This window comes from Spirosoma sp. 48-14 (assembly GCF_001898575.1).
Taxonomy (GTDB): Bacteria; Bacteroidota; Bacteroidia; order Cytophagales; family Spirosomataceae; genus Spirosoma.
The window spans coordinates 1-57,671 of sequence record NZ_MKUD01000042.1 but is presented as its reverse complement, the minus strand read 5'-3'; the positions used below and the strand labels follow the sequence as shown (position 1 = coordinate 57,671).

Annotated in this window: 44 protein-coding genes and 2 tRNA genes (1 of these 46 running past the window's edge); 19 read left to right on the top strand and 27 right to left on the bottom strand. The window is 47.9% G+C overall.

All coding sequences use genetic code 11. From position 1 onward, the window contains the following. Both BGO59_RS21190 and BGO59_RS21185 read right to left on the bottom strand, forming a co-directional pair. On the bottom strand, positions 1-3,077 hold part of the coding region annotated (locus tag BGO59_RS21190; RefSeq protein WP_293686499.1) for an Ig-like domain-containing protein (this coding region is incomplete at its 3' end). The annotated region extends 2,816 nt beyond the left edge of the window; 3,077 of 5,893 annotated nt are visible. 220 nt (positions 3,078-3,297) lie between these two features. After that, on the bottom strand, positions 3,298-7,395 hold the full coding sequence (locus BGO59_RS21185; protein WP_293686497.1) for an ATP-binding protein: 4,098 nt from the start codon (positions 7,393-7,395) through the stop codon (positions 3,298-3,300). A 107-nt stretch (positions 7,396-7,502) separates the two neighbouring features. Between BGO59_RS21185 and BGO59_RS21180 the strand changes: the two genes are divergently transcribed. Then, positions 7,503-7,631 (top strand): hypothetical protein, encoded by a 129-nt coding sequence (locus BGO59_RS21180; RefSeq protein WP_293686495.1) that lies wholly within the window; start codon positions 7,503-7,505, stop codon positions 7,629-7,631. A gap of 1 nt (position 7,632) precedes the next feature. On the opposite strand, the gene BGO59_RS21175 is transcribed toward BGO59_RS21180, so the two are convergent. The 3 genes from BGO59_RS21175 to BGO59_RS21165 all read right to left on the bottom strand — a co-directional run bounded on the left by BGO59_RS21175 (position 7,633) and on the right by BGO59_RS21165 (position 9,976). After that, positions 7,633-8,139, bottom strand: coding sequence for a shikimate kinase (locus BGO59_RS21175; protein WP_293686493.1), 507 nt, complete (start codon positions 8,137-8,139; stop codon positions 7,633-7,635). Between the two features lie 107 nt (positions 8,140-8,246). Next, a complete protein-coding gene (locus BGO59_RS21170) occupies positions 8,247-9,389 on the bottom strand; it encodes a BT_3928 family protein (protein ID WP_293686492.1) in 1,143 nt (380 codons plus the stop codon). Between the two features lie 32 nt (positions 9,390-9,421). Beyond that, complete coding sequence (locus BGO59_RS21165) at positions 9,422-9,976, bottom strand: DUF1599 domain-containing protein (protein ID WP_293686490.1); 555 nt, start codon at positions 9,974-9,976, stop codon at positions 9,422-9,424. Positions 9,977-10,079: 103 nt separating this feature from the next. On the opposite strand from BGO59_RS21165, the gene folP reads away from it, so the two are divergent. From folP to BGO59_RS21140, 5 genes are all read left to right on the top strand, one after another. Further along, positions 10,080-10,949, top strand: a complete 870-nt coding sequence (gene folP, locus BGO59_RS21160) for a dihydropteroate synthase (RefSeq protein WP_293686488.1) — start codon at positions 10,080-10,082, stop codon at positions 10,947-10,949. Between the two features lie 80 nt (positions 10,950-11,029). Beyond that, positions 11,030-11,102, top strand: a tRNA-Lys gene (locus BGO59_RS21155). A 493-nt stretch (positions 11,103-11,595) separates the two neighbouring features. After that, positions 11,596-16,170 (top strand): glutamate synthase large subunit, encoded by a 4,575-nt coding sequence (gene gltB / locus BGO59_RS21150; RefSeq protein WP_293686577.1) that lies wholly within the window; start codon positions 11,596-11,598, stop codon positions 16,168-16,170. Between the two features lie 12 nt (positions 16,171-16,182). After that, positions 16,183-17,673 carry a glutamate synthase subunit beta gene (locus BGO59_RS21145; protein WP_293686486.1) on the top strand — a complete coding sequence of 497 codons (1,491 nt, stop codon included), beginning with the start codon at positions 16,183-16,185 and terminating at the stop codon, positions 17,671-17,673. Between the two features lie 133 nt (positions 17,674-17,806). Next, positions 17,807-18,109 (top strand): DUF4884 domain-containing protein, encoded by a 303-nt coding sequence (locus BGO59_RS21140; protein WP_293686484.1) that lies wholly within the window; start codon positions 17,807-17,809, stop codon positions 18,107-18,109. A 6-nt stretch (positions 18,110-18,115) separates the two neighbouring features. Here the strand turns inward: BGO59_RS21140 and BGO59_RS21135 are convergent, their stop codons facing one another. Continuing rightward, entirely contained in the window at positions 18,116-18,826 is a 711-nt protein-coding gene (locus BGO59_RS21135) for a DUF2461 domain-containing protein (protein ID WP_293686482.1), read from the bottom strand. A 217-nt stretch (positions 18,827-19,043) separates the two neighbouring features. Here BGO59_RS21135 and BGO59_RS21130 point away from each other — a divergent pair, with 217 nt between their 5' ends. Both BGO59_RS21130 and BGO59_RS21125 read left to right on the top strand, forming a co-directional pair. Then, positions 19,044-19,427 (top strand): DUF779 domain-containing protein, encoded by a 384-nt coding sequence (locus BGO59_RS21130; RefSeq protein ID WP_293686480.1) that lies wholly within the window; start codon positions 19,044-19,046, stop codon positions 19,425-19,427. A 148-nt stretch (positions 19,428-19,575) separates the two neighbouring features. Beyond that, positions 19,576-20,010: a DoxX family protein gene (locus BGO59_RS21125; protein WP_293686478.1), complete on the top strand. Its 435-nt coding sequence runs from the start codon at positions 19,576-19,578 to the stop codon at positions 20,008-20,010. A 101-nt stretch (positions 20,011-20,111) separates the two neighbouring features. Here BGO59_RS21125 and BGO59_RS21120 read toward each other — a convergent pair whose 3' ends face one another. From BGO59_RS21120 to BGO59_RS21100, 5 genes are all read right to left on the bottom strand, one after another. Further along, positions 20,112-21,164, bottom strand: a complete 1,053-nt coding sequence (locus BGO59_RS21120) for a spore photoproduct lyase family protein (RefSeq protein WP_293686476.1) — start codon at positions 21,162-21,164, stop codon at positions 20,112-20,114. Between the two features lie 145 nt (positions 21,165-21,309). Further along, on the bottom strand, positions 21,310-22,128 hold the full coding sequence (locus BGO59_RS21115) for a sulfate/molybdate ABC transporter ATP-binding protein (RefSeq protein ID WP_293686475.1): 819 nt from the start codon (positions 22,126-22,128) through the stop codon (positions 21,310-21,312). Further along, a complete protein-coding gene (gene modB / locus BGO59_RS21110; protein WP_293686474.1) occupies positions 22,125-22,790 on the bottom strand; it encodes a molybdate ABC transporter permease subunit in 666 nt (221 codons plus the stop codon). The genes BGO59_RS21115 and modB overlap by 4 nt, the downstream gene beginning before the upstream one ends. A gap of 43 nt (positions 22,791-22,833) precedes the next feature. Then, positions 22,834-23,574, bottom strand: coding sequence for a molybdate ABC transporter substrate-binding protein (gene modA, locus BGO59_RS21105; protein WP_293686472.1), 741 nt, complete (start codon positions 23,572-23,574; stop codon positions 22,834-22,836). A gap of 5 nt (positions 23,575-23,579) precedes the next feature. Further along, the gene (locus BGO59_RS21100; protein ID WP_293686470.1) at positions 23,580-24,086 is read right to left on the bottom strand and encodes a molybdopterin-dependent oxidoreductase; all 507 of its coding nucleotides are present in this window, start codon (positions 24,084-24,086) and stop codon (positions 23,580-23,582) included. A 161-nt stretch (positions 24,087-24,247) separates the two neighbouring features. Here BGO59_RS21100 and BGO59_RS21095 point away from each other — a divergent pair, with 161 nt between their 5' ends. The 3 genes from BGO59_RS21095 (at position 24,248) to BGO59_RS21085 (ending at position 27,281) form a co-directional block, all read left to right on the top strand. Then, positions 24,248-24,811 carry a hypothetical protein gene (locus BGO59_RS21095; RefSeq protein WP_293686468.1) on the top strand — a complete coding sequence of 188 codons (564 nt, stop codon included), beginning with the start codon at positions 24,248-24,250 and terminating at the stop codon, positions 24,809-24,811. Continuing rightward, positions 24,808-26,211, top strand: a complete 1,404-nt coding sequence (locus BGO59_RS21090) for a hypothetical protein (protein ID WP_293686466.1) — start codon at positions 24,808-24,810, stop codon at positions 26,209-26,211. The genes BGO59_RS21095 and BGO59_RS21090 overlap by 4 nt, the downstream gene beginning before the upstream one ends. Positions 26,212-26,318: 107 nt before the next feature. Continuing rightward, positions 26,319-27,281, top strand: a complete 963-nt coding sequence (locus tag BGO59_RS21085) for a DUF4886 domain-containing protein (RefSeq protein WP_293686464.1) — start codon at positions 26,319-26,321, stop codon at positions 27,279-27,281. Between the two features lie 11 nt (positions 27,282-27,292). Here BGO59_RS21085 and BGO59_RS21080 read toward each other — a convergent pair whose 3' ends face one another. Next, the gene (locus BGO59_RS21080) at positions 27,293-29,962 is read right to left on the bottom strand and encodes a cation-transporting P-type ATPase (RefSeq protein ID WP_293686462.1); all 2,670 of its coding nucleotides are present in this window, start codon (positions 29,960-29,962) and stop codon (positions 27,293-27,295) included. A gap of 225 nt (positions 29,963-30,187) precedes the next feature. Between BGO59_RS21080 and BGO59_RS21075 the strand changes: the two genes are divergently transcribed. Beyond that, a complete protein-coding gene (locus BGO59_RS21075; protein ID WP_293686460.1) occupies positions 30,188-30,757 on the top strand; it encodes an antibiotic biosynthesis monooxygenase in 570 nt (189 codons plus the stop codon). A 9-nt stretch (positions 30,758-30,766) separates the two neighbouring features. Here BGO59_RS21075 and BGO59_RS21070 read toward each other — a convergent pair whose 3' ends face one another. The 7 genes from BGO59_RS21070 to BGO59_RS21040 form a co-directional block, all read right to left on the bottom strand. Then, the gene (locus tag BGO59_RS21070; protein ID WP_293686458.1) at positions 30,767-32,047 is read right to left on the bottom strand and encodes an ATP-binding protein; all 1,281 of its coding nucleotides are present in this window, start codon (positions 32,045-32,047) and stop codon (positions 30,767-30,769) included. A gap of 85 nt (positions 32,048-32,132) precedes the next feature. Further along, complete coding sequence (locus BGO59_RS21065) at positions 32,133-33,506, bottom strand: sigma-54 dependent transcriptional regulator (protein WP_293686456.1); 1,374 nt, start codon at positions 33,504-33,506, stop codon at positions 32,133-32,135. A gap of 128 nt (positions 33,507-33,634) precedes the next feature. Then, on the bottom strand, positions 33,635-34,789 hold the full coding sequence (locus BGO59_RS21060; protein ID WP_293686576.1) for an ABC transporter permease: 1,155 nt from the start codon (positions 34,787-34,789) through the stop codon (positions 33,635-33,637). Positions 34,790-34,889: 100 nt separating this feature from the next. After that, positions 34,890-36,137: an ABC transporter permease gene (locus tag BGO59_RS21055; RefSeq protein ID WP_293686454.1), complete on the bottom strand. Its 1,248-nt coding sequence runs from the start codon at positions 36,135-36,137 to the stop codon at positions 34,890-34,892. A 106-nt stretch (positions 36,138-36,243) separates the two neighbouring features. Next, positions 36,244-36,906, bottom strand: a complete 663-nt coding sequence (locus BGO59_RS21050; RefSeq protein ID WP_293686452.1) for an ABC transporter ATP-binding protein — start codon at positions 36,904-36,906, stop codon at positions 36,244-36,246. A gap of 89 nt (positions 36,907-36,995) precedes the next feature. After that, positions 36,996-38,441, bottom strand: coding sequence for a TolC family protein (locus tag BGO59_RS21045; RefSeq protein ID WP_293686450.1), 1,446 nt, complete (start codon positions 38,439-38,441; stop codon positions 36,996-36,998). 4 nt (positions 38,442-38,445) lie between these two features. Beyond that, on the bottom strand, positions 38,446-39,705 hold the full coding sequence (locus BGO59_RS21040; protein ID WP_293686448.1) for an HlyD family efflux transporter periplasmic adaptor subunit: 1,260 nt from the start codon (positions 39,703-39,705) through the stop codon (positions 38,446-38,448). A gap of 480 nt (positions 39,706-40,185) precedes the next feature. Between BGO59_RS21040 and BGO59_RS21035 the strand changes: the two genes are divergently transcribed. The 4 genes from BGO59_RS21035 to BGO59_RS21020 all read left to right on the top strand — a co-directional run bounded on the left by BGO59_RS21035 (position 40,186) and on the right by BGO59_RS21020 (position 45,571). Next, a complete protein-coding gene (locus tag BGO59_RS21035) occupies positions 40,186-41,475 on the top strand; it encodes an STAS-like domain-containing protein (RefSeq protein ID WP_293686446.1) in 1,290 nt (429 codons plus the stop codon). A gap of 161 nt (positions 41,476-41,636) precedes the next feature. After that, positions 41,637-42,254 carry a hypothetical protein gene (locus BGO59_RS21030; RefSeq protein WP_293686444.1) on the top strand — a complete coding sequence of 206 codons (618 nt, stop codon included), beginning with the start codon at positions 41,637-41,639 and terminating at the stop codon, positions 42,252-42,254. Positions 42,255-42,431: 177 nt separating this feature from the next. Next, positions 42,432-44,498, top strand: coding sequence for a Piwi domain-containing protein (locus BGO59_RS21025; RefSeq protein WP_293686442.1), 2,067 nt, complete (start codon positions 42,432-42,434; stop codon positions 44,496-44,498). A 2-nt stretch (positions 44,499-44,500) separates the two neighbouring features. Continuing rightward, the gene (locus BGO59_RS21020; protein WP_293686440.1) at positions 44,501-45,571 is read left to right on the top strand and encodes a hypothetical protein; all 1,071 of its coding nucleotides are present in this window, start codon (positions 44,501-44,503) and stop codon (positions 45,569-45,571) included. 278 nt (positions 45,572-45,849) lie between these two features. Here BGO59_RS21020 and BGO59_RS21015 read toward each other — a convergent pair whose 3' ends face one another. From BGO59_RS21015 to BGO59_RS20990, 6 genes are all read right to left on the bottom strand, one after another. After that, positions 45,850-46,203, bottom strand: coding sequence for a TerB family tellurite resistance protein (locus BGO59_RS21015; protein ID WP_293686438.1), 354 nt, complete (start codon positions 46,201-46,203; stop codon positions 45,850-45,852). A 248-nt stretch (positions 46,204-46,451) separates the two neighbouring features. Further along, positions 46,452-46,844, bottom strand: a complete 393-nt coding sequence (locus BGO59_RS21010; RefSeq protein ID WP_293686437.1) for a hypothetical protein — start codon at positions 46,842-46,844, stop codon at positions 46,452-46,454. Positions 46,845-47,008: 164 nt separating this feature from the next. After that, positions 47,009-48,364, bottom strand: coding sequence for a HAMP domain-containing sensor histidine kinase (locus tag BGO59_RS21005; RefSeq protein WP_293686435.1), 1,356 nt, complete (start codon positions 48,362-48,364; stop codon positions 47,009-47,011). Beyond that, positions 48,361-49,056 (bottom strand): response regulator transcription factor, encoded by a 696-nt coding sequence (locus tag BGO59_RS21000; protein ID WP_293686433.1) that lies wholly within the window; start codon positions 49,054-49,056, stop codon positions 48,361-48,363. Before BGO59_RS21000 ends, BGO59_RS21005 begins: the two co-directional genes overlap by 4 nt. A gap of 61 nt (positions 49,057-49,117) precedes the next feature. Further along, on the bottom strand, positions 49,118-49,612 hold the full coding sequence (locus tag BGO59_RS20995) for an RES family NAD+ phosphorylase (protein WP_293686431.1): 495 nt from the start codon (positions 49,610-49,612) through the stop codon (positions 49,118-49,120). Next, positions 49,612-50,319: an antitoxin Xre/MbcA/ParS toxin-binding domain-containing protein gene (locus tag BGO59_RS20990; RefSeq protein WP_293686429.1), complete on the bottom strand. Its 708-nt coding sequence runs from the start codon at positions 50,317-50,319 to the stop codon at positions 49,612-49,614. The genes BGO59_RS20995 and BGO59_RS20990 overlap by 1 nt, the downstream gene beginning before the upstream one ends. Positions 50,320-50,508: 189 nt before the next feature. Here BGO59_RS20990 and BGO59_RS20985 point away from each other — a divergent pair, with 189 nt between their 5' ends. Both BGO59_RS20985 and BGO59_RS20980 read left to right on the top strand, forming a co-directional pair. Beyond that, entirely contained in the window at positions 50,509-52,794 is a 2,286-nt protein-coding gene (locus tag BGO59_RS20985) for a GH92 family glycosyl hydrolase (protein ID WP_293686427.1), read from the top strand. 92 nt (positions 52,795-52,886) lie between these two features. Further along, positions 52,887-53,537 (top strand): arginine-tRNA-protein transferase, encoded by a 651-nt coding sequence (locus BGO59_RS20980; RefSeq protein WP_293686425.1) that lies wholly within the window; start codon positions 52,887-52,889, stop codon positions 53,535-53,537. A 48-nt stretch (positions 53,538-53,585) separates the two neighbouring features. Here BGO59_RS20980 and BGO59_RS20975 read toward each other — a convergent pair whose 3' ends face one another. Together BGO59_RS20975 and BGO59_RS20970 are read right to left on the bottom strand one after the other, a co-directional pair. Next, a complete protein-coding gene (locus BGO59_RS20975) occupies positions 53,586-54,563 on the bottom strand; it encodes an NADPH:quinone oxidoreductase family protein (RefSeq protein WP_293686423.1) in 978 nt (325 codons plus the stop codon). Positions 54,564-54,701: 138 nt separating this feature from the next. Beyond that, positions 54,702-57,257 (bottom strand): M14 metallopeptidase family protein, encoded by a 2,556-nt coding sequence (locus BGO59_RS20970; RefSeq protein WP_293686421.1) that lies wholly within the window; start codon positions 57,255-57,257, stop codon positions 54,702-54,704. A 183-nt stretch (positions 57,258-57,440) separates the two neighbouring features. Here BGO59_RS20970 and BGO59_RS20965 point away from each other — a divergent pair. After that, positions 57,441-57,512 (top strand) — tRNA-Glu (locus BGO59_RS20965). Positions 57,513-57,671: the final 159 nt, after the last annotated feature.

Genomic DNA, 57,671 nt, shown 5'->3' with positions numbered 1-57,671 from the left:
GGTACAACTGTGGAGGCACTGCCTGTCAGACCATTGTCGGCAATAATCAGGCTAAAGGTTTGAGTACCTGTGGTACCTGGCGTTATAGCCTGACTAAAAGACGTTGACGTTTTAGTACCCGCTATTGATGTACTACTGCCATTGGTGAGCGTGTAGTTATAAGATCCCGTTACCCGACCAATCGTTGCCGTAAAGGTAACAGGGCTCCCCACACAAACTTTTGATGGATTGGCCGCCAGATTCGTAACGGTAGGCGCAGCGTCGATTACCGTAAAATTGTAGTTTGGCCCTAGCTTTGTGCATCCGTTGGCATCGGTTACCTGCACCAAGATGGGGAAATCGCCAATTTGGGTCGGTATACCCGACAACGCTCCGTCCGTCGATACGGTAAGACCATTGGGCAGACTTCCACTCACCACACTATAGGTATACGGAAAAGTACCGCCCGTGGCGCTAAAGGTCAGATTTACGTTTGAGCCCTGTAGTGCCGTGCTGGTTGAAGGATTCGTGACACTGATCGATGAACTAACCACAGCACTAGCCGTAGTGGTAAACTGCGGACACCCGCCACTGGCGGCAATCCTGTAGGTGACCGTATAGGTGCGGGCCGAACTACCTACCGGATTGATCTGGCCCGTACTTCCATCCAGTACTAAACCAGACGGTGAAGCAGAAAACGTTCCTCCCGGGGTTCCAGTCAGGGTGACATCCGCCACCGTTCCATCGCCACAAAAGGGCGATCCAGCATAGGCAATGGTCGCACTGGGAGCCTCCGTAATGGTTATGGTCGTAGTGGCATAGTAGTCGGGGCAACCATTGCTGCCAGCAATCAGGTAGCTTACCGTATACGAACCTGGTGCACTACTGCCTGGGGTAATGCGGCCCGTGCTGGCATTGATGCTCAAGCCACTGGGACTAGCGAGATACGTCCCTCCGCCCGTGCCAGTCCGATTGACGGCAACACTTGTTCCGCTGGTGCAGAAAGGTGATCCTGTATACGATATGGTAGCATTGGGGGGCGTTGCAATCGTTACCTGTGTCGTGGTAAACGGCGAACAACCACCACCGGCAGAAAGGGTATAGGTGACCGTGTACGTACGAGCCGTACTTTGCGACGGATTAATCTGACCCGTACTGGGGTCGATATTGAGCCCCGTTGGGCTAGACGAATACGTACCACCTGTTGGTCCCGTAAGGGTGACAGCCCCCTGCGTCAGATTTGCACAGAAAGGCGAACCGGCATAGACAATGGCAGCACTCGACGCTGAACTGATGACCACCGAAGTGGTTGTCGAAAATGATGCACATCCACTACCGGCAGAAACCATATAGGTAACCGTATAGGTACCCGTCGTACTGCTGGTAGGCGTAATCTGGCCCGTGTTGGCATCAATACTAAGCCCATCTGGGCTGGCCGAATAGGTTCCTCCTGTGGTTCCGGTCTGGGTTACGTTAACGGCTGCTCCGCTCAAGCAGAACGGCGAGCCGGCATAGGAAATAGTCGCATTTGGCGTAGGGCTGATAACGACAGATGTGTTGGTTGTAAATTGAGTACATCCTCCACTGGCCGCAATCGTATAGGTAACCGAATAAGTACCCGTCGTGCTGCTGGCAGGGGTAATCTGACCCGTGTTAGGATTAATATTCAATCCATTTGGACTGGCCGAATACGTCCCTCCCGTTGTTCCGGTTTGGGTTACGTTAACGGCCGGGCTGCTTGCACAAAAGGGGGTTCCGGCATAAGAAATCGTGGCACCAGGGCCAGGCAAGACCGTTAAAGTGGCCGCTGTTGAATTCGTACTACCACCACTGTTCGTGGCCACACACCGGTATTGATAGCCATTCAATCCGGCCACATTGCTGATGGTAAGGGTTCCTGTTGTCACTCCTGAGTAGGGAGTCGAATTACTTATATCCGTAAAACCACCCCCGGTATTAACCTGCCATTGATAACTGTCGTAATTAGATGCTGCCACCGTAAAGGTGGTACCACTGTTCGAACACACCGTCTTGCTTGTCGGGTTGATTGTAAAATTAGGTGCAGATGCCATTACGTACGTAAAGGGCACGATATACGTACACCCCCCTCCCGATGGGATTATTTTCGCATAAAGTGTTTGCGAGCCAGCGGACAGTCCAGAAGGAACAAAGGTATTGGGGGCAGTAAACGTACCGGCTAATGTAGTAACATTGGCGTTGGTATAAATGCCATTTATTGTACCAGTAAACGTACCCGTATAGGTGAAAATGGTACTATTGGTTGGGTTGTTGTTGACGATTACAGAGCCGTTGTTTTTCGTAATGCTACCAGATAGTGAGCCATAGCTAAGAACACCGTTATTGGTAAACGAGCTTGAATTATTCAATGCACCGGCAATCTGAATAAGGCCATTATTGACTGTACTGCCAGTGCCATCGTTGTAATAGTTGGCAGAAACGATAAACTTACCACAGGCATTATTAGTTAATGAAGTCCCTGAACCTATACCCATGTCAGAACCTGAATGAGTAATGGTTCCGCTGTTTGATAGGCTAAACGTACCTACATTAGCTATAAATCCGGCGCCGTTACTATTGATTACGCCTGTTGAGGAATTAGTGAAGGTTCCATAGTTAAACACATAGAATGAATTATACAGCACATTGATATTCATTGTGCTGTTATTTACTATCGATCCAACATTCCCCGCTCCATAATATGTAATTCCGTTTCCATCTAGTACGCCCCCCCCAACGGCCTGAATATTGGCAGTTCCGTTGTTTGTTATAAGGCCACCATCTTCTACCGCAATTTGCCCTGTATGGGTGCCACCACTATTTATGGTTAACGTTACCCCGCTACCACTAACAAGAGCAACCAGCGATGTTGCATTGGTGCCACTATAAATAACAGGGTTGTTTGCTGTTGAGTAAATATAAACTCGCTCAGTACTTGAAGGAACTCCCGATGGGTTCCAGTTACTGGCGGTATTCCAATCATTATTGGTAGCACCTGTCCAATATTTATCTGTTGCAAACAACAGATTGCTATACCCAAAACCCAAAAAAAGTAAGATGACGTAAAGCAGTCGATTCATAAATAAAAAAGAGGAAAGGTTGAGTTGAAAAGCCTGCATTCGTACTATCACAACTGGCTCTGGTTTTGACCGTATGAGGCTGGACTAAATCGACGGGCAAGTAGTTATATCTGGGCCTAAGCTGCTAACACTGACGTTACATCCATTACAACTCATGTTACATGATATGAAAAAAGCCCGTGAATTCGGGCTTTTAATGGGGTTGAATAGTTTTCATCCGTCAATCAGGACTTCGATTCTGGCTCTCTGGCAGCGATGGTTTCCCGTATTGAGAAGGCAACACGCCATACTTCTCCTGAAAGACTTTAGCGAAATAAGACAGGTTATCGAAGCCTACTGCATAAGCTACCTGCGTTACGCTGTCGGTCTGGGTAGCGAGCAGCGTGGCTGCCTGAGCCAGCCGAATGTCTCGGATGAAGTTGGTAGCAGTTGTATTGGTCAATGCTTTAAGTTTTCGATGCAACTGTACCCGACTTAGGTTAACCGCTTCGGCCAGCGCTTCAACGCTAAAATCGGGGTCATCGATATGCTTAAATACTTCCTCCGACAATCGATCCAGAAATTTCTGTTCGGCTGTAAGGGCTGGCGGAGCCACTGGCCTAGGCCCCTGATTGGCAGTAAACCATTCGAACAATCGTTCGCGTTGCAGAAGCAGATTCCGAACCCGAAGCTGTAACTCCTGCCGGTCAAAGGGCTTGGTCAGGTAATCATCGGCTCCAATCGTCAGCCCTTCGATTCGGCTATCCATGTCGGCTTTAGCCGTGAGCATCACCACCGGTATATGGCTGGTCGCTTCCAGGGTTTTGAGTTGCTTACAGAATCCGAAGCCATCCAGCCGGGGCATCATCAAATCACAAATAACCAGATCGGGCAGCATTTCGACAGCTCGATTTAAGCCATCCTGTCCGTCAACCGCTTCGATAACGGTATAGATTGGCTCCAGTACATGCCGGATATACAACCGTAGGTCATCATTATCCTCGACAATTAAAACGGTTTTATCGGATGATGTTTCCAGATCGGTGGTCAACGGAATCGCCTGAGTAACTGCTTCCTGAACTGTAAATTCAGAGCTATCTCGTTCTATTTCTCCTGAACTGAGTTGAGCAGAAGCTTCTGCCTGTTCCAGAGTCAGGTTAAGGACAAAGGTAGTTCCCCGACCGGGTTGGCTCTCAACCCGTATTTGCCCCTTCATCGCGGTAACCAGTTCTTTGACCAGCGCGAGGCCAATACCAGTGCCTTCATACCCCCGTTGCTGACTGTCGTCGGCCTGATAAAACCGGTCGAAAATATTCTTTACCTGATCAGGTGCAATGCCCACTCCCGTATCGCGTACATAGATCGTTACAGACCTGGTTTCGTGGTATAACACATCAACCTGCACATTGCCACCAGCAGGCGTAAACTTCAGGGCGTTTGAAATCAGATTGGTTACAATTTTTTCAAGTTTATCAGCATCGTATAGCTTCCACTGCTGCGGTCGGTTTTGGGTCAATGATAAGGTAATTCCCCGGCTTTGTGCCAGCGACTCAAACGAAGCGATCCATATCCGAATGTCATCGACCAGATTGCCCGGTTGTTTATCCAATTGTAATTCTCCGGCATCCAGTTTGGCCAGTTCGAGCAATTGGCCAATCAGTGATTGCAACCGGTTGGCATTCCGGTACATAACCTGATACAGCATGTCGGTCGGGTGACGTTGTCGAAGGTCGTTTATTGGCCCTAGCAGTAAGGTCAGAGGTGTTCGAAATTCATGGGAAATATTGGTAAAAAATCGCGTTTTCAGTGAATCGAGCTCCGCTAAACGACCCGCTTCTTTCTGTTCAAACGCAACCTGTTGCTGTAGCAGCAGCCGCTGGGTCTGCAAACGATTCAACCACCAGATTACCAACCCAATCACGATCAAATAAAACAGGTAAGCCCACCAGGTACGATAGAACGGTGGGTGAATCCGAATCTGTAGTTCCAGTGGCTTACTCCAATGTTCTCCATCCACTGACCCCATCATTTGCAATTGGTAATTCCCGGATGGTAGCTGCGCATAATTGGCAAATCGATTGGTACCCGCTTCAACCCAATCGCCGTCGATGCCCTGCAATCGATAGCGATATTGATTATTGGCCGAATTGGTATAATCCATCACTCCAAACTCAAACGTGAGCAGGTTCTGATCGTGCCGTAAATCGAGTTGCTGGGTGTATTCGATGCCCTGAAGAAGTACTTCATCCGGACCTCTAACCTCAATGGGTTTATTATTGATCCGCAAAGCAATGATATTCACCGTTGGAGGGAGTTGGTTGACTTTAGCTAGTTCCGACGGCAGGAAGGTATTCAGCCCGTTTACCCCTCCAAATAGCATCTCGCCCGATGCCGATTTAAAGAATGAACCCGTATTGAATTCATCGTCCTGAAGCCCATCGGCCTGGGTGTAATTGCGAAAATGCTCCGTTTTGGGATTGAACTGTGATAAACCCCGATTGGTACTAAGCCATAGGTTACGGAACTCATCGACTAAAATACCATACACGACTTTATTCGGAAGGCCCTGCGCTTCGGTAAAATGATTGAATTGACCGGTTTTTTTATCAAGTCGTTCGAGCCCTCCGCCTTTGGTACCAATCCACAAATACCGGTCGGGCTCATTCGGATCATTGGCCAGACTCAGCACAAAATTATTACTTAGGCTTTGCCGGTTGGTAGTTGAGTTTGTATAATAGGTGTACGCTGGTTTCGTGGTCAGGTGCTCGGCTCTAATCAGTCCCTGTTGCGTACCGATCCAGAAGGTACCGTTAGGCTCGCGAAGTAGTGCGTAGGTTTCGGCTTCATTGTTGCTGCCCGGTAAATAGCTAAAAACCTGAAAGGATTCGGTTTTTGGATCAAAGCGAAGCAGTTTTCCTTTCATAGCACCCATCCACAGCTTGCCGTCAGGATCTTCCAGCGTGAGGTTCACCCAGTAACCAAATTCGAGGCCAGTTGGTAATGGATATTTTCTGAGTAGGTGCCAGTCGCTGGAAAACTTGAAGAGGCCAGACACGTGGGTTTGAAAATGGGTATTCGATATCCAGAAAAAGCCCTGACGGTCTTGCATAAGGAAGGATTGCTTTCGGTCGGCTTCGGGAAGTTTACTATCTATAAAGGGCAATAATTGAGTCGATTGCCGGTCGATGAGCCCATACGCATCCTGATAGCGTCCATACGTGCGCCCCTGCTGATCGACATAGAGCTGCGATAACGAGGTGCGGGGCAGGTAGGAATGAAACTGGTTGACACGTGGATTAAATTTGCGAATGCCATAGCCACTGGTACCAACCCAGATATTACCGGTTTTATCGCGAAATAGCTTTGTAACGGCATACAGATTTGGCGGAAAGGTCAAAAAGGCATTCTGTTCGGTAAGGCTGTCTTTGCCAAAAAGCGCAGCAGGCGAAAAGAGCCAGAGATGACTGGCTACCGAAAGGGCAATTGTATGGCCATCAATCGGCTTAATTTTTACGCCCTGGCCGCTACTGAGTGGGAGAGCAATGGTTTTTGCAACGCCCTTATACCAGCATTTGAGCTGATGACTGGTACTAATAACTAGAAAATCCTGCCGCACATCGTGATAGAAGTCGAAAATGCCAGATGAATCGTTCGGAAACAGGTTTAGTTTTGTAAGGCCTGTCGGTTTTTTCCAGTTGAAGGCGTAAATGCCATTGTTGAGTCCTGTAAGGCCTTCGCCATTGGGTTTAAAGCTGAAATCCAGGTTAAGACTATTATAGACTTTAGTGTTAAGCTGAAGTTGAGAGAGCTGAATCTGATTCGTAAAATCAGGCTGATTGGGAAAGTTCTGCTGAAGGGAAGCAGGCAATGTGATCTTGAAGGGCTGGCCTGTTCCGGTACCTACCCAGATATTTCCCTGGGGATCTTCGGCCAATAGTCTGACTTCATAACTGGCACCATCTGGCACTTTTTGATCCCGGATAACAATGTGGTAAAACCGTTGAGTCCGTTCATCGTACAGATTAAGACCTTTGTTGAGGGTTCCAATCCAAAGCCGATTATGTCGATCCATCAATAAAGCCGAGCAGGTATTATCGGAAAGGCTATACGGATTGTATGGATCATGGGTAAATACCTTGAAATTATACCCATCGTAGCGATTCAGGCCATCTTTTGTCGCTATCCAGATAAAGCCTTTCCGATCCTGCTCAAGATCGAAGATCATACCCTGCGACAGGCCATTGGAAATCGTCAACTCCTGCCAGCCTTTCGATTGAGCCGTTACCCAATCCGATTTAATTACTAAAAAGAAAATTTGACAAATAACGAAGAGACGCATACTCGGCAATTTTCCTCTAAAATTGGCAAAAAATATACCACTAACACAAAAGTGGCACTATATGATATCTGATCTCATTTTTTAGCAACACAACGCGCTGTTCAAGCATGAGTTACGTACTTATTCTAGTAAGCTGGATTATTTTCGGAGCTATTCACAGTTTAACGGCCAGCCTATCGATGAAGCGGTTGGCTGCGGCTCAATCAGGTACTTTTAACCGATATTACCTGCAATAAGCTAAAGCCATTCCCCCAACCGTCGCAGTACTTCCTCTTCGGTTGTTTCGCCCGTGATGATGATGTTAGCCTGACTGTAAATTGGGTATCGTGTTTCGTAGCGTTTCTGTAAGATCAGAGGCAATTCGGGATTACTGGGATTATTGAGGGGCCGGTCTTCCTGTGCGTGCGCCATTATTCGATTAACCAGAATGGCTATCGGCACATCCAGAAAAATCGATATACCTGTAGCATTGATATAAGCCATGTTGTCATGGAAGCAGGGCATTCCTCCACCTGTCGATACCACTTTACTACTACCGGGTTGTATGGTGCGTAAAACCCGGCGTTCGACCTCCCGAAAATAGGCTTCTCCCGACTGGGCAAAAATATCGGCAATGGATCGTCCTTCTTCCCGAACAATCACTTTATCAGTATCTACAAAACGGTAATGCAGGGCGTCGGCAATGCGTTTCCCCAGCGTACTCTTGCCGGACGACGGCATGCCTATCAGGAAGATGTTTTTCAAGGTCAGGAGCGAGGAGCGAGGAGTGAGGAGTGAGAATGGTTGACACGTACTTTTTTGCTTGCGCCAGCCTACGCGGCCCGGCCATTCTCACTCCTCGCTCCTCACTCCTATTTACTTAAAGAAATTACTTCAGCCGCGTCGGGCGTTGAATTATAATGCCATTTTCCCCGGACCACCCCATTTTTCAGGAGCCATGTACCCGGATTGGAGCGCATGATGGTTTTCAGGACGGTCGCATCGGCCTTATAATAGGGTACGTTTTCTAACTGAAACTCCTTCCGAAAGGCTTTTATTTCATCATCGCTGGTTGAGGTGAGAATAAATGGCGATACAGCCGATCCCTTTAATCCTTCTACCAACGCCCGAATAGCGGGCAGACTACCGGCATCAATATCTTTTGTGTTCTTAATAATGATGAAAAGTTTTTCCCCTTCGAATGTTTGCTGTGTAAAATCACTGTCATCATTCCAGACGCGGTAATCCGTAATCTTGGGCTTGGCCTTTTCATTGACCAGCACCATCTCCTTGAATTTATAGCTCGGGTCGGTCGGGTATTTTTCAAATTCGGTCACATCACCGTTTTTCTCCATCAGGTACTTATACCGCAATGGCTCCGATGGTTTCATCTGATCCGGAATGCTTTTGCCAACAGCATACGGCAGCATATCGATGGGAGGCAGGAATTGAACCGCATACATACCTAACCCTAGTGTAAATACGGTTGTTAGCACAACCAGCCAGCCTGTATTCCGGGAGCGCAACCGGTTCCGGTGACCCATGATGAACAGAATCAGTACGGTCAGAACGACATCTTTCCCGAACGACGTCCAGGGTTTGAGTTTAATGGCATCACCAAAGCAGCCGCAGTCGGTTACCCGATTAAAATAGGCCGAATAAAACGTCAGGAACGTAAAGAAAATGATCAGGAAAAATAACAGCCAGACCGTTATCTTAGGCTTGTAGGAAGCCAACAGGGCTACTCCTAAGATGATCTCGGCAGCACAGAACAACACCGACATAACCAACGTGAAAGGAACCAGCCCCATGAAGAAATCGTGCAGAAACGGCACATCCTGCGCAAACACTTCGAAATATTCTTCGAACTTGATCTGCGTGCCGACCGGGTCGTTTAGCTTAATTAAGCCCGAAAAAATAAAAACTATTCCGACCAGAATGCGGGCAATACGGGCGGCAATCAACATCGGTGGGGTACCGGTTTTTACTTTAGGCTGGGTCGTTGCTGTGTTCATACACGTAACGCGGGTGGAACCCGCTATTCGTTTTACTGTGGGTTTACACCCGGATTACTTAGTTTGATCAGACAAAAAACGGCGTAATTGATCATATCCATATAATTGGCATCAACACCTTCCGAAACGAGCGTGTTACCCTGATTATCTTCGATTTGCTTGGTTCGGAGCAATTTCATCAGGATAATGTCGGTCATGGAGCTGATTCGCATGTCGCGCCAGGCTTCGCCGTAATCATGATTTTTGGCAAAAAGCAAATCAATAACCCGGCCAATCTGTTGCGTGTAAAGCATTTCGAGTTCGTCGGCAGGTATATCTGTTCGCTTATCACCAGCTAACTGCAACTGAATCAGTGCCATAACACAGTAATTGATGATACCGACAAATTCGGGCTCTATTCCCTCACCTACCCGGCTCACACCCGTTTCCTGCAACGTACGAATCCGTTGAGCCTTGATATAAATCTGATCGGTAATGCTGGAAAGCCGCAAGATGCGCCAGGCAGTACCATAGTCTTTATTTTTTTTCAGGAATAGGTCTTGGCAGCGTTGAATAACCTGCCGATATTCGATTTCCGTAGTGGACATAAGAGTAAGCATCATTCACTGTCATCACTGGTCATTTATCGCAAAAACGAGCCTGACTGTCAATGACAAGGACTAACTATCAATGACGAGGAATGACATTTTCATGCCGAAAGTTACGAAAAAAACGCTGAACTGCCGGGGCCGACTAGTCGATTTAACCCAACCCGCCGTAATGGGAATACTCAATGCCACTCCTGATTCCTTTTTCTCAGGCAGTCGCCTTACAACCGATAATAGCCCTTCTGCCAAAGCTATTGAGCTCGCTCATCAGATGCTCGACGATGGGGCAACCTTTCTGGATATAGGCGGTTACTCAACCCGCCCTGGGGCAGCCACTGTTAGCCCCTCTGAAGAGGCCGACCGCGTTTTACCCGTTATCGAAGCGATCCTGTCTGAGTTTCCTGATGCCATCATCTCAATCGATACATTTCGGGCGTCGGTGGCCCGTCAGGCGGTAACAGCCGGTGCAGCACTCATCAACGATGTATCCGGTGGTAGCCTTGACCCCGACATGTTCAGTACAGTTGCTGAATTGAGTCGCTCGCAGTCGACACCTTATATACTAATGCACATTCGCGGTACTCCGCAAACCATGCAGTCGCTGGCTACCTACAAGCACGTTACGACAGAAGTTATCGATGAACTGGCAACTCGGCTAGCAGAATTGAGAGCACTGGGCCTAAAGGATGTCATTCTGGACCCAGGATTCGGGTTTGCCAAGACACCTGCCCAAAATTTTGAGCTACTCAACCAATTAGATGCTTTCGGACTATTCGACGAGCCTATTCTGGTGGGGCTTTCTCGCAAAACTACGATCTGGAAAACACTAAATATCAGCCCGGATAAAGCCTTGAATGGTACAACAGTACTAAATACAGCAGCCCTGCTCAAAGGCGCATCCATTCTGCGCGTCCACGACGTCCGTGAAGCCGTTGAAGCCGTTCAGCTAACACAGCGATTAACTTTTTTTTAACGTTTTGCTTGCGTTTAGAAAAACAAAGTTCTACTTTTGCAATCCCAAACGACGACACCCCTGTTTGTTCAACGGGAATCGATTCGGTAGCTCAGCTGGTAGAGCAATACACTTTTAATGTATGGGTCCTGGGTTCGAATCCCAGCCGAATCACAAAAATGCCCAAAGCCGCTCAATCGAGCGGCTTTTTTCATGTCAATATCATACTGGCAGTATCGAATAGGAGGCCTTATCAGGTAACCGGACTAGCGCAAAAACCTACGCTTATTCTGATAATTTGTTTTCAATAATTTTAGTACGAAACTAGCGTGAAGTTTTAGGTTAATGGTATCAGTAATCGATTTAACAGGTTGCTGAGCACTCATTTGCAAACAGAACATATTCACTTTTCAAGAAGATTTATAATCAAATTCACAATTCAGGCCATTTGCTATTAAATTCCGACAAAAGCTGTTTTTGCCAAATTTTTTTAGTAGTATATTGCGTGACTTTGTCACAAACGCCCTTCAATTCGATTGCCTTCTCCTTGATTAATTCACAGGCCGGGCATCCTGTTAATTTAGATTTTCTTAATAAACGGCTCTATTTTTTGCAATTCTGTTAATCAGCTATTCAAAAAATGGCCATATCCAACGCTGTTACGACCATGTCTGATCAGGTTGACCAACTGGCGGGACTGTACCGCCCCGAGTTTGAACACGACAACTGCGGTATCGGCTTTGTGGCCCATATTAAAGGCCGCAAGTCACACCAGATTGTTTCGGATGCGCTCCAGATGCTTCGGCGAATGGAACACCGGGGCGCTGTAGGTTCTGAACCCAATTCAGGAGATGGAGCTGGATTGCTGATCCAGATTCCCCATGAGTTTTTCGTCGACGAAGCCCGTAAACTGGGTGTGCACCTTCCACCTGCTCTTGAATATGGTGTAGGGATGGTGTATTTCCCGAAAGACGTGTGGCTTCGCGAAGAATGTCGTGCAATCCTGAATCGGAAGATGAAACGGCTCGGCCTGGAGCTTCTCTGCTACCGGGTTGTACCGGTCAACAACAGTGAATTGGGCAATGGCTCACGCTCGGCCGAGCCCCAAATGGAGCAGGTGTTTATCAAGCGCCCGGCCGACATAACCAATGCCGATGATTTCGAGCGTAAACTGTATATTCTGCGGAATTACAGTACCCGGATCATCAATGAAACCATTGCGGGCGTCGACCATTTCTATTTTTCGTCACTTTCCTGTCGGACCATTACGTACAAGGGTCAGCTAACCACGCTGCAACTTGAACCGTACTTCCCGGACTTACAGAACGAGGAGGTCGTATCGGCTATCGGTGTTGTTCACTCCCGCTTTTCGACCAACACCTTCCCTTCCTGGAAACTGGCCCAGCCCTTCCGCTACATTGCTCACAACGGAGAAATCAATACCGTAAAAGGCAACGTCAACTGGATGAAAGCGGCCGAAGGTTTGCTCGAATCATCCAAGTTTACGAAGGAAGAGATGGACATGCTGCTGCCCATCTGCGACCCTAAACAGTCGGACTCAGCCAATCTTGACAATGCCATTGAATTACTGGTGATGAGCGGCCGCTCGCTCCCCCACGTGATGATGATGCTTGTTCCAGAAGCCTGGGATGGCAACGAGCATATGGACCCCGTTCGGAAAGCGTTCTACGAGTTCCATGCCGCTCTGATCGAACCCTGGGATGGTCCAGCGTCGATCTCGTTCACCGATGGCCGCATCGTAGGGGCTACCCTCGACCGGAATGGTCTCCGTCCTTCGCGCTTCTGGGTGACCAATGAAGATGTCGTCATTATGGCGTCGGAAGTGGGCGTACTCGACATCGACCCGGCTATTGTTGTATCCAAAGGCCGTTTGCAGCCTGGTAAAATGTTCCTGGTCGACATGGAACAGGGCCGGATTGTATCAGACGAAGAAATTAAAGCCGACATCTGTACCCGGCAACCGTATCAGCAATGGCTGGCCGATAATAAGATCAAGATCCAGGACCTCGAAGCACCCATTCGGTCGTACAATCCGTATGATCCGGCCAAACTGCTTCGGATGCAGCAGGCCTTCGGTTTTACATCCGAAGATCTGCGGATGATTCTGGCTCCCATGGTCGAAACGGGCAAAGAAGCCCTGGGATCAATGGGCGTTGATGTGCCACTGGCGGTTCTTTCGGAGCAGAGCCAGCACATGAGTCATTACTTTAAGCAGTTGTTCGCGCAAGTGACCAACCCGCCCATTGACTCAATCCGGGAACGGGCGATTATGTCGCTTATCTCCTTTGTCGGTGCAACGTATAACCTTCTGAGTGAGTCACCCGAACACTGCCATCAGGTTGAACTGGAACAGCCGGTTCTGACGACTAAAGAATTTGATAAACTGCGGTTTATCGACCAACCGAAGTTTCAGGCGAAAACCATCAACTGCCTGTTTACCGTCGACGGCCTGGGTAAATCCCTCGAACGGGCACTGGAGCGTATCTGTCGCTATGCTGAAGATGCCATTCAGGATGGGTATTCGATTCTGGTCCTTTCAGATCGGGCCATCGACTCCAACCACGCCCCAATCCCGTCCCTTTTAGCGACGTCGGCGATCCACCACCACCTGATTCGTCAGGGGTTGCGGGGTAAAGTGGGTATTGTAGTTGAAGCAGGCGATGTTTGGGAAACGCACCACATTGCAACCCTCATTGGCTACGGAGCCTCGGGTGTAAACCCCTACATGGCTTTCGAAACCATTGCCAGCATGAAAGAAAAAGGATTGCTGGGCGTAGACTACGACCTCGACAAGTTGTATAAAAACTACGTGAAAGCGGTCAATGGCGAACTCCTGAAAATCTTCTCGAAGATGGGCATTTCGACCCTGCAATCGTACCAGGGCGCTATGATCTTCGAATGCCTTGGGCTGAATCAGGACGTCGTAAGCCGTTACTTCACCGGAACCGTATCGCGGATTGGCGGGATGGGCCTTGAGGAAATCGCTCGTGAGATTCAGGTGCGCCACTCGGTAGCGTTCCCATCGACCCCAATGGTCACTCCTCGTCTGGAAGTAGGTGGTATCTATCAGTGGAAGCAACGGGGCGAAAAGCACATCTTCAACCCCGATACGATTCACCTGCTGCAACAGGCAACCCGCAAGAACGATTACGCGATCTTCAAGAAATACTCGAAGCTCATCGACGATCAAACCCAGAAAGCGATCACCATTCGTGGTTTGCTCAAGTTCAAGAAAGGCACTCCTGTTCCACTGGACGAGGTTGAACCCATTGAAAGTATTTTCAAACGGTTCGCTACGGGTGCCATGTCGTTCGGGTCGATTTCGTGGGAAGCCCACACAACCCTGGCCATTGCTATGAACCGGATTGGCGGTAAAAGCAACTCTGGCGAAGGCGGTGAAGACGAGCTTCGCTACAAGCCGCTCGAAAATGGTGATAGCATGAACTCGGCCATCAAGCAGGTTGCTTCGGGACGCTTTGGGGTCACCAGCTATTACCTGACCAATGCGCAGGAACTACAGATTAAAATGGCGCAGGGTGCAAAACCGGGCGAAGGTGGTCAGTTACCTGGCTTTAAAGTCGATGACTGGATCGGTCGGACCCGCCACTCAACGCCTGGTGTTGGGCTGATTTCGCCCCCTCCTCACCATGATATTTATTCGATTGAGGACTTAGCCCAGTTGATCTCGGATCTTAAAAACGCTAACCGAGCCGCCCGCATCAGCGTCAAACTGGTATCCGAAGCGGGTGTAGGCACCATTGCTGCCGGCGTAGCCAAAGCCCATGCCGACCATATCCTGATTTCGGGCCATGATGGAGGTACGGGAGCTTCTCCCCTTTCATCGATTCGCCATGCGGGGCTGCCCTGGGAATTGGGTCTGGCCGAAGCGCATCAGACATTGGTGAAAAACAAATTGCGTGGGCGCGTAACCGTACAGACCGATGGTCAGATTCGTACGGGTCGTGACCTGGCCGTAGCAGCTCTACTCGGTGCTGAAGAATTTGGTGTGGCCACGGCCGCTCTGGTCGCTACGGGTTGTATCATGATGCGGAAATGTCACCTCAACACCTGTCCGGTCGGCGTGGCTACGCAGAATAAAGAACTCCGGGCGCTATTTACCGGGAAGCCCGAACATGTCGTGAATATGTTCACCTTCCTGGCGATGGAATTGCGCGAAATCATGGCAGAACTGGGTTTCCGTACTGTCAATGAAATGGTTGGCCAGGCGCAGATGCTGGAACTTCGTGACAATATGGCGCACTGGAAATACAAGAAAATCAACCTGGATGCGCTGCTGTACAAAGAACCAACGACACTCGAAGTTGCTCAATACAAGCAGGAAGAGCAAAATCACCACCTGGAAGAGGTACTCGACCGAAAACTGATTGAACTGGCTCAACCAGCGTTGACATCAGCAGAATCGGTGTATGGTGAATTTACCGTACAAAACATCGACCGAAGCATTGGCACGATGTTGTCGAACGAGATTTCGAAAGTTTACGGTGGACCTGGTCTTCCCGAAAGTACGATTCACATCAAACTTCGCGGTACAGCAGGTCAGAGCTTTGGCGCCTTCAGCACAAGCGGTATTAAACTCGAACTCGAAGGCGATGCCAACGACTATTTCGGGAAAGGTCTTTGCGGTGCTCAACTGATTGTATACCCCGACCGAACAGCTCAGTTCAAACCGGAAGAAAACAGCATTGTCGGTAACGTTTCGTTCTATGGTGCTACGTCTGGCGAAGCCTTCATCCGGGGTATGGCGGGCGAACGCTTCTGCGTGCGTAACTCAGGGGCCAAAGTTGTGGTCGAAGGCATTGGCGACCATGGTCTGGAATACATGACAGGCGGACTGGCCATCATTCTGGGTAAAACAGGACGCAACTTTGCAGCCGGGATGTCGGGTGGTGTAGCCTATGTGTGGGATCAGGACGGCACGTTTGCCTCGAAAGTAAACGGCGAAATGGTAAGCCTGGAAAGCCTGACCGAAGAAGATCTGAGCATCGTTCGCGAATACGTTGACAAACACTTCCAGTACACGACCAGTAATGTAGCCCTGAACCTGATTCAGGATTGGGACAACCTGATTGGTCAATTTGTGAAGGTGATGCCCGGCGATTTCCGTCAGGCACTGGCTGGACGTGGCATCTCGCTGGCCGACCAGATCCGCGACAAAAATGTGGTTTATCAGGATATTACCGTCGATGTGACGCAGGGATAAGAACGAAGTAAAATGGGAAAACCTACCGGATTTTTAGAGTTTGCGCGTGAATTACCCAAAAAGCGCGCTGCACAGGATCGAATTCACGATTACAAGGAAATTGAAGTTCCTCATTCCGAACAGGATTCGCAGCGGCAGGCCGCTCGCTGTATGGATTGTGGCACGCCCTTTTGCCATAGCGGCTGTCCGCTGGGAAATATCATTCCCGAATTCAACGACGCAGTTTACGAGCAGAACTGGGCCTACGCCTACGAAATTTTAAGCTCAACCAACAACTTTCCGGAGTTTACAGGCCGTATCTGCCCTGCTCCGTGCGAAGCGTCCTGTGTGTTGGGCATTAACAAACCGCCCGTTGCCATCGAGTTCATTGAAAAGTCGATTGCCGAGGTTGCCTTTGAGCGGGGCCACGTTACCCCTAAAGTACCCAAAGAGCGGACGGGTAAACGGGTTGCTGTTGTTGGCTCTGGCCCTGCCGGTTTAGCAGCTGCGGCTCAGTTGAATAAAGCAGGTCATACGGTAACTGTTTTTGAACGTGCCGATCAGATTGGGGGGCTATTACGATACGGCATCCCTGATTTCAAACTCGAAAAATGGACCATCGACCGTCGGTTGGCGGTTATGGAAGCCGAAGGAGTAACCTTCAAAACCAGTGTTGATGTAGGCGTTGACCTGAAAGCCAAAGACCTTCTGAACGACTTTGATCTGATCATGCTCACCGGCGGCTCAACCGTTCCGCGTGACCTACCGATCAAAGGCCGTGAGCTGAAAGGCATTTACCCGGCGATGGAATTCCTGAGCCAGCAAAACAAACGGGTAGCTGGGCGCCCGGTTGAAGTGGACCACCGTGGCGTAAAATATGGTACTGGTGATCTCTTTGCCACGGATAAAAACGTAGTGGTTATTGGCGGTGGCGATACAGGTTCTGACTGTGTCGGTACTTCAAACCGACACGGAGCAAAAAGCGTTACGCAAATTGAACTGATGCCGATGCCTCCGAAAGAGCGGGCCGAAAGCACGCCCTGGCCAAACTGGCCAATGATGCTGCGGACCAGTACCTCACATGAGGAAGGCTGCGACCGGCATTGGTCAATCAATACCAAAGAATTCATCGGTGACGAAAACGGCAATCTGAAAGCACTTCGCATTGTCGACCTGACCTGGAAAAACGAAAACGGTCGGATGCAAATGGTGGAACTGCCGGGTTCTGAGCGCGACATTCCCTGCGAACTAGCCTTGCTGGCGGCTGGCTTCCTGCACCCACAACACAATGGTTTACTGGACGATCTGGGCCTTGAATATGATGAACGCGGCAATGTAAAAGCGCAGAATTACCAGACAACGACGAACCCCAAAGTATTTGCGGCTGGTGATATGCGCCGTGGTCAATCTTTGGTGGTTTGGGCTATTTCCGAAGGTCGCGAAGCGGCTCGGTATGCTGATCTATACCTTATGGGCGACACACAACTCGAAGCGAAAGCGGTATCGCTCATTGCTGTTGAGTAAAGTAAAACCTATACAAAATTTAAAAAGGCTCACCAGTACACTGGTGAGCCTTTTTAAATAGACACTTAATTTAAATTTCGTTGACTGTTAATCAGTCGCGTTTACATTCATGCGAAAACTAAACCGCATGACAATGAAATCAGTAAAACTTTCGCTGATTTGCTGCTACCTGATCAGCACAAACCTCCTCTCTTGTCTGGCTCCTGCCCAGATGAATTTACAGGGAAGTAACCCAAATATTAAAGTTGAATTGCTTTTCGAAGTTGATGGCTGTAAGGTCTATCGCTTCTACGATCGCCAGCAACCCCGCTATTTCACAAAATGCCAGAATGGCTCCAGTTCCGTGGGATGGCTGGAATCCTGTGGGAAAAACTGTACGTACTATGCCGAAAATGTTACCAGTTACCCCAAAAACGGTATTCCCTTGAAACCCTAAAACGACTTATAACGTAATTGACTCCTCTTTCTCGTCGTAGAACAGATAATTCAGCAGATCACAGTAGGGTTTGATGATGCGGCATCCCTTTACAATTTCGTCGACAAAATTCGGTTTCAGTACTTCTTTATCGGTATAGCGATGCATAAAGAACAGCTCTTTCCGGCGCAATAGATCAATTTCGGGGTGATCGGCCGGATAGCCTTTCGGCATTACTTTTAGCGTTTCACCATGCGCTTCGGGAAAGTACGCTTTGAATTCGTCGGCTTCGATGATGTCTTTCAATTCCTGAGCATTGTAGTCTACTTCCTGCCGAAATTTAGCCAGATTAGCCGGGGTTGGCTGCCACATGCCAGCGCCCAGAAACGACTGGTTATCAGGCTGGATATGCACATAATAATCGATACGACCCGAATGTCGTCCGCCCGGCCCAATAGCAAACGCCAGATTCGATTTATAAGGAGCTTTGTCCTTTGAAAAACGGATGTCGCGGTTGATTCGAAATATACAATCTTTGGCCGATGTATTGGCCAGTGGTTCAAATGGGCTCAGCTCTGCCAGAACCCGTTCGGTAACGCCCACCAGCTCTGCTTTAGCCGCATCATACCGACTACGATTTGCCTGAAACCAGTCCCGATTGTTGTTTTGAACGAGTTCACGCATGAACTCCAATGTAGCCGCTGTAAACGTAGATTTTGAAGCCGATTGTTTTGCCATAACTCCTCAAAGGTACAATAGAACACTGATTTTTGTGATAGTTATAGCAGATTATGTTTTAAGTAAAACACATCGATACGTTTTGATTTATCATTCGTATTCACGGTCCATACTGTCTGTTTTTCGTATTGATAGGATTCTGCATGTATTTAAGAGGATACTATTGGAATTTTTGTAAGATAGCAGCAAAATTTGTTACAAATCTTAGTGTACCCCAATGAATCGTATCGACTGTACAACGGCTGCTGCCGACGTTATCGACCAATTAAGGGCCCAGCATGGCCCACTGATGTTTCACCAGAGCGGTGGCTGCTGCGATGGGTCCTCGCCTATGTGCTATCCGGCTGGCGATTTTATTATCGGTTCGTCGGACGTTTGGCTCGGCCAGGTTCATGGGTGTGATTTCTGGATGTCGCAGGATCAATTCGAATACTGGCAGCATACACACCTGACCATCGATGTAACCCCTGGCCGTGGTGCCAGTTTCTCGCTGGAAATTCCACTTGGTATTCGGTTCATGATTCGGTCACGACTGTTCGAACCTAATGAGATGGCTCACCTCACACCAGTGCATGTCGGCCCTTTTGAAGAAGTACGTTAACGTTTATTCACTATAAACGATCGGCTTCCAGCCACAAAGTAAAATTAGATTAAACCATCAAAAAATATAATTAATAGACTGGCAATCAACTTGCTTTAACGGGATTCTATCTGTAGATTCGATTGAGATTCACTAACCGCTTACAGATATGAACCTACTAACGCGCATCGAGCACTGGGGCGACACGCATCACCCCGCCTGGACCGACGCCCTACGGATTATGCTGGGCATTATCCTGATTCTGAAAGGAATCAGTTTTATTAGTGACACTGCGTATCTGAACCAACTGGTCGGAGGAGTCCATTTTGGGCTTTTTCCGGTTATGGCCGTTCATTATGTTGCCTTTGCGCATCTGATGGGTGGCTTCCTGATCATGCTTGGGTGTTTGACCCGTCTGATGTGCATCCTTCAACTGCCCATTCTGGTTGCGGCAGTTTTCTTCGTAAATATCCGTCAGGGCTTTTCGCCCCTGAATTCGGAACTGTGGTTATCGCTTATTGTACTGGGCCTTTTACTGGCATTTACGGTTCTGGGCTCCGGGCGTTTTTCGATGGACGAGTACGTCAAACAACATGCCCATTGAACCGGGATTTAACGGATTTATGGATTAGCGGGATTTTGTTTTCGCTTCTTTGAAGCGTTTTGGCAAAATCAGATTTATCCATAAATCCGTTAAATCCTGGTTCAGAAAATATACCGGATCTGGCACCAGGGGATTTCTTCCTGAATGAGACGCTCAAAAATCTCGATCATTTTACGCTTTAACTGATGCTGGTATCGAATATTCCAGCCACCAAACTGGCTTACCTTACTCTCCTGTAATTCAGGCACCCACAGTAGTTCTTCAGCTTTGGGATTGATAGCCAGATTAGCCTGATGCTGCCACTGGTTATGGGTTAGAAAAATCACCTCGCATTTAAGCTGTTGGCGAACTTCCGGGCGTAGGGCAGCATCTAACTGACGGAATAAATCGCGGTAATCGTTTCGCCAGGCCTTTCGGTCACCGTCGGGTCCGGTATAGACAATAACCGGCGAAAAATTGACGTGTACTTCATAACCAGCGTCATAAAAATCATTGATAGCCGCCAGTCGTTTCTCTATACTATCAGTACGTACGTCGACCAGTTTACTCACGTGAGCCGGCATTAAACTAAACCGTATCCTCACTTTTCGCTCAGGATTGAAATTGAGCATATCCCGATTCACATACTTCGTCGCAAACGTCGCCTTGGCGCGTGGATGCGTCCGATAAAAATCAAATACCTGCCGAATGCCATCGGTTAAATCGTAGTCGACCGAGATATCCGAATTACAGCCAATGTCGTAGGTATACAACTGGTCATCGGTCTGATTAGGCACTTTAGGCCAGGGCAACGTATTAATGTGCTCATTGACCGTGGCGATGTTTTCCTCAACATTGGTGAAAAGCGTAATCGGATTCACCGTTTTATGACGATCTACATAGCAATAGGTACAACCGCCAAAACAGCCGTTTGCCAAACTCGGAGCGATGTAATCAGCACTTCGGCCGCTCCATTTAATGTCCTGGGTTTTCAGCCGACCCAAGACCAGCACATTCGATTTAACCTTAAAATGATTCAGTCCCAGATCAGGTAACCGATTATGCTGCTTTACTTCCAGTGCCTCAGCTTCGGAAAATTTTGCCAGCACAGCTTTGCCCCGACTGTTAAGGGCATCGGCGGTGTATAAGATTAACGACGGATTGAAATCGGGCATGAAGATACGTTGAGAGTATATACACTAAACGCTTTGAGAAGTTGCTAAGTTCACTACCGAACGAACCACAACTACCTAATTTTCAGAATATTATCACAATAATTTTCTTCAAAAACAGACTTCCCGGCTTCCCGCCTGTGCTAAACTATATGGAACTACTAACCTGTATAAGATCTCCCACTCTGCGTTGTCCCCATGCCGGATTAGTAGATCGAAGTTGGGTGGTGGCCGTTTGGATAATCCATTGCCTATGCTCCTCCTGATACGAGATATTGGTTATAGGCTCCACAATGGACGGTAATTCATCGTTGAGGCATTGTTCATCCTGCTCTACCTGACCCTGTACGACCCGAATGACCCGATTGGCCAATACCCGTGTATCCTGGGAATGATGACTAACCAGCAGCGTTGTGGTTTTCCATAGCTGATGAAGCGCTAACAGGACCTGCCGGAGTGTCTCACTAGCCTGCGAATCGAGAGCGGCAAATGGTTCGTCGAGCAAAAGTACCTGTGGTCGCCGAACCAGGGCGCGGGCCAGTGCAACCCGCTGCCGTTGCCCGCCCGACAACTGAGCTGGCTTCTGATTCATAAACGCACGGAGCCCGGTTATATCGATCAATTGATTCACAAAGTCCTGATCTCCTTTTGGGGCGGCAAACTGAATGGCCTCCTGCACGGTCATGTTTGGAAAGAGTGCCGTATCCTGAAATACATAGCCAATGGACCGTTTTTGTGGGGGCAGGTTAATTCGCTGCTGCGTATCCAGCCAAACCCGATCATCAACGGCAATTCGTCCGCTATGAGGCATCTCTAAACCAGCAAGCAGTCGAAGTAAGGTAGTTTTGCCAGCGCCCGAAGGCCCGGTTAACACTGTTAGACTGCCTGATTCTAAGGCGATTCGCATTTTCAACTCGCCAGGTCCTTCCGTAAACAAACGCGGCATCGTCAGGTCGATTTCGATCATACAGTTACCCGTTTATTTACGAAATAGACCAGTAATAAAATAGCAAACGATAGCGCTAACAACAGCGCAGCATACGCATGGGCCGTTTGGAAATGCAGTAATTCGACCTCATCATAAATGGCTATCGACGCAACGCGCGTTTGACCCGGTAGATTGCCGCCAATCATCAGCACCAGCCCAAACTCCCCTATCGTATGAGCAAAGGTCAGAACGATTCCTGTCAGTAAGGCGGGTTTACAATTAGGTAATAGCACTCGCCACAACGTCCGGCTCGGTGACTGACCCAGTGTGTAGGCCGCTTCGCGCCAGGATACAGGCAGGTTTTCGAGCCCAGCCTGAACTGGGTGCACCATAAACGGCAAACTATAAAGCAACGAGGCTACGACCAGCCCTTCGAACGAAAAAACAAGTTGTAGGTTCAGGTGATGCAGTAACCAGGCACCGAAACCACTCGCCGGGCTAAAGGTAAGCAATAAATAAAAACCAACGACAGAGGGTGGCAACACCAATGGCAGGCTAATGATGGCTTCTACTACAGGCTTAAGCCGAAACTGGCTTAAGGCCAGCCAACTGGCCAGCGGCACGCCTATCAACAACAGCAATACGGTCGTGATGCTGGCAAGGCGTAACGTCAGCCATATAGGTTCCCAATCGATGGGCATAGGAGAACGGAAGAAAATGCCGTAATGAACAAGAATTTTTCTACTACGGCTTCAATTGATAACCAAATTTCTGCAAAATACGCTGGGCATCCGGGCTACGCAAAAAAGCCATAAATTGTTCGGCAGCTTTCGGCTGTGTTGTTCGTTTCAGCACGACTACCCCCTGAGCGATGGGTGCATACCCCCTTTGTGGTACATCGACCCAGTGACCCCGCTTGGCAAGGGTTGGGTCAAGCACGACCGATTTGGCCGTAAACCCAACTTCAGCCGCTCCCGACAGGATGTATTGATTTACCTGCGAAATACTTTCCCCGTAAACGATTTTGGCCTGTACAGTAGCCAGCAGCTTTTTCGCTTTCAGAAAGCCAATAGCGGCTTCACCATAGGGCGCTGTAGCCGGATTCGCGATGGCTATATGGCGCACCGAAGGATCAGATAATACGTTCAGGTTGGTGGACACCGGCAGTTCGCCCATAGTCCAGAGCACCAGTGACCCATATGCATACACAACCGGAGCCGCTGTGGTCAAGCCTGCTTTGTGAAGCGTTTGCGGATAGTCCATATCGGCCGACAGAAACACATCGTACGGTGCCCCCTGCTGAATCTGGGTGGTCAGTTTGCCCGATGAGTTAACAATCGTTTCAACCGTAACGCTTGTTTTTTTCTGAAAAGCGGTCTTCAGCTCCTCCATAACAAACTGAGCATTAGCCGCCACGGCTACCCGAAGTGGCTGAGCCCGAAGAAAAAGCGGGCACAGCAAAAGAAATAATACGAGTTTTTTCATTCAAGTTAGTTCGCAACCTTCACCTCAAGCATGTTCACCTGCCGAACCCAGCGGGCCATTTTTTTCTCGCCGGGCACAACGAGTCGATACGGGCCGACGTCCTTACTTAAGGGCTCCCCATCGACACGATCGACCAATAGAATAGACCGACTAGCAAATTCCGGGTCGAGTTCGGGCAGGGCAAATACGGCTTCGTAGTCATCGGCCGCTTTGACGATCACATATTTTCGCAGGTTTTTCCCTCGTAGTTGCCCACCCATGGTAACGCCTGCCTGCTTAAGCAGTTCCGACACAGGCACTCCCGAATACTGGTGTTCCTTTTCGTCGTGGTCTTTAGCCGTTACGGTTGTATGCGGCATCTCCTGCAAATCAGTTGCCTGCCAGGCTAAGGGCTTCGTGACTTCGCCAGAGATCGTCAGAACGGTTTGGGCCTGACTACTGAGGCATACGATAACCAGTACTCCGGCAGCCATCATCTTGCCTATGCCATTTCGTAAACGTAGCGGATTCATTCGGCTTGTCTATTAATCGTTATATCCATACAAACATAACGATTGTTTTGGTTCGATTCGGGCCGATGTGTCAATTTTGGCATTTAACTTAGCCAAACAAAGTTACCTTCTGTTTCTGAGCGCAGGTGTCGGACCAATGAAGCAGTTATGTATTTCGGATCATGAGTCAACAAAGTCGTTATTACTGGCAAATCCAATTTGCCTACCTGGCAGGTAGCTGTCTATGTTTAGCCCTGCTGCTCTGGCTTCCGAAAAATCAGGAATGGCTTATGTCGACCGTGGAGCGATTTTATAACCAACGGCAGCGGCTGGCCAGTCAAACCAGTCTTTCGGCACGCCTACTGGAAGGGTATGGGGATGCCTACACGTTTACGTCACTAATCCAGCAGCGCTGCGGACCGGACGATTACTTTCTAATTCCCCCCCAGCAATACCTAATCCGTAATGCCTGGCAACAGGGGAAGGAAACGGGGTACGTCTGGCTCTATCCAAGTGTGCTGTATTATCACCTGGGCAAATCGGTTCATTTGATTGATATGACAACCCCGGACTCGCTACTTCAGCGAGCAACCCATACCTTTTGGGCCTACGACAATAAGCTTTTTCTACTGACCTTCAAGCCCCACAATCGACCACTGGTTCTCAGTGAGTTTCGCAAATACGATCCCCATTTCTTCGCCTACACACCCGATCAGGCTCGTCGTTATCATCGTTCCAAACCATGAGTTTTTCCATTTTTTTCGTACTCATCACACAGTTTCTCATTGGTTTCGGACTGATAACTCGCTTACGCCCAGTTGCCAACGGGTATAGTTTACTGGGGCTGTCCATGCTTATGGGTTTAGGGATTAGTTCGGGGTTACCGTTTTTGCTGGAATTTACCCACCTGCCCATTGCCCGAGCACCCCTATTTATCGGGCTGGCTCTACTAGCCTGTCTATCGCTTATAGGGCTACGGCATCGTGGAGCCTATCTGCGGAGCCTGTTCCCCCGATCACACCTGACGGTTCGCTTAGGTGAGTTACCATTTCTGGCGTTCTGGGGGTACCTCCTGTTCATTAGTGCCTGGAAATGTGCCTGGTATCCTAACCTTCCGTTCGATACGATCGTAGGCCCCGATCTGGTAGCTACGTTTGCCGTTAAAGAGCACACCCTCGTATCGTCCGTGTTTACCAGTCACCTGCCGTCGGTATCGGTGTTCAGCAACCAGCCTTTTTACGCACCATTCACCGCGATGCAACAAGTTCTGTACCTATTGGCAGCGGATGGCGTTGGCCCATATGCGTTCGGGAAAATCTGGCTTACCATACTGGTCATTTCATTTGGGCTATTTATGTATGCCGAGTTGCGAACACAGATCCATCCCTTGCTGGCGGGTTTACTCATCACCCTGCTCGCCTGTAGCCCCGAATTATTTGCCTATACTTTTCTCGTGCAGACCGACTGGGCCAATGCAGCTTTCTTTGTGGCAGGGGTTGTGCTTTTACAAACGTATCTGAACGATCAACAACGAGGGGCTTTTACCGCTGGTATGCTTTTCCTGGCGCTGTCCTGCTGGACACGTACCGAAACGATTCTCTTTATCCCGATCGGCTCTCTACTGATCGTTGCCCAAACAGTAGCTGCCCGTAGAATACTGGCGATTCAAGACGCAGCGCTCCTGCTGCTGGTATGCTCAATTCCGGTATTATTCTGGAACTACGGCTTTTTACGAGGCTATGTTCCATTACCTCCCCACACCCACTTAGGTAGCATTCATGCAGCACCAACTTCCTATGTTGGAAACCTGCTAACCATCTTTCAGGGTATGACCGAGCAAGTTGTCTTTCACGATACCTACTGGAACTATGCCGTTTATGTCTTTTTCGCCATCACATTACTAAATCTGGTCTTCTTTCGGGATACACGAGGGCTTTCTACTTTGTTCTGGATTTTCGGCATGTATATGCTTTTCGGTCTGCTTATCCTGCATGTCGACGGTGCCAATATTCCCTATACATTCCGGCGTGGATTCTTCAAGCTCCTATTGCTGATGTACGTTTATCCAGGATCAAGCTCATTATTCCTATGGTTATCGGGTTGGTTGTCTCATTGGGAAGGACAATCCGTAAAACCAGCCCATTAATTACCTATAGAATCCCTGCTCTTGGGTAATGTTTACTGGTTTGTTGTCCGAAAACGGGTAGAGAACGTCTAAAACCGGTTTACTATACACTGTCTGGCTCCTCACGTATGACTTCACTCAATCGGTACGGCACATCCGTTTTTATTCTTTTTATCTTTTTTCTCGGTGTTGATTCGGCGTTTCCTCAATCGCGGAATACGAATCGTAACCCTAAGTCGATTCGCCTGTTTTTGATCGGGAATAGTTTTTCGCAGAACGCATCGAGATACCTGCCTGAACTGGCCAAAGAAGGTGGCCATACGCTTGTGATCGGTCGGGCGGAACTCGGTGGAGCGCCATTACAACGGCATTGGGAACATGCGGAGGCTGCTGATCGAAATCCTGACGATCCGAATGGCAAACCGTATGGCGGCAAATCGCTGAAAATGCTGTTGTCGGACGGAACCTGGGATGTGGTCACGATTCAGCAGGCTTCAATTCTCTCAGGCGATGTAAGCACCTATCAACCCTACGCCCGAAAGTTGTACGACTACGTTAAACAGCTACAGCCCAACGCAACGGTTGTTTTTCATCAAACCTGGGCCTACCGATCCGATTCGAAGGATTTTAGCCGCATTGCCAAAGGGGATTCAGCGAATAATGCCCGGCAAATGTGGGAAAAATCAAGGGCGGCCTATCACACCGTTGCCGATGAACTGGGGGTACCCATTATTCCAAATGGCGATGCATTCTGGCATATCAGTTCCAGCAAGAAATGGGGGTATCATCCCGATGCCGCGTTTAACGCTTCTTTGGCTCAGCCGTCCGCTCTCCCCGACCAAACACGCTCATTACATGTGGGCTTTAGCTGGAACAACGGCAAGCTGGGGTTTGATTCACACCATGCCAATGCGGCTGGCTGTTACCTCGGCGGACTGGTCTGGTATGGCTTTCTGTTTGGGGAATCCCCCGTGGACCTAACCTTCACTCCTGCCGAAGTCGACAAAGATTTTGCCCGCCAACTTCGAAAAACGGCCTGGTCAACCGTGAAGAAAGAAGGTCGGAAATACAGGAATCCTTTGGTCCACTAAACTGCTTCGGATTACTTCATCGCCCTGACAATCAGCCGCACAAGCTGGATTAACACGACGGGAGCAATACCAGACGCCAGAATCAAGCTAAATTCGGTGGTGGTCATGGGCTGAATATTGAGTATGTCGTGCAACACCGGAACGAAATAGGTGAATGCCAGAATGGCCAGACAAACTATCAGGGCGTACCAGATATAGCGGTTTCGTGTGATCTCGTTGACGAAAAACGATCGCTCAGAATGCAGGTTGAACACATGCATGAGTTGCGCAAACGATAAGGCATAAAACGTCAGGTTGTTGCCTTCATCCGGGTTCAACCCTAACAGCCGGGTTCCGATCCCATACGTTCCGAGCACCGCAGCCGTCATCGCCAAGGCATACAGAACCAAAGTCCGCCAGTCGCGGGTGTCCATAATGGGTGTTTTCGGATCACGGGGAGGCCGCTCCATCAGGCTGGCATTTTCGCGACCAACGCCCAGGGCCAACGCCGGAAAAACGTCAGTTACGATGTTGATAAACAGAATTTGTAACGGTAATAAGGGCGTTCCCACATTCAGGAAACCGGCAAACGTAACCACGAAAATCTCGCTCAGGTTACACGACAGCAGAAACAGCACGAATTTGCGGATATTCTCAAAAATAACCCGTCCCTGTGCGATAGCGGCCACAATTGACGAAAAGGAATCATCTTTTAGTACCATGTCGGCGGTTTCAGCGGCTACCTGTGTACCCCGCAACCCCATCGCAATGCCAATGTCGGATTTCTTGAGGGCAGGGGCATCGTTCACACCATCGCCCGTCATGCCTACAATATGGCCCTTTTGCTGGTACAACTCGATCATGTCGAGTTTCTGCGCCGGACTGACACGGGCAAACACCCGGCAGTTGAGCAGTTTTTCGGTTTCGTCGGCCGTAAGCTGATCAATTGGTTTAAGGTCTTTTCCGGTCAGAACGATTTCTTCGCCAGGTTCGATCAATTTCACTTTCGAGGCAATGGCGAGGGCTGTGGCGGGATGGTCGCCGGTGACCATGATCACCTTGATGCCCGCTCGTCGACACGATTCAAGCGAAGGTGTCACCTCCGTTCGGGGCGGGTCCAGAAAGCCGATCAGCCCCAGATACGCCAGATCATTATCCGCAAAATCATCGCCGGGTACAGTCGTTTTATCCGTCTCGCGATACGCAAAAGCGAGCGTACGTAACCCATCGGCCGCCATCTTTTCCGAAAGCTCGTACTGCTTTTTCCGAGTGTTTTCGTCAATAGATGTAGAACGATTCAGAATCTCTTCAGCGGCCCCCTTCACAGCTATCACGTATCGACTTTCGTGCTCATGCAGCGTACCCATGATGCGGGTATCGGAACTGAACGCTTTTTCGGCCCTGCGTGGATAATCCCGGTTGATTTCATCAGGATTCTGGCCAGCCGCCATCGCAAATTTCAGTAGAGACACTTCTACCGGATCGCCTACTTCCCTGGCTTTTCCATCCACAACATCGTAGTCGGCATTGTTGCAGAGCACACTGATCAGAACCAGCTTCTGAAACACGTCCGACTCCACAATTTCATGGTTGCCAGTTATAATCTGAAGCGTTTGGGCTCCGGCATCCGCCTGTACTTCAGCCGATAGATCAGGTAGTTGTATGGTGTTGACCTCAATGCGATTCTGGGTAAGCGTGCCGGTTTTATCCGTAAATATCACGTTAGTCCCACCCAATGTTTCGACCGCCGATAACCGTTTGACGATGACTTTCTTGGTAGCCAGCCGCAGCATCCCATAGGCCAAGGCAATGGTGGCTACCACCGACATGCCTTCTGGAATAGCAGCAATCGCCAAAGCCAGTGCCGTTTCGATCAGCCGGAGCGGCTCTTCTCCCCGAATCAGACCGACAGTCAAAAACAGCGTAGCCAGCCCAACTGTTACCCAGATCAGTACGTTGGCCAGTGCGTCCAGCTTTTCTTCGAGCGGTGTTGCCGACCGTTTAGCTTCTTCGACCATCGTGGCAATTTTCCCTAACTCGGTTTGCTGGCCAATTCCCGTTACGATGGCCCGCCCATTTCCGGCCGTTACCGCTGTCCCTTTGAACAGCCGATTGAGCTGGTCGCCCAATGGTGCGTCTTCGGCGGGTATCGCCGTCTGTTTTTCGACGGGTAGCGACTCCCCCGTCAGTGCCGATTCATCGACCTGCAACTGATTGACCTGAAACAGATTCGCATCGGCGGCCACCAGATCTCCCGCTTCAACCACCAGTATATCGCCAGGGGTTACGTCTTCGGAGGCAATTTCGCGCACGCGCCCATCGCGCAGTACCCGAGCGGGTGTGCTATCCAGCTTTCGGAGCGCGTCCATTGACTGCCGGGCGTTCCATTCCAGTACAAAACCTGTCACGGCATTGATCAATAGTACGGCCAGTATCGCAACGCCCTCGACGGTATCGCCCAGAAAAAAGGAGATCCCAGCCGCCACCACCAGTATATAGACAATCACACCTGTAAACTGGCGCAGCAGGATCGTCAATGCACTTTCACGTTTAGTTTCCTGCAGGGCATTGGATCCAAATTCCTCCAGTCGGGCGTGGGCTTCTTCGGCCGAAAGCCCTTTTCTGGAGTCAGTGGCTAAGTCCTGAAAAAGTTGCTCTACATCAACCAGATAAGGCCGATCGGGAATGGTAAGATTTGGCATAACTGAGCATTTGGAACAGAGCAGCAAAGTACCATTTTAATCCCGTTTTAATAACACCGCACTTTTCTTTCCCCGATTCGTTATGCGCTACCCAAAGAAAACACTATTGACCGAAGAAGCGTAGGTACATTACCGATCTACCGACTATTTGTAGTTGATCAAAGATTTCTTTAGCTTATTTTTAAGCGTAAAGTCAACGACTATTCACGAAAAAGACGTTCTGCCATGCCAGCCGGTATCCCGATTGAAGTAGACAGCGCCGTTACGACCATTATTGTTCAACGCCCTTACAAACATCAGGTGGAGGCTTATGAACATTGGCTACAAGAGATTGTACCCCTGGCTCAGTCAGCGCCAGGCCATCGGGGGGTGAATATCATCCGGCCACACGGCACGAGTGATGAGTACACCATTGTTCTGCACTTTTCATCGGAAACGAATTTGCGTAACTGGCTGGACAGTGATACCCGCCGACGACTGATTGAGCAGGTACGACCCCTACTGAACACGGACGAAACGATCGATATTAAAACGGGGCTGGAATTCTGGTTCACGCCACCTAAGCCCAGCAGCAAAACGGCTCCCTCTTACAAGCAATTTCTGATTACCCTATCGGCCATTTACCCGCTTTCGATGCTTGTTCCGTGGCTTCTTTCGCCCGTTTTTGCCGCAGTTCCTTTTTTGTCAATATTAGCTTTCAGAGCCTTGCTAACCAGCGCCGTCATTGTTGGGTTGATGACGTTCGTGATTATGCCTCGCTACGTCCGACTGGTGGCAAAATGGCTTTTTCGATAAACCGGCTGGTTACGGAAACTCAATCAGGAACTCGGTCCAGCCATCGGGTTTGGTCTGGAGGGAGAATTGGACGTGGTGATTCAGGAGAATTTCACGGGTTACGGTCAGGCCGATTCCCTGCCCATCGGGTTTAGTGCTGTAAAACGGATTGAACAAATTAGCTACTGCCGATTCAGGAATCGGTTGGCCGTTATCGCGAATTATCAACGCATTAGCCGCCCCAAACACGTCAACCTGATCGCCTGACTTACAAGCTTCCAAGGCATTTTTAATAATATTCACCAATACCTGTTCAAGCTGTTCAACATCCACAGATTGGGCGTTGGCCCCCTCTGATTTATAGGTCAGGCTGACCTGTTTTCCTTCGGCCTGCTGTTGCATCAGCCGCACAACATTTCGGGCAATGTCATTGACATCGGCAGACTGGCGCTGGGGTTGCGGAAGTCGAACCACATCGGCAAACCGACGCATAAAGTGATTCAGGCGGTCGTTTCGTTCAACGGCCACACGCAAGGCATGTTGTACATCCGGCTCATCGACATACGATTGAGTAACCCCCAGGATGGAATTGACCGCACCAATGGAGTTGTTCACTTCATGCGCCATCATCCGAATCACCTTGCTGTAGGCGCTTTTTTCAGTCGCCAGAATCTCCGGCGTTAACTCTTCGATAATCAGGAATGACCGCCGGAAGCCCCGATCCATAAAATTCGACCGTTGTACTTTATAGGTTTCGATTCCGTTAGGTTTCATTACGCGTGAGTCACCATCGGTCATGTCGGCCATTTGGGCCAGCAGCGAAAACCCGATCTGATCCAGTGGTTTGCCTACCACGTCGTCGGGCTGTACCGACAGCAGTTGACAGGCTCGCGGATTAATGGACGCAATCTGCCCGTCGAAATCGAAAATCAGGATGGCAATCGGAGCCGCTTCGATCAGTTTTTCCAGAAAAAACTGCTGCTCAATCTGTCGGGTGCGTTCCTGGCGTAGCTGGTCGATCATCAGGTTATACACGGTTATGAGTTCATCCACTTCCCGATTTCCGGTCGGTACGAACTTGACCGTAAAGTCCTTGTCCCGAATGGCTTCTATTCCTGACGCGATAAATTCGGACGGCTGTTGAAACTGGCGGTAAATGCTGACGGCCATATAAATGGACAGCAATAGTCCCAGTTCGCTGGCAATAAACCAGGGCTTGTTCTGCTGTAAAAGCAGATACAGCAGCCCAGCTATCGCCACATGAACAGCAATAATATACAGCAGGTAACGGGTTCGAAAGCTAATGTGCATGGTGCAGGGGGCGTGGGGCGAGGTGCAGGGGGCGTGGTACAAGGTGACTAAGTCCCGCTCCACGCTCCGTGCACCTCGCCCCACGCTAATCTTCAGCGTACGGAATACCAAATTTCTCTAATCGGCGGTAGAGTGCAAAACGGGTGATGCCCAATGCGCGCGCTACTTTCGCTACCCGGTTCTGGTGAAAAGCCATTGCCCGCTGAATCATCTGGTATTCCATTTCTTCCAGGGTCATCGTGCCAACATCGGGCAGGGAATGGGGTGCCAGGTGCGGGGTACTGGTCATTTGGGGAAGGTTGCGCTCGAAATCGTCGGTTTGTAACTCATCGTTGGGTGAGAGCAGAACGGTGCGCTCCACCACATTTTTAAGCTGACGAATATTGCCCGGCAATGGCAGATTTTTGAGCCACTTCTGGGCAGTAGCGCTTACCCGTAAATCGGGTCGGTTGTAAATGGTTTTAAGGTTACTGACAAAGTAGTTAACCAGCAACGGAATGTCGCCGGGGCGCTCTCGCAGGGCAGGCAAACGAACGGTAATCAGGTTAATACGGTAAAACAAATCTTCGCGAAACTGGCCTTTACTGACCATCTCTTCCAGATTCCGGTTGGTGGCGCAGATAACCCGTACATCGACCGTTCGGGATTTACTACTCCCCAGCGGCTCAAACGTCCGGTCCTGTAATACCCGCAGCAATTTCACCTGACTAGCCGGATCGAGATCGCCAATTTCGTCCAGAAAAATCGACCCTTTATTGGCCAGTTCAAACCGACCGACGCGATCCGTTTTTGCATCGGTAAATGCACCCCGTACATGCCCAAAGAGTTCACTCTCAAAAAGCGTCGATGAAATACCGCCCAGGTTGACTTTTACAAATGCCTGCCGCTTCCGTCGGCTATTCTGGTGAATAGCTTCGGCAATCAGTTCTTTACCTGTTCCACTTTCTCCCGTAATCAAAACGGGCGCATCGGTTGGCGCCACCCGTCCGATAGTAGTCAGAATGTCCAGCAGGTTAGGATCTTCCCCAACGATATTCTCAAACTGAAACTGTTGGTCGAGTTTACGTCGGTTGGGTGAAGCTGGAGCCGCCTGGGCCAGATTCAATGCCGTCCGCACCGATTGTACAAGGTGGTCGTTTTGCCAGGGCTTCGTTATAAAGTCTTTAGCCCCTGCCTTCATGCCTTCTACAGCCAGATCGATACTCCCCCAGCCCGTTATCAGGATCACCGGCACATTAGGCAACCGCTCCCGAATCCGGCGCAGCAACCGCAGTCCGTCATCGCCCGATGTATCGACGGAGAAATTCATGTCCAGCAGAATGGCTTCGGGGGTTTCCTGATCCAGGACCTCAAACGTCTCGAACGGCCCATCGGCCAGCCTAACTGGAAAGCCTTCTTTCCGAAATAGGAGCGAAAGAGACGTTTGAATAGCAATATCGTCGTCGATGATGAGAAGCATGATGGTAAAAATCTGTAGAGACGACATACCTGGCGTCTCCCGACCGTATGGCGTTTGCAGCCGTTTTTTAAAGATTTAAGGGAGACGACCCCGTTGCTGACGCAAAGGAGACGCAAGGTATTGCGTCTCTACTCTTCATGCAAGGCCACGGCGGGTTGAATCAGGGCTGCCTGACGGCTGGGGAATAAGGCGCAGAGTGTAACGATTCCGTAAATAACGGCGATGGCGATCAGGATAGCCGTAATATATACCCCAGCCTGCAAATCGAACACGTTGAGAATTGGAAACTGAGCCGCAAAGAGCAAACCGATGAGCATAGCAAGGGTAGCCAATACCCAGATTTCACCGATGAACTGCGATGCAATCCCACTGCCCGTAGCCCCAATGGCTCGGCGTAAGCCAATTTCGCCCCGTCGTTTGGCGATGCTCAGGTTCAGGACACCGAATAATCCCAATGATACATTGATCAGCAAAAACCCGGATATAATGGACGCAATGATAACAGGCACCAGCACCAGGTTATGTTGATTCTTTCGGGAATCGGTCTGATAGTCGACCTCTACGCTCCAGCCTTTCACCATCGTGGCAATATCCTTTACCACTTTCGCTTCGAATACGGCATCCGTTCCCGGCTTCACCCTGATCAGCATAGTGTTGTTCCAGGAGTCCTTTGCGTTTACTAATTCAAAGTAGGCGGGTTTATTCGACATAAATTCACCTTTGGCTTTGAAATTATCAACGACCCCCACCACCTTAAGCCGTTCGCCAACCACTTTACCCAGCGCGTTTTCGTCGCCAAAAAGCCCTTCTTTCGCCTTCTGGTTGATTACGATGGGCCAATATTTACCCACGCTATCTGTATGCCGATACCACTTACCCGCTACAACGGGCATTTCGAGTGTTTTGGCAAAATTTTCATCAGTCACATAATGATCAGCCAATACATGACGCTTGTTGTATTCGATGCCATTATTCATCTGATTAGCCGAAAACGGGAAATTACTGCTCATCCGCGAAACCGATTCCACTTCCGGGTAAGTGTTTAATCGCTGGACAATTCGCTGGACTTTATCCGCCAGTTCGGTCGTGTCCTGATTCGTATTCAGGCCGATTGCCCAAACCCGTTCGTACGAGAAACCCAGCGGTTCGCGGTAATTGCCGACGTTCACGACGATCAGCGTGGCCAGACCAAATAACACCATAAACGAAGCCCAGATTTCGACAATCAGCAGCATGTGGGTCTTCTTCTTATTCCAGATGAGTTTAAAGAGATGTTGTAGCATCATGATAAAGGGTGAAAGAGTGAATGAGCGAAAGAGCGGATGGGTGAAAAATAATGGATAGCGAACAGTTCGCTCTTTCACTCATTCACTCTTTCGCTCTTTAAGATTTCAGTGCTTCGGCAATGGTAAGTTTCGACATGCGCAGGGCGGGGAGTACGCCCGACAGGAAACCGAAAATCAGACAAACCAGGATACTGATTAGAAAGACGCTCAGGTTAATGGTCAGATCGGCGTAGGCGATCCAGCCACTGCTGTTGATGAAATAGATCACGATGCTCGTCAGCAAGAGGGCAATCGCCCCGCCTATGAACGTGATGAAAATATTCTCGATGATAAACTGCCAGACCAGTGTGCGAACGGGCGCCCCGAAGGCTTTACGAACGCCAATTTCCGACCCACGTTCCATAATCCGGCTCACGTTGACGTTCACTAAGTTGATCGCGGGTAATCCCAGCAGCATGAACAGGATAAATCCGATGACACCAAACAGAATCGCCTTGAGACCGGGGCCACCATCTATAATCTGACCGATGAAATTCTCTGCGTAAGGCTCCGATTTTACTTCCAGGGTAGTGTATTTGTACCCATTTTCGACACCCGGCAACGGAATCTGGCTAATGCGGCTTTGAAACTCCTCGTTTATAGCCGGTAGGTCCGATTTGTCTCTGGCGAGCAGAATACTCATGAATCCACCCCGCATCCCGTCTCGCTGGTAGTTGCTTTTAGGCGCCGTGTATGGAAAATAAACGTCGGCGCAGGTTACCGGCCGGGTAACGGGACTGCCTTTCACAACGCCAATTACCTTATAGTGGATGTTTTCGATATCAACGTCTTTGCCAATAACGGATTCAGTTGCGTCAGAAAAATACTGTTTCCTGAAATCGTCCGTAATGACCACTACGTAATCGCCATTGGCAATATTCTGTTCGTTGTAAGGCTTACCCTCCAGAAACTTAAAATCCATCACCTGCCAGAAATCGGCGTCGGTAAATTTGGTTTTCAGCTTAATTTTCTGCGAACCCACGTAGGCATTGGAACTATTGAAGGCGGAAAAAATGGTTACCCGTTCGGGCGTTTTCAGCGTTTTAGCGTAATTCGTCAGAAACTTAAAACTCATTGGCCCGGAGCTTCTGCCCGTGTGGGCCGAGTCGCGCTGAACCATCAGCATCAGGTAAAGCGAGCGGTCACGCTTCATTTCAGGGTAATGCGTTCCTACCAGGTGATCCAGAAAGGACGTCAGCACCATTAGCACCGTCAGGGTCAGACTAATGCCGAAGAGCGTAATGAAGGTATAAAACGGATGCCGCAGCAAAACCTTCCAGGCGATTTTTATATAATTTGTTAGCATGATTAAAGAGCGAAAGAGTGAATGAGTGAAAGAGCGGAGGGCAGAGTGAGGAGGAAAATTGTGAACCGTTACTTGGCGCTCTTTCACTCATTCACTCTTTCGCTCTTTACAGTACTTGCGTCCCATCAAATAACCTTACCAGGCGGTGGGTGCGTTTGGCCATTTGTTCGTCGTGCGTCACCATCACAATGGTAGCCCCGTCGTTGTTGAGCTGCTGGAGAATATTCATGATTTCGTTGCCCATTGCACTATCGAGGTTACCCGTGGGCTCATCGGCCAAGATGATGTCAGGATTACCAACGATGGCACGGGCAATGGCCACACGCTGTTTCTGCCCACCCGACAATTGCTTGGGAAAATGCTTCATCCGGTTGCTTAAGCCCACTTTCATCAGGGCATCTTTCGCGTATTCCTGACGCGGGCGCCCGTTGGCCGAACGATACAGGAGCGGGATCTCGACGTTATCGAGTACCGACAGATCGTTGATCAGGTGGAAGCTCTGAAAAATGAAGCCAATCTTCTGATTCCGTAGTTGTGCCAGTTCTTTGTCGCGGTACTGCGTAACGGCCTGTCCATCAATCTCGACAGTTCCTTTCGAGGGTTCATCCAGCAGGCCCATCACGTTCAGGAGCGTACTTTTACCACAACCCGACGGCCCCATGATGGAGACAAACTCGCCTTTCCGGATATTCAGGTTGATGTTGTTTAGTGCCAGCGTCTCGATGGTGCTGGTGCGGTACACTTTTTCGATGTTTTGGAGGTGTATCATGGTTTTTGGGGGAGGAAGGAGGAGAAAAGAAAGGGAGGAAAGGATTACAGGATTCAGCGTTCATCCCTTCCCCTTTCTTCTCTCCTCCTTCATTTAATTTTCTGGTTTGTTTCAAAATCGTATAAGGTCAATAAACGCAGGGTAAAATGCGCCTGCCAGAAATCGCGCAGAGCGAGGATGGCATCCCGACGGGCGCGGTCTTTTTCCTGCGTGGCAATACTTAAATCGGTCACACTCAAATCACTGAGCCGAAAGCGATCCTGCGCGATCTGATAGCGATTCTGCCCGATCTGGTCGGCCTGCGCCGTGAGCGTTACCTGCTGGCGAAGCATCTGAAGGAGCGTCACCTGCGTAAAAATTTCCTGTTCAAACGTCAGCTTATCCTGCTCCACCGTCTGCTGGGTCAGCTCACGATTCGCTTTTGCGGTTTCGACTGTTGCCTGCGCGCGGCCCCAGGTCATAATGGGTAGGGTAAACTGCAACGAAATGTATTCGCGGTTCTGCGGTTTCACATAAATATCCCCCAGATTTGGCCCCTGATTCGACAACCCGTACCCTGCTGTTAACAAGGCATTCAGGCCGTTATTTTTGCGGGCCTTGTCTAGGTCGCGGTCGGCTTCCAGCTGCCGTCGGCGGAAAGCGATGGCGGCCGAACGGTTGGCCGTGGCTTCATCGAGCGCCCGCTTCACATCGACATTCAGTACGGGCAGTTGACCTGGAATAACCAGTTCGAACGGGCGATCATCACGCGCTCCAATAAACGTTTTGAGTTTTAGCGACGCTACTGCCGCCGTCTGCTGAGCCGAAGCCAGATCTTTTTCGGCACTGAGCACACTCATTTTCAACTGCAACAGGTCGTTCTGTGAAATCCGGCCCAGGTCCAATTTGTGCAGCGCAATTCGGTACAGGGTATCGTTGTTGGCCCGGTTCGTTTCAGCAATTTGCAGATTCACCTGGGCCACCAGCAGATCAAAATACAGGGTCGTAGCCGATAACGAAACCTGCTCCAGATTTTCAATAAGCTGCTGATTCCCTTCAGCATACAGCAATGGCTGAATCCGACGATCCCAACGCATGACATTGAATTGAAAAAGTGGCTGGGTCAGCCCAATACCAAACGGGACACCGTTATAGAGGGTATTGTTCTGGATAAAATTATCGAACCGCTGAATCTGTTTCTGGATAAAAATGGTCCCGCCTGTGGGAGCAATCGTCTGGCTAAGCGATAAATTCAGCGTCGAGTTGTTGTATGAAACGGGTTCAAATCGAATGTTTCCATCGGGCTGCACTACCTGAACATACGATCGGGTGAAATTCGGCAAGGTTCCGTCCAGGCTAAGCTGGGGTTTGAACTGGGCCAGAAACGAGCGGTACGACCAGACATTGGTACGCTGCTGGGTAGCGGCCCGTTTCGATGCCACTGACTGCCCGTGCGCCAGTTGCAATACCTCGCTGAGCGTCATCACCTGTGCCTGTCCGAAGGATTGCCCCGCCATCGCCAGTAAGCCGAAAAGAAAGATGTAGAGACGGTTCATGGGGCTAACGTTTCGGGGTAATCGTAATGTCTTCCAGATGCTCGTACTCGCTCAGGTCCGTCAGAATGATCTGTTCTCCCGGCTGAAGTCCCTGCTTAATCTCCACGAAATTGAAGTTGGAGAGGCCGATGGTCACTTCCCGTCGATGAGCCACCTTCTCCCCTTTCGGCAATACATAGACAAACTGTTTCCGCTTTCCCTTAAACGCGGGTCCATTCGCCACCCGAACGGCATTGGCGGTACGGTTGGTTACTATAAACACATCGGCCTTCATGTTGGGCCGCAACGAGGTATGACGGTTATCGTCCAACTGAATCACAAACTGAACTATGCCGTTCTTGACAGCGGGTTTTACCTGTGTGATCTGCCCCCGAAGCGATGTCTCGTTTACTTTCACAATAACGGGCAGCCCCACTTTCACCTGATCGGCGTACACATCTGAGCAGGACCCTTCGACCCGAAAGCTGGCCAGATCGGCCAGTTTCGCCAGCATTTCTCCTTCGTTGACAGCCGAACCAATATTTTCGTTGACCCAGGTCAGCACCCCCGGCCGATCGGCAACGATGTCGGCCTGCTTTAGTTTATGCTGTAACTCTTTGACATTTTTTTCTTCGATCTGCGCCTGTAAGGTTGTTTCGCGCAGGCTCGCCCCCATCGACTGCCGGTTGTAATTCAGATCATTCTCCAGTTGCTTCTTTTCCAGTTCAGCCACGCGCAGGGCATTTTCGGAGCGGGTGACATCTTCGGCCGTGTTCCCGCCTACTTTCTGCAAACGGCGGATGCCTTCGAGTTCGGCTCTTAGTTTGCTGATATTGAGTTGCTTGATCTGGTCATTTACTTCGGCATCGTACAGGCTTTTCGTAAGCTTCATCCGTAACTGGTCGATACCGTTTCGTTTGAGTTCGAGTTGATCCTTTATTTTCTCCAGTTCAATTTCCGTCAGCGATTTATCAAGATCGAGGATGGGCTGGCCGGGTTTTACGGATGTTCCGGGTGTGAGCAGTACCCGCCGGATGCTGGCCCGGATGGGGCTGGTAATCACCTGTTCGAAAGCCGGAATCACTTCCCCCGTTGCATCGAGCGTATTCTCAACGGGTCCGATCTCGGCCGTCGCTAACCGTATTTTCTCTGCTTCGACGGAGGTTTTCAGTGCATCGCGCGCCCAGGTCAGGGCTACGGCCAGCCCCACCACCACTACCACGCCCACCAGCAGGTTTTTGTTGCGACTTCGGGTCACTACTTCCGGGGCTAGTTCTCTGTCCATTTTCTGTGTTGTCATCTACAGATAACCAGCCAAACAACATGCCAACCCGTAACACCCTGATTAATAGAATTTTCACTATATTAGTCGCAAAAAAAATGTGCGATTTCGCACAAATATGTGTGGTTACGCACAGGTTAACGAGAAGAATTAGAAAACTTTATTTGTCAAAATAAATAATGAAAAAGAAGGTATTCTGTCGGGAATCTTTCATGCCAATTAGCAGGCGCAACACAATAAAAAGCGATTAACCGGATTAATTTCCTTGCCTATCAAGCACTTAGACGGCACAAGGAGGATTCGTTGTGTAAAGCAGATTAGCGCGAATCATTGTGCAATTATTCTATACTTTTCAATAGATAAGCCATCTTGAGTAACCTATACCATACAACAATATTATTATATTATTTACTTTTAAAACACAAAAAAATCAATAAAATACTGCAAAACTTTCGTATATTTAGGAGTTAGCAGTTATAATAAATGAAACATTACAGACCATATAAAGAACCCAGTAGAACGACTTGGTTTCGCCAAAGAGACAGCACAATTATTGTTTCTGGGAAGGTGAACTCATTCAATGTTGCTGACTTCTGCGGAGCAGTATCGGTATTAAAAAACACGGGCAACAGTGACCTAACAATTGACTTTTCAACTGTTATAAATGCATATCCAAATGGGATGCTGCCAATAATTACAACAGTCAATAAGCTAAGAAAAGAAGGTTACAACGTGAACATAGTCTTACCTAATGACGACCATACACGCAGACTATTTAGAGCAGTTAATTGGGCATTCTTTTTATCCCCTGAACAATATGAGCAATCAGAATCCACTCACGACAGACATCTAGTTACGACACTTTTTAGAGACGCAATAGAACAAAAAAACTCAGTTGACAACCTAATGGATGTTGTTATTCGTAATATGGAGTTGCCAAGAGATATAATTTCAGGATTAGAATGGTCCATAAATGAGTTGACGGATAACGTATTAAATCATTCATTGTCTGACATTGGTGGTTTCGTTCAAGCAACAACATACCCACAACATAGAACAATTGCTTTTGCAGTTGTTGATGGTGGACAAGGAATACTATCATCACTTAAAGAAGGTATTCCTACTTTGAGAACAGATGCACAGGCAATTGGTGAAGCAATAAAAGCCGGAGTAACAAGAAACCCAAAATTCGGACAAGGAAACGGTCTTGCAGGCTCATTAAGAGTAACTACTATGACAGGCGGTTCATTTGAAATCACAAGTGGTTTTGGACGTTTGCTAACTACTGAAAGCGAAACAATGAAAAGTCCAAGAACAGAATTTCAAAATTTTCAAGGGACAATAATTGCTGGTCAATTAAAAATAAAAAAGGAGTTCTCTGTTTCGAAGGCATTAGTTTTTAGGAATGGTAAGGAGTATAAGCCTGTTGACATGATAGAGATTATCTATGAGATGGATGACCGAAATGCGTTAATGTTAAAAATGAAAGAAGAAACCACAGGATTCGGCACACGACATTCAGGTGAGCAGATTAGAACTAAAATAGTAAACTTAATGAATGCAGAGCCTACATATCCTCTTATAATTGATTGGGAAGGTGTTCCTGTAATATCAAGCAGTTTTGCGGACGAAGTAATAGGGAAATTATTCTTACGGTTAGGTGCAATGACTTTTTCATCAAAACTTAGAAACATTAATATGGAACCATTAATAACTGCACTACTTGACAAAGCAGTTTCACAACGATTGACACAAGCGAATAACGATAAATAGAATTACTGCTGCCAACACGGGTTTTGCGTCAGGCGGGATGACGTGCAAACTTGGAGCTTTGTGCTTCTATTCAAGTTCAGTACTGGCAGACAGTTTTGTGCTCCAAATCCCGCCCAAACGTAAAACCCCAAAACGTTACTTGCTATACTAAGACCGACATCATGCCAATCGAACATCGTTATATTAACCAACTTAATGCTATAGAAGATAATCAGTCCTTCTGCGACAGACCAATTGCTAGGAAAAGCAATATACTAATAATTGGCACATTTAATCCAAGTGACACAAGTTGTGAAAAAGAAAATATTGCGACTTGGTTTTATGGTAGAAATAAAAGTAAGTTTTGGAGGTATTTTCCGACAGCTTTGACAGGAACTTCGCTTCATCCAAATGACGGAAGCAACGGACACCCACAGTCGTGGAAAGACTATTGCTGTGTTAATAACGTTGTCGTTATTGACCTCATAAAATCCATAAATATTAATGATATGCTTCCAAGCTTTGGAGATAAAGCCGTCGAATGTAAAATCAACAATGACTTGACAAATACGGAATACATCGATATTGGCCGAGCATTTAGCCGGATTACATTCAATAAAGTCATCTATTCTTTAACATGGACAGACAAATGTATTCCAAGATTAAAACGAATTAGAGACATCGTAAATAGAAGGCTAATCGAGAATAATTGCATACAGAACGCTAATCAAATAAAGTACTGCTTGACACCATCAAGAAATGACGCTGGGCCTTCGTGGAACAATGCGGTAAATGGATAAGTACAGCAGGTAAAATGGTAGTGCCAAAATCGGGGCTTGACAATATCTATTAGAGTGACAGAAGTAATTGAACATTTGTAATTTTTTTGAGCGGTAGTGCTAACAATTTCCGCCTTCGACAAGGCCCAAGCCATTGGGCGTTATTGTAGAAACGAAACAAAAACATAAACCAGATTGATGACAGGTCTATTCCTAAACATATTTGAGTGTAAGTTTGAAAAAGACTATTTTGACTTACAATACTTATCTTATGAAGAATATGCTACGATAGAAGCATATAAAAAACTTCGTACAGAAAATCCTGATTATGAATTTTACAAAAATGATTTAAAACTTGACAATGGGCAAACAGAAAGACGTATCTATTTTTGGAACAAAAAGATAAACCCTGAAACTATTATTAAAAAAGGGGTAAAAGAAAGAGTTAATATTCAAAGTAACCCTAAAATTATTGGTAAAATTATAGAAAGCTGCATCCTTCAATATTTCTTGAATTCAAAAGGCTTTAAAGTTTCCAAAAAAAAAGAAGAACACTTTTGGAGTATTACATCTTCAAAGAATTTATTTATGAACATAAAAGGGTTAAACGCTTATAATCAAATTCACTTTAATACTTTTTTCAACTCATATAATGGTACTCTTTCATTCTTTTTTGTACTTTCAAGAAGTATCAACTTAAAATTTTCAATTGGCAAAGATGAATTTGAAAAGAAGGGTATAGTTTGTAGTGATTTAAAAGGAACAGAAAATATTATTTTTGCCAATAAACAGTCTATCAAACGTTTTTTATCAGCTACAGGGCAACAAGGAAACTTTGACGTACAAATGCAAGTATTGGAACACAATCAAGAAAACTTTAAAGTCATTAAACAAACTTTTGATTGGCTTGAAAAAAACCGAAATAATATCTATTTACCTTGTGAAAATACTTTTAGTGAATTTTCGCTAAAATACTTACCACTTGAAAATGATAAAGTCCAAGCCGACAAATTAGAAGACCCAATTAGATACTATTTTGAGAACAGAACCGAAAAAGGCTATTACAATGATGTAATTTCAAGACTAAAACCATATAGTTTTAAATTCTTTGAAAACCAAGAAATTAAGATTTCCATTATTTGTCCTAAATTCAATGAAGGTATTTTAGAAGGTTTTATCAATCAACTTGAAACACGCCTTAGAAGTATGTTTCATATAAAACCTATTTTCCTGCCTGTATTCTTATCCGATACTAAAACTGAAACATATACAAATGCTGTATATGAAGAGCAGGTTTTATCATCACTGCTTTGTATTGTTGTATTAAACGAACAACATCTAAAAATCGCAAATATAAAGGAAAGCCCTTACTTTATTTGCAAAGCAAAATTACTTGGGCGAGGTATTTCGACACAAGATATACAAGTTAAGCACTTACAAAAAGTGAACTCATTTGTAATGAATAATATCGCTCTCAATGTTTATGCAAAGATTGGTGGAATTGGTTGGACTATCCAGAATATTGAGAAACGAAAGGAGGAATTAGTGATAGGCATTGGCTCATCTTTAAATAAAGATGGCAAGAGAATTTTAGGAATAGCCCAAATATTTCATTCAGACGGCAGATATTTGGTAGGAGATTGCTCATCTTTATCAACCTTTGATGACTACGCTAAAAATTTAGAAAATCATCTTTATATTTCTTTATCAAAGATAATAAGCCAAGAAATCATCAATAAAAAATCAGAGTTTCGATTAGTTTTTCATCTTTTCAAATCAGCAGGCAAAGAATACGAGATAAAAGCCGTTGAGAATGTAATACAGAAATTTCAAATTGAAAATCTTACATTTAAGTATGCTTTTGTTCATCTTGCCTATGGACATAATTTTAGGCTGTTTTCAAACAACGGTATTAATAACGATATTATAAAAGTTTTCGGAAAAGACCAACAAGTAAATACCACGCCCAAGGGAACTTACATTGAACTTTCAAAATATCGTTCATTAGTTCATTTTGTTCAGGAAAGTACAATACCATTAGAAATCGAAGTTGATAAGCGTTCAACTTTTGAAGACTTGCGTTATCTTTCTACACAAATTTTTTGGTTTTCCCATCTTTCGCACAGGACTTTTTTGCCCTCTAAAAAGACAGTTACAATTTTGTATCCATCTATTATGTCGGGACTTTTAGATAAACTTCGTGAGATTGATGATTGGGATAAAATGCGTGCTGAAAAAATTACTGATAAACTTTGGTTCATTTAGTTATGACATGGATAAACGACATAATACAAAATAATGCGAACAGGATTTTTGAATACCCAACTATTCAAGAGTTTTGCTTCTTGCGTATTTATGACGAAAACAAGCTACTAAGTAAAAATATAGATGATTTACAGGGTGAAGAAGAAACCTTAGCTGCCAAAGGATATAAAAGAATAATGGCAATAAGCGAAGACTTTTCAATAATTGATAAGCCTGAAAACAAGAGAGTAGCACATTATAAGCAAGACAAATATAAACTTATTGGCATATCTTTAACTTCGGATAAAAACAGTCAGGCATACAAGCACCTTGAAAATTTCATCAAACAGTCATCAACAAAAGAGCTTTTTTTAGTGCAAAAATTCTTCCCTGAATTTGAGCAAGATTTTTTAAGTAAGTTAAAATCTAAAAAAACAGATGAGCTATCTACTAAAATTTTAAAATACATCTATCAGAACAGCTTTGAAACAGAAATTGATAGTTTTATTACCGATTTAAGCAGAGATGACTTAGAAACTATTGATTTGATTGTATTAGCAGAATTGCAAAGTCATTTTAGTAAACAAGCAGTTACGAAAACTATATTCAAAAAATTATCTGCAAAAGACTTGATAATTGGGATTTTAGAAAATTTTGAAAACTCTGTTAAAAAAATAACAGATTTATCTTTACGATATGGAAAAGACAAACAAAATAGAATTTTAATTGCTATCAATGATGAATATGACGTTCAAGATTTACTTTATTTCAGCCTAAAATCAGTGTTTCCCGAAATCAAGTATGAAGACGATACAAGCAACTATGGTGGAAGTGCTAAAAGATTAGACTTTTATTTGAAAGACGAAGGAATTATAATAGAAGTCAAGCACATTGACAAAGCAGATGATAAGAAGTACACCAAACAAATGAAAGAAGATTTACAATCTTACCACGTTGTAAATACTCTTACAGAGATAATATTTTTTATCTATGCCCCAAATTCTATTCAAGACATTAACAACTTCCAAGAACTAGAAGGAGAACAGACAATACAAGGAAAAACGTTTAATGTTAAAGTAATTATAGTGCGGTAAAAAACAACAAACGCCCAACATTGCATTTGTGGCAAGGCAGGCTAAGATGCTAAAATGAACTTTTGTTCTTTCTGTTGGCTTTTGTGCGAGTGGAAACGGTAGTGCTACTAAGCTCACCCTGCACAAATGCTTTACCGTTACGGTTGGACACGCTGGCCCATCCTCTCTAAATAATTAAGCCGAATTATTCCTTGACCCAAAAACGGGTATTTAATTGTATTATCAAACCCATACTCACCCAATCGCTAATTCGCTCAATTATTTAGCCGACAGCCTCGTCAGAGGTGCCGGATTTCGCGCCAGAATCGACGGATAAAATGCCATTCATTGGCAGAAATACCTTTATGCGATCGGGCAACACGCAGCAAGGTTGTGACGAATCTGCGTTTTAAGGTATCCGTTAATTCGGTTCGTCTGCTCACTAACCGACGCATCCCAAAGGCGTATGCTTCTTCGGTTGATTCCCTTACATCTTCCCGCAAAAAAAAGCCATTGAGGGCCACTGAGCCATAAGGTTCTCTGCCCAATAACGCTTTGGCAGTTTGCATTTCTTCCTGATGGGGTCGCCCGTCTAACGTAGACAGGGCATAAACGAGGCTGCCTAAGCCTAATGCGATATCGGGTGAATACATGATTGATGGGAAATTGATGATAAAAAATAAGGCGAACCTGGCGGAACACCTGTTTCCGAAGGTTCGCAACCTGATGCTATAGTCTGCTCAGGTTCAGGGTATGTTTCTACCAGAAAAGTGAAAAGAAAAATTTAACAGTCCGTCGAGTCGGTGCATGTTTACAGGTTGGCCCATACAGGGAATGGCCGCTCTATGGGCCAACCTGTAAACACGGGCAACTACCGGGCGACGCTCACCGTCGATTCCCGTTAGTTACCTCCGGCATTGCTCTGGTTTTGTTGTACACGGGAGGCTACTTCTGAGTCAGGCGTTGTAGCCGGACGAGGCTCACTCACGCGCTGGATTTTATAATTCCGAACGGCCAGGTTCATTTCAGGGGTGTGCGCCGTCACGACGCCACCCACCGGCTCAAGGCCTGGAGCCTGGTGCTTATAGCTAAGCATGGGCCCCTGATTCAGTGCAGGAGCTTTAACCGTTACCCCCTTTTTATCAGTCCACTGATGCGCCGTTGCGGCTTTGTTTGGGTGCTTATAGTTATGTGTCGAGTAGGTCACATCGCGACGTAATTTTGAATCGTCCTGAGCCGAAGCGTTGAGAATCGTAAGGGTACTTAGGGCGGCAATAATAAGATATGCTTTCATGGCTTTGTCAGTTTTAGAATGGTCAACCCGGTCAAAAACAGCTTTTTGTAAGCCGTGCCTGATTGACAGTACAAAGGTCATGAATGGGTGTTAGGCTCGTGTTAGAGCCGCATTAGAACGGGATTAGAAATTTTATTGGGCTGTTTACCCCATCCCACTATCTGTCAATGCGGAAGCGTAACGGTAAATGTCGTGCCGGACTCAGTAGAGGATTCAACCTCAATTGTTCCCTTATGAATCTGGATGATCCGTTCGGTAAGGGGCAAGCCTATTCCATAACCAGGTTGCCCCCCTGCATTACGCCCCCGTTGGAACGGCACAAAGATCGCAGTAAGCTGATCGGCCGGAATCACAGAACCCATATTATGCACCTTCACCTGAACAGAAGTTAGCTCGGCCAATAGGCTCACCGATACGGAATGATTGTCTGAAAATTTCCCCCCATTATCAAGCAGATTGAAAAAAGCCGTTCGTAAAAGGGTCTCATTGCCCAGCACCTGCCAATCCGTCTTTGTCACGTCGGGCAGGCTTACCTGAAGCGTATAATCCGGGTGAAGCCGTTGAAACTCCTGCTGAATCTGCCCAAATAGCGTATCGATATGAACAGTTCCCATCGGTACGGTCGAGGAATCCATACTCGCATTGGTCAAGGCCAGCAACCCGTTGGTCATCCGGTTTAGGCCACGCACATCGTCCAGTACGGAACGAATCGTAGCCCGCAGTTCGTCGGGATCATCATCGGCCAGCAAGGAGACTTCCAACTGGCCCGTTATGGCCGTGAGAGGTGTTCGTAATTCGTGCGAAGCATGCGATACGAACAGACGTTGCAATCGGAACGCGTCTTCCAGCCGATTCAGCATGCGATTGAAGCGATGTGCCAACTGAGCCAGCTCGTCGGCCTGATCGCCCTCGGGCAACCGTTGCGACAGATTAAGGGCGGTGATGTCGTCTATCTGGCGATTGATCTGACTGATCGGCCGTAACGTTCTTCCGGCGAACAGACGACCGGCTACGACCATCAGACCCGTCATCAGAAACCAGCCCAAACCCAGCAGTTTAGCAAAATTCTGGATCGTCCGCAGATTGTACGTGTCAACGGCCGAAGCAATAATGACAAACGGAATCCGGTCGTCGATAAAGAGGAGGCCCACGATTTGGCGATCGCCTTTTTTCCAGTTTACCTGTTTCTGTTTCCGAATCCGACTTAACGTAGCTTCAGTCAGCGTCAGGTAATCCGTGCCACTTTCGTAGGCTAGCTGGTTCTTTCCATTGTAGATAATAATTTCCTCATCGGGTAGCACGGTCAGCTGATTTTTATCCATCAACTTGTAAAGCGATGGCCCGATCCGTTCCCGTCCGACCAGCAAATGCCCCGCCGTCAGGGCTTCGGCTCGTAAGCGATTCTGAAATTCAGTTTCCCGATAGCGCTCAGCAACCAGGTAAAGGAGCAGACAAAACAAGGCCAGCGCCACCGAAACGATGGTCGTAAAAAACAGCGTCAGTCGATTGCGCAGGCTCATTTCTCTTTCAGTACATACCCCATACCGATCAGTGTGTGTATGAGCTTGTTCGGTGAATCCTTATCAATTTTGGCCCGTAAATAACTGACATACACATCAATCACATTGGTTCCGGTGTCGAATCCGATATCCCAGACGTGCTCCGCAATATCGACCCGCGAAACCACCCGGCCTGCATTCCGCATCAGGTACTCCAGCAAGGCATACTCCCGGGCAGTCAGATCGATCGTTTGTCCATTTCGGCGGGCTACGCGTTCGTGCAGATCAAGCTCCAGATCAGATACCCGCAAGAGTCGGCCCGGCTCGTCGACCGTGGGTGCCCGACGCAGGAGCACTTTCACTCGCGCCAGCAGTTCCATAAAATCGAACGGTTTGGCCAGATAATCGTCGGCACCGGCCTCAAAACCCAGTAATTTATCGGCAACGGTATCGAGGGCTGTCAGCATCAGAATAGGCACCTGACTGGGTTGGTTCCGAATGTATTCGGCCAGTTCCAGGCCCGTTATATCGGGCAGATTGACATCGAGAATAATCAGGTCGAAACGGGTCCTGGCCAGCAGACTTTTAGCATCTTCCCCGGTCGGCGCAATCGATACCGAATAAGACTGGGTCTGAAGTCCTTTTTTGATGAACGTGGCTACTTTAGGCTCGTCTTCAACCACTAACAACTGTGCATTCTGGCCCGTATTCATACAATCGGCGGATAAAATAATGATAAGCTACTACCCACAATTGGCTACCGATCAGCGTTTTTCATGCCAACAAGGTTGCCGTTGGCAATCGAGGATCAATTGGGTATGGTTCAATCCGTAAAACCCGGCACTGTACGCTCATTGGATGGAGCGGATCAATCAACACATTGCGAGATGGCGATAAGGGCACAACAACCGATGGCAATGCGATCCCTAACGTGCTATGCTGTCGGAATTGAGCGTCCATAAACTGCGGTAAACCTGCCGGGGTAACCTGTGTATTGTTCCAGCCGGATGGCAAATCGGCTGCTTCCAGCCACGTAATGGCATCGTCAGGAATCTCTATTTCACATAGGATCAAAGGTGGCAGATCGGCAAGCGGAGTTCCTTCCAGATGAACCATGTATTCCAGAAAACACAGTTCGGGCGTGGTCGCCGTATAGACCAAAGGGCGTCCACGAACATTCCATCGGCCTCCGCGTAGCTGAGCGCCTATGCCATCCAGAATTGTATCCCGATGGCTGTCCGTCTGAACCCTATAGACCGTTGCTGGCATTAACTAAAAACGCCGTAATCAATTCGACCCAGAATATCCTCGACCAATTGAACACCCGTAGAGCTATCCAGCAAATCCAGCGGAGAACGGTTATCCAGAAGCCGCAACGGCCGTTGTAGCCAGCGCGTAAACTTACCCTTGTCCTGAAAAACGGCTTCACCATACGTAGCAAGCCGGGTGAGCAACAACAACCGTTCGGACGTTGGGGCGTCGAGATGGGTCGCTTTAACCTGCCGATGGAAGGTAGCTACGGATTGGTTCAGCAATCGAGCCATCTCCTTATCGGTAATCCCAAGCAGTGCAGCTACCCGGCCTGCTTCAGTGCCCGCCAGACCGTGCCGCGAACGGTCGATCAGCTGCAGGGGTGTAAGTTGTGTATCAACAGAATTTGATCCTGTAGTTACCCTCTCCTCTGTCGAACTGTGAAACTGGTTTAATGTTAATTTTTTAAAATTAACAAACCTCTCTATCTCATCTATATTTGAAGGGTTAGCATTTATTATTTCGGATAAAACTTGAAAAATATTATCCTGATAATCATCCTCTCCAAAGTCAAGACTTCTCAGTAAACGAGGGTGATTTTCTATTACCGTAAGACTATTGGTTATCCATGCCAATTGTATCCAATCAGATTTCGTAAAATAGTCCCTAATAAATTCAACTAAGGCTATTGAGCGACGAAGTTCTTGTTTAGTCTGCACTAACATATAGACTCATTTGATGGCAATATAACACGCATTTGACAATTAATGTTGCAGAAAGAAAAATTCTCAACGGGCAGGTGTCCCAATCCTTTCTATTTGGTATCAATACACTCGTCACAAACCATTTTTTAGGGCCAGACCGGCTTTTCAGACAAAAATGAGCCTATCTTCGAAAAAAAATATAGTTCGTAAATGACTGTTCGCCAGATCATCCTTCTCCAATTTCTCTGCTTCGCTTCCTTCGCTCAACAAAACCTTGTCCCGTATGTGCATCCACTGATTGGCACCGAAAAAATGGGGCATACCTTTCCGGGAGCCACCGTGCCGTTTGGTGCCGTCCAGCTTAGCCCCGACTCTGATACGCTGTCGTATGAGTTCAATGGCAAATACAATGGCGACGTGTACCGATACTGTGCTGGCTACAAGTACGAGGACAAAACGATTGTTGGCTTTAGTCACACCCACTTCAGCGGTACAGGCCATTCTGATCTGGGCGATTTTCTGATTATGCCTACGCAGGGAACTCTGCAACTGAATCCGGGCGTGGCCTCCAATCCAAAATCTGGCTATCGATCCGCCTTTTCACACGCCAATGAAGTAGCCGAAGCAGGCTATTATAAGGTCAAACTGGACGACCACAACATCCTGGCTGAACTCACGGCCTCGAACCGGGTTGGGTTTCATCAGTACACCTTTCCCAAGTCCGATCAGTCGCACATTATTCTGGATTTAACCCACGGCATTTACAATTACGACGACAAGGTAGTCTGGACGTTCGTGCGCGTCGTGAACGATACGTTGATTACGGGCTATCGGCAAACGGCTGGCTGGGCTCGCACCCGGACGGTCTATTTTGCCCTTTCCTTCTCAAAACCGTTCAAGTCGTACGGCCGCCAGAGCCTGGATAAGCCACAGGTTTACAAAGGGTTCTGGGGGAAATTCGACCAGAATCACAATTTTCCTGAGATAGCCGGGAAACGCATTCGGATGTATTTCGATTTCGACACACAGGATGGGGAGACAGTAAAACTCAAAATGGCTCTGTCGCCGGTAAGCCAGGAAAATGCACTGGCCAATATGCAGGCTGAGGTTCCCCACTGGAATTTGGACCGGGTGAAATCAGAGGCACAGGCAGCCTGGAACCGGGAATTAGCTAAAATCCAGATCGACGCATCCGAGAACGACAAGGTGAACTTCTACACTGCTATGTACCACGCTTTTGTGAACCCAACCACCTACATGGATGTCAACGGTCAGTACAAGGGGCTGGATCAGGACGTACATCAGGCCAACGGTTTCACCAATTACACCACGTTTTCGCTCTGGGATACCTACCGCGCATTGCATCCGTTTTTCAACCTCATGCAACCTTCCCGCAACAACGACATGGTGCAGTCGATGATGAAGCATTACGACCAGAGTACGCTAAAGATGCTGCCCATCTGGTCGCACTACGCCAACGACAACTGGTGTATGAGCGGCTATCACAGCGTATCGGTACTGGCCGATGCCATTATCAAAGGCGTGTACAAAGGCGACGACCAGAAAGCACTGGATGCTTGTATCGCTACAGCTACCCACCGCAGTTACGAGGGTATTGGCGAGTACATGGACAGAGGGTATGTACCTGCTACGGCCAGCAGCAACTCGGTTTCGCACACGCTCGAATACGCCTACGACGACTGGTGCATTGCCCAACTGGCCAAAAAACTGAATCGGCAAGATGTATACGAAACCTTCCGAAAACGCTCCGAAAACTGGAAGAACGTTTACGACAAATCGATCAATTTCATGCGTCCCCGACTGGCCAATGGCTCATTTAAAAAAGAGTTCGATACGTATAGCACGCATGGTCAGGGCTTTATTGAAGGGAACTCGTGGAATTTCAGCTTTTTCGTCCCGCAGGACCCCACTACGCTGGTCGAGTACATGGGTGGCCCAAAGAAATTTGCGGCCCGGCTCGATACCCTTTTCTCCATGAATTTACCCGATAAATTCTTTGCCGAAACCGAAGACATCACCCGCGAAGGCATCATTGGCGGCTATATCCACGGTAACGAACCCGCCCATCACGTTGCATATCTGTACAACTGGGCGGGTCAGCCATGGAAAACGCAGGAGCGTATCCGTATGATTCTGTCCATGCAATACAAACCAACTCCCGACGGATTAGGCGGAAATGACGATTGTGGCCAAATGAGCGCCTGGTACATGTTTTCGTCGATGGGTTTTTACCCCGTAGCTCCCGGTTCGGAGGAGTATGCCTTAGGCAGCCCATCGGTCAAAAGTGCTCATTTGCAACTCGAAAATGGGCAAACATTCACCGTCGAAGCTGTCAATCAGGGTGATAAGAATATATATGTTCAGAAAGTACTGCTGAACGGGAAGCCCCTCGCGCAACCGACCATTACCCATTCCGATATTCTTAAGGGAGGCAAACTAACATTTTATATGTCGGCGAAACCTGTGAAAAAATAAGTAGCCTACCCGTTTTTGGATCACATTGTTTATAGAAATGGGCTATTTTATGTACTTTTAAGCCTAGTGCAGATCAATAATCTAACCCACACATGAAAGGAAGTAAACTGGACTTATGCCTGAATATGGGCTATTTTCGGATGCAGCAGGACATCTTTACGTGTCAGTATATCCTGTTTGAAAACAAGCTTTGTCCTGTTTACTGGCTACGCATTGTACTGGCCGATGTGACCTACGGCACCAAACAACTCCGTCTGCTTCGAAGCAATGACCAATTTACGGTAGCCGTCAAACCGTTCGTATTATCGGAGGAGTTGGAAAATCTGTACGCCCTGTATCGAAGTGCCATCAATTTCGACGCGCCCGACTCAGTTGAATCGTGCCTGCTCGATGGCGCTATCGATAGCGTGTTCGATACCTATGTTGTTGAGGTTCGCGATCAGGGCCAGTTGATCGCAGCGGGTATCTTTGACGATGGTTTTCAGAGCATTGCCGGCATCATGAATTTTTATCATCCTGCCTATCGCAAGCATAGTTTGGGCAAGTTTCTGATGCTGCAAAAAATTAATCACGCCCGTCGTCAGCGAAAAATCTACTATTATCCCGGTTATATCGCCTACAACTACACCAAGTTCGATTACAAGATTTTTCCCTGCGAAGCAGCCACCGAACTGTTGGATACCCACAACGGACTCTGGGTGCCTTTTTCGTGGGATCTGCTGAAGACGTTGTCGGAAGATTAAATTGGCTGGCTGACTGACCGTTCAAGGTTACTGACGCCAAGCCAGCAACTAGTCAATAAGCACAACAGCTTTACCGATCACGCGTCGCTCCATCATATCCGTCAGGGCCTGTGGTGCTTCGGCCAGCGAGTAACGTTTGGATACGTATGGCGCTAGCTTCCCCTGCACAGCCCAGGTAGCAATTTCCTGCAAATTTTTCCCGTTACGGGCGGCTTCTTTCTGCGCAAACATGCCCCAGAATACCCCTACCAGCGAGCTTCCTTTCAACAGGGCCAGATTAAGCGGAATCTTTGGAATTTCGCCACCAGCAAACCCAACCACCAGATACCGCCCACCCCAGGCCAGTGATCGAATGGCAGGCTCCGCCCATCGATCGCCCACCGGGTCATACACCACATCGACACCTTTTCCCTGCGTAATCTCCTTGATTCGGCCACGGAGGTCCTCGGTAGCGTAGTTGATCAGATGCGTAGCACCTTTTTCCTGACAAACGGCCAGTTTTTCATTGGTCGATGCGGCTGCGATAACAGTCGCTCCCATCAGTTTTCCAAGTTCGACGGCCGCTAAACCAACGCCACCGGCAGCCCCCAGAACAAGGAGCGTTTCGCCCGGTTGCAGATTCGCCCGATCCTCCAGGGCGTGATACGACGTACCAAATGCATACAGGGTTGAAGCGCCAGTTATAAAGTCCATGCCGTCGGGCAATGGGATAGTGGTGCGAGCATCCACCAGACGTTCTTCTGCCAGCCCCCCATGTGTCCCGTAGGTAAATACACGATCCCCCGGCTTAAGGTGTTTGACGCCCTCACCGACCTCTTTTACTACTCCCGATGCCTCACTTCCCGGCGAAAAAGGCAAGGGAGGTTTAAACTGATACATATTCCGAATGGTCAGGGTATCGGGAAAATTCAGGCTACAGGCTTTCACCTGAATCACGACCTCGCCAGGGCCGGGTGTAGGCGATGGGATGTCTTCCAGTACCAGCGTATCGGGCAGCCCGTAGTCTTTACAAAGTATCGCTTTCATCTAAAAAAATGGACAATGTAAAATGAATAATGGATAATGGATAATGGATGTTAATCGCCCCCATTATACATTATCCATTATTCATTTTACATTATCCATTATTCATTTTACATTATCCATTATACATTATTCATTACTTTAGTTTCCAACCATAAAGACTGCATTACTGAACAGCAGTTTACCGTTGTACCAGAAACCGCGGAAGAGCGGATCATCGGCCAGATACACCACACTACCCCGACCCATTTCCTGAACACCCATCAATAGGGTGTTTTTCAATTTTTCTTTTGCATTACGACCCGAAAAACCAGCTACGTAATTGTCGCCTTTCAGGTAGCCGACATTCCAGCCATCTTTCAGGAAATCGAAGTTGAAGGCATTTTGAACGAGGGTATAATAGCCCCCCGTCAAACCAAAGCCCAGTGGATGACTCGTATCGACATTGACCCGGTAAATACTACCCGGAATATCGTCTGAAATAGCAGCCCGCTCCCGATTGATATACGTTTTCAGTGAATCGACCGAATTGCCCTTTTTCTCCTTTTTCCCATCCTCTTTTTCAGACTTCTCCTTCAGGTCGAACCCTTCTTTACCTGCCAGGAAGGCGGCTGCCCGCTCCATAGCAATCAGTTTACCGCCTGCCCGAATCCATTCTTTCAGCGCCGTCAGAGTCCGCTCATTCAGGATTCGGCCATAGTTGTAATTCGTAGGCAACACCAGTACGTCCAGCTTATTCCACTCTATGGTACCCAACGTATTGCCATCCAGCAGCGTTACGGGGTAATTCAGCTCCTGGTCGAAGAAATGCCAGACCTCACCTGCCGATGGCGGAGGTGTTCCATCGCCCAGTACCAGTCCCACACGGGGGGCTTTCATACCCGTTACAAAATCAGAACCGAAATCGGAGCCGGACGTTACGAAACCAGTCTGAACAGGAATTACTTCTGCCCCCGTCTGCGCAGCGGCCTGAGCAACTACAGTACCCAAACGATCGCCCAGATTCTCATTACCCGTGCGGGCCACAATGAGCGTTCCCGACGCATACGTTTTCCCTTCCAGTTCAAACGGTTTCTCGGCAGCCCGCACCCGTATTTTCTGTTTCAACAGAGCCGCCAGGGTTTGTACGGCAGGTAGCGATTGCCAGCGAATCAGGTACGCATAGGCCGCCGGAACCGTGCTGGTCGTCGGCGTAGAAGACGAAAGTGGCTTGGGATCAATCCGGGATGCCAGGCCATAGGTATGCAGACCAAAGGCGTAGGGCAACGACCAGGCTGTAATATCGTAGGTGGCCGAGTCTTCCAGGGCTGAATTCTGCTCAAACAGAATTTTCAACAACGTCGATTTAGGCTGATAGGCACTGATAACGATATCGTCGGCTGCAATCGCAATGTTTTTATCGGTTTTCTGAGATGTATAATTGAAACCAGTTGCTACCGTCTGAGCTTTCCCGGCTACGCCAAAACTAATTTTATTCCGGTCCAGCAGTTGCTGCAATGCCTTGAGCCGTCCAGCGTCGCCATTCGATTTAATCACATAGCTTTTGTAGGGGCCAATCGGTGTGTTCCGGGATTTATCGAAAAACTGTCCGAACTCCTTTACAATTTCAGCTGGTCGGTCAGCCACTGACTCCAAAGTAGCCATACTCGCCGTGTAGTGGTGGTCGATGCGCTGACGAAGAGTCAGGGTATCGCCATCCGCTTTTGTAATGGCCAGACCCGCCCGGCCACTTCCTCCCTGCTCGTAAGTCATACCAATAGCCCCATTATAGGTCGGATAGGTGTCGCCATAGCTGGGGTAAAACAGATCGAACCGTTCACGCGTATAGTATAACCAGCCATTCCGGTCGAAGTAGCGGCTGCAATACTGGCCGATAATCTGCTGAAACTGACGCTGGTATGGTGTAATATCTTCGTGATAGGGCTTGGCAGAAGGGGCAAAATAATAGGGGCTTTCAACACCCATCTCGTGAAAATCACCGTGTAATTGCGGCATCCACTGCTGATAAAGTGCCATACGTTGTTGTGTTATCTCCTGCGTCTGCCAGGCCCAGTCCCGGTTTGGGTCGAACAGGTAATGGGTATATCGTCCACCGGGCCAGGGTTCATTATGCTCCCGTGCATTGGGAGCAGGATTGGGCGTACGACCCAGCATCTGGTTATACCAGTTCACATACCGATCGTGCCCATCCGGATTCAGGCCCGGATCGAGCAGTACAACCGTCGTGTTCATAATTTTTTGTGAAACCGCATCGGTCGTATTCAGCAGTCGGTACAGTACTTCCATAAAGGCTTCGGAACTGACAGCCTCGTTGCCATGTACATTGTAACTCAGCCAGGCAATAGGCGGTTGGGGTGCCGATGTAGGTGTGCCTTCCAGCAGGCCGATTCGTTTCAGGTTATTCGTCCGAATTTCTTCCAGGCGAGCCATATTGGCTTCGGAAGCAATGGCGACCACCATTAATTGACGACCTTCATAGGTTGTTCCATACGGAATTAATTTAACCCGGTTTGGTAATTGTCGAGCTACCTGTTCGGCATAGGCCAGTACACGATAATGGGGGGTAAATCGGCTACCTATTCTGTAGCCAAGAAATTGATCAGGCGTTAACAGACTCGTTGACGAAGAAGGAGTTGACTGGGCGAAGCTCATCAGCGACATAGCGACCAGGCTTGCCAGCAATAAAATGTGTTTCATGTAGGCTGTAAAAAATTGTAAAAGCTAACCTCCTCAAAAATAGCAGTAAAACGTGCAGAAACCCTTTTTTTGAAAAAATTTTACAGTCAGGTATTGCATTATAAAAACATCGCCTTACCTTTGCACCACGTTTCGCCAACGCAGCGGCAATAAAGCCAAAATGTTGGGTCTTGTACACAAGACGGCCGATTCGTCTAGCGGTTAGGACATCGCCCTTTCACGGCGGTAACACGGGTTCGATTCCCGTATCGGTCACAGCTAACCATTAATTCCACCAAGAGCCAACCCGAAACGGTTGGCTTTTTGGTTTTTCAGGCCACTCCCCTGCCGGTTCGATTCCGGATCAACGTCAAAAGGATGGATCAAGGTCAAAAGGGATCAAGGCCAATACTTGTGGAGGGCGTTGTATTTTTC

What these genes read in the sequence shown, in the direction of transcription:
- BGO59_RS20995 (WP_293686431.1), bottom strand. Translation starts at nt 49,612, where the DNA reads ATGCCAGCAACGGTCTATAGGGTTCAGACGGACAGCCATCGGGATACA.
- BGO59_RS21035 (WP_293686446.1), top strand. Translation starts at nt 40,186, where the DNA reads ATGAAACATTACAGACCATATAAAGAACCCAGTAGAACGACTTGGTTT.
- BGO59_RS21070 (WP_293686458.1), bottom strand. Translation starts at nt 32,047, where the DNA reads ATGCACATTAGCTTTCGAACCCGTTACCTGCTGTATATTATTGCTGTT.
- BGO59_RS21005 (WP_293686435.1), bottom strand. Translation starts at nt 48,364, where the DNA reads ATGAGCCTGCGCAATCGACTGACGCTGTTTTTTACGACCATCGTTTCG.
- BGO59_RS21020 (WP_293686440.1), top strand. Translation starts at nt 44,501, where the DNA reads ATGACATGGATAAACGACATAATACAAAATAATGCGAACAGGATTTTT.
- BGO59_RS21025 (WP_293686442.1), top strand. Translation starts at nt 42,432, where the DNA reads ATGACAGGTCTATTCCTAAACATATTTGAGTGTAAGTTTGAAAAAGAC.
- BGO59_RS20970 (WP_293686421.1), bottom strand. Translation starts at nt 57,257, where the DNA reads ATGAAACACATTTTATTGCTGGCAAGCCTGGTCGCTATGTCGCTGATG.
- BGO59_RS21100 (WP_293686470.1), bottom strand. Translation starts at nt 24,086, where the DNA reads ATGAATCCGCTACGTTTACGAAATGGCATAGGCAAGATGATGGCTGCC.
- BGO59_RS21055 (WP_293686454.1), bottom strand. Translation starts at nt 36,137, where the DNA reads ATGCTAACAAATTATATAAAAATCGCCTGGAAGGTTTTGCTGCGGCAT.
- BGO59_RS21015 (WP_293686438.1), bottom strand. Translation starts at nt 46,203, where the DNA reads ATGTATTCACCCGATATCGCATTAGGCTTAGGCAGCCTCGTTTATGCC.
- BGO59_RS21145 (WP_293686486.1), top strand. Translation starts at nt 16,183, where the DNA reads ATGGGAAAACCTACCGGATTTTTAGAGTTTGCGCGTGAATTACCCAAA.
- BGO59_RS21085 (WP_293686464.1), top strand. Translation starts at nt 26,319, where the DNA reads ATGACTTCACTCAATCGGTACGGCACATCCGTTTTTATTCTTTTTATC.
- BGO59_RS21040 (WP_293686448.1), bottom strand. Translation starts at nt 39,705, where the DNA reads ATGGACAGAGAACTAGCCCCGGAAGTAGTGACCCGAAGTCGCAACAAA.
- BGO59_RS21170 (WP_293686492.1), bottom strand. Translation starts at nt 9,389, where the DNA reads ATGAACACAGCAACGACCCAGCCTAAAGTAAAAACCGGTACCCCACCG.
- BGO59_RS21130 (WP_293686480.1), top strand. Translation starts at nt 19,044, where the DNA reads ATGAATCGTATCGACTGTACAACGGCTGCTGCCGACGTTATCGACCAA.
- BGO59_RS21045 (WP_293686450.1), bottom strand. Translation starts at nt 38,441, where the DNA reads ATGAACCGTCTCTACATCTTTCTTTTCGGCTTACTGGCGATGGCGGGG.
- BGO59_RS21115 (WP_293686475.1), bottom strand. Translation starts at nt 22,128, where the DNA reads ATGATCGAAATCGACCTGACGATGCCGCGTTTGTTTACGGAAGGACCT.
- BGO59_RS21080 (WP_293686462.1), bottom strand. Translation starts at nt 29,962, where the DNA reads ATGCCAAATCTTACCATTCCCGATCGGCCTTATCTGGTTGATGTAGAG.
- BGO59_RS21095 (WP_293686468.1), top strand. Translation starts at nt 24,248, where the DNA reads ATGAGTCAACAAAGTCGTTATTACTGGCAAATCCAATTTGCCTACCTG.
- BGO59_RS21075 (WP_293686460.1), top strand. Translation starts at nt 30,188, where the DNA reads ATGCCAGCCGGTATCCCGATTGAAGTAGACAGCGCCGTTACGACCATT.
- BGO59_RS20985 (WP_293686427.1), top strand. Translation starts at nt 50,509, where the DNA reads ATGACTGTTCGCCAGATCATCCTTCTCCAATTTCTCTGCTTCGCTTCC.
- gltB (WP_293686577.1), top strand. Translation starts at nt 11,596, where the DNA reads ATGTCTGATCAGGTTGACCAACTGGCGGGACTGTACCGCCCCGAGTTT.
- BGO59_RS21135 (WP_293686482.1), bottom strand. Translation starts at nt 18,826, where the DNA reads ATGGCAAAACAATCGGCTTCAAAATCTACGTTTACAGCGGCTACATTG.
- BGO59_RS21140 (WP_293686484.1), top strand. Translation starts at nt 17,807, where the DNA reads ATGAAATCAGTAAAACTTTCGCTGATTTGCTGCTACCTGATCAGCACA.
- BGO59_RS21165 (WP_293686490.1), bottom strand. Translation starts at nt 9,976, where the DNA reads ATGTCCACTACGGAAATCGAATATCGGCAGGTTATTCAACGCTGCCAA.
- BGO59_RS21090 (WP_293686466.1), top strand. Translation starts at nt 24,808, where the DNA reads ATGAGTTTTTCCATTTTTTTCGTACTCATCACACAGTTTCTCATTGGT.
- BGO59_RS21065 (WP_293686456.1), bottom strand. Translation starts at nt 33,506, where the DNA reads ATGCTTCTCATCATCGACGACGATATTGCTATTCAAACGTCTCTTTCG.
- BGO59_RS20980 (WP_293686425.1), top strand. Translation starts at nt 52,887, where the DNA reads ATGAAAGGAAGTAAACTGGACTTATGCCTGAATATGGGCTATTTTCGG.
- BGO59_RS21010 (WP_293686437.1), bottom strand. Translation starts at nt 46,844, where the DNA reads ATGAAAGCATATCTTATTATTGCCGCCCTAAGTACCCTTACGATTCTC.
- modA (WP_293686472.1), bottom strand. Translation starts at nt 23,574, where the DNA reads ATGAAAAAACTCGTATTATTTCTTTTGCTGTGCCCGCTTTTTCTTCGG.
- BGO59_RS21185 (WP_293686497.1), bottom strand. Translation starts at nt 7,395, where the DNA reads ATGCGTCTCTTCGTTATTTGTCAAATTTTCTTTTTAGTAATTAAATCG.
- BGO59_RS20990 (WP_293686429.1), bottom strand. Translation starts at nt 50,319, where the DNA reads ATGTTAGTGCAGACTAAACAAGAACTTCGTCGCTCAATAGCCTTAGTT.
- BGO59_RS21050 (WP_293686452.1), bottom strand. Translation starts at nt 36,906, where the DNA reads ATGATACACCTCCAAAACATCGAAAAAGTGTACCGCACCAGCACCATC.
- BGO59_RS20975 (WP_293686423.1), bottom strand. Translation starts at nt 54,563, where the DNA reads ATGAAAGCGATACTTTGTAAAGACTACGGGCTGCCCGATACGCTGGTA.
- BGO59_RS21030 (WP_293686444.1), top strand. Translation starts at nt 41,637, where the DNA reads ATGCCAATCGAACATCGTTATATTAACCAACTTAATGCTATAGAAGAT.
- BGO59_RS21120 (WP_293686476.1), bottom strand. Translation starts at nt 21,164, where the DNA reads ATGCCCGATTTCAATCCGTCGTTAATCTTATACACCGCCGATGCCCTT.
- BGO59_RS21060 (WP_293686576.1), bottom strand. Translation starts at nt 34,789, where the DNA reads ATGCTACAACATCTCTTTAAACTCATCTGGAATAAGAAGAAGACCCAC.
- modB (WP_293686474.1), bottom strand. Translation starts at nt 22,790, where the DNA reads ATGCCCATCGATTGGGAACCTATATGGCTGACGTTACGCCTTGCCAGC.
- BGO59_RS21180 (WP_293686495.1), top strand. Translation starts at nt 7,503, where the DNA reads ATGAGTTACGTACTTATTCTAGTAAGCTGGATTATTTTCGGAGCTATT.
- BGO59_RS21000 (WP_293686433.1), bottom strand. Translation starts at nt 49,056, where the DNA reads ATGAATACGGGCCAGAATGCACAGTTGTTAGTGGTTGAAGACGAGCCT.
- folP (WP_293686488.1), top strand. Translation starts at nt 10,080, where the DNA reads ATGCCGAAAGTTACGAAAAAAACGCTGAACTGCCGGGGCCGACTAGTC.
- BGO59_RS21125 (WP_293686478.1), top strand. Translation starts at nt 19,576, where the DNA reads ATGAACCTACTAACGCGCATCGAGCACTGGGGCGACACGCATCACCCC.